Source organism: Deinococcus aetherius (assembly GCF_025997855.1).
Classification (GTDB): Bacteria; Deinococcota; Deinococci; order Deinococcales; family Deinococcaceae; genus Deinococcus; species Deinococcus aetherius.
This window is the reverse complement of record NZ_AP026560.1, coordinates 827,501-882,240: the sequence shown is the minus strand read 5'-3', so window position 1 is coordinate 882,240 and position 54,740 is coordinate 827,501. Positions and strand designations below refer to the sequence as shown.

Sequence of the window (54,740 nt, the reverse complement as noted above, 5' to 3'; positions counted from 1 at the left end):
GGGCGCGCAGGTCACGCCCACGCCCGGCCTGAGCACGGTTCGGACACCCCTGCGCGTCCCGCTGGCAGGCGCGAACTCGCTGAACGTCCGGCTGGAGGGGGACCGCACCACCCTCCTCGTCGGCGGGCTGGCGTGGCCCGAACGGGCGGCCCTCGTCGGCACGGCCACCCGCCGCGAGCGCAACCCGGTGGAACTGGCGACGATCCGGCAGGAGGGCACCCTCCACACCAACCTGCGCCTGAACGTCAGGCCGCTGAACGAGGGGGTGATCCGGGGAGGCACCACGCCCCTGCAACACAAGCTGGACGTGGGGCTGACCCGGGGCGTGCCCGTCACCCTTTCGACCGACTCCTACAGCGGCGACGCGCGGCTGGACCTCCACGCCCTGCGGCTACGGGCGCTCAGCGTGCGGTCGAGTTTCGGGGACGTGACGGCCACCCTGCCGGGGCGCCAGAGCGGGCCGCTGACCTTCGTGACGCTGGGGGGCGACGTGGACCTGCGCGCCCGGCCCGAGTGGCGCTCGCCCGCCCTGCGCGTGAATACCGAGAGCGGCGACGTGCGCCTCGCCCTGGGGAGCGCCCGCACCGAGGCGTTAAATCTCGGCACCCGCAGCGGCGACGTGACGGGCGAGTTGCCGCGCGTGGACCGCCTGAGCGTGACCACGGGCTCGGGCGACGTGGACCTGAACCTCCCCGACGGGGCGGCGGGCACCTTCGACTTTCGCTCGGAGGGGGGGCGGATGACGCTGGTGGTGCCGCGCGACCTCTCCACCCGGGTCCGCTTCACCGACCGCAATACGGTCGAGCTGCCGGAGGGGTGGCTCCGCCAGGGCAACACCGCCGCCAGCACCTCCCGCGCCCTCGACGCCCCCGACCTCGACCTCTTCATCGACGCACGGGTGAGCGACCTCGCGACTCGTGACCCGGGGACCAGTCCCGAAGGAGACCCGACGCCGTGACCGCCGAACCCCTCCCTGCCCCCACCGTGCGCGTGCTCCTCGTGGACGACCACGCCGTCGTCCGGCAGGGGCTGCGGCTCTTTCTGGGCCTCGACCCCTCCATCGAGGTCGTCGGCGAGGCCGCCAACGGCGAGGAGGCGCTCGCCCAGGCGGGCACCCTGCGCCCCCAGGTCGTCGTGATGGACCTGATGATGCCCGTGATGGACGGCATCCAGGCCACCCGGCTCCTACGCCGCCAGCACCCCGACACCGAGGTCATCGCGCTGACGAGCACCCTGGAGGAGCACAAGGTCAACGGCGCCATCGAGGCCGGGGCCATCGGCTACATGCTCAAGGACGCCTCCTCGGATACCCTCGCCGACGCCATCCACGCCGCCGCCCGGGGCGAGGTGCGGCTGCACCCCGAGGCCGCCCGCCGCCTGGTCCGCGACTTCCGCACCCCAGACATGCGCGAGACGCTGACTCCCAAGGAGACCATCGTGCTGCAACTTATCGCGCGGGGCCACTCCAACCGCGACATCGCCCAGGACCAGGGCGTGAGCGAGGCCACCGTCAAGACGCACGTGAGCCGACTCTTGAGCAAGCTGGGACTGGAGAGCCGGACGCAGGCGGCGCTCTACGCGCTGCGGCACGGGCTGGCGCGGCTGGAGGAGGGGTGAATGATTGGCGAGGCCCCACACCGGGCCTCAGCCTGCCCTAGCCGAGGACACCTTCAGGAAGAAAACAGCCCTTCCGCCTCACGGAAGCCGTAGAACGAGCGCTCAAGCGCGGTGTACGTTCCGCACTCCTTCAACTCGCGTGCGATCTCCGCCACCAAGCCCAGCGCCGCCAACATGGCCCCCTGCCCCAGGCTGATCCGCATGACGCCCAGACCGAGCAGTTCGGAAACACTCGGAGCGCCGGGTACGACCATCACGTTCAGAGGCCCGCCCAGGTCACGGACGAGCGCCCTCAACGTGGGCAGGTGAACCAGACCGGGCACGAACACCACGTCCGCTCCGGCCTCCAGATAGGCCCGCCCGCGCAGCACCGTCTCCTCGTAGCGCTGCGTCTCGTTCTCCCCGAAGCCGGTGAGGTACGTGTCGGTGCGGGCGTTGACGACGAAGGGCAGGCCCGCTTCCCTTGCCGCAGAACGGGCGGCAGCGAGGCGCCGTTGCTGATCCTCCAGGACGTACAGAGGCAGGTTTTCCCCCCCGGTGCCGTCCTCTAGATTGATGCCTACGGCTCCCATGCCCACGGCGAGGCGGACTGTTTGGGCCACATCCTCGGCTGCGTCACCATACCCGGCCTCCACATCCGCCGTCACGGGAACACCGACGGCACGGACGATAGCGGACAGCTCACGCAGCATCTCGTCCCGGGACAAGCGTTGCCCGTCACGACGCCCCCGGGCATATGCGATCCCCGCGCTGGTGGTCCCGATGGCCGGAAAACCCGCCGCCTCGAATAGACGGGCGCTGGCCGCGTCCCAGGCGTTGGGCAGCACAAAGCCGTGCCCAGTGTGGTGAAGGTTCGAGAAGACCTGGGCCTGTTCGTGCCGATTCATAGGTTCTCCTGGCTGCCCGCCGGAGAAGGCTGGGTCAGGTGGTGCCAGAGGCGGAGCGTGGCGAGACTACGGTACGGCGCGAAGCGTCGCATCAGGCGGGCCATTTCCGGGTGGGTGGGGCGAGTGCCCAGGGCAAAGAAGCGCTTCAGGCTCTCGCCCAGGCCGGAATCGCCCAGAGGCACGCAGTCGGGAAAGCCGTAGCCATGCATCAGGACGTAATGCGCCGTCCACGGCCCGATGCCGCGCACCGCCAGCAACAGGCGCTCAATGCGAGTGACAGACTGCGCCTCCAAAGCGGCCAGCGGGAGCCTGCCGTCTGCGACGGCCAGAGCCGCGCCGATCAGGGTCTCGGCCCTGGCCCGGGTCAATCCCAGGGGCAGGAGGTCAGCGGCCCCAAGGCGGGCGAGCGCCTCCGGGGACGGCAAGGCGTACAGTCCTCCCGCCACCGGTTGACCCCAGCGCTCCACCAGCCGAAACCGCAGGGTACAGGCGCGGGCAAAGGAGACCTGCTGCCCCAGGATGGCCCAGACCAGGGCATCGAAGGGGTCGGTCAGCAGAGGAAAGCGCAGGCCCCGCCGGTCTTCGATCAGGGGGCGCAGGTCCGCCTCACGCCCCACCTGGGCTTCAAACCGGAGGGGGTCCGCGTGCAGGCCCAGGAGGCCCAGCAGGCGCCCGTGCAATTCCAGCCGTTGGCCGACCTCCAGCCCGGCCCCCGCAGAGACAGCACACCGGGCGGTACGGCCATTCAAAGAGACTTGCACCACCACGCGGGCCTCGCCCAGACGCAGCGCGGTCGTGTAGACGTGGCCCTCGACTCGGGCAGTCGGGCCCGGCGGGTCACGGGCGAGCGCGCGCAGGATCACCTCTCGCGGATAGTCCCCGGGAAGCGCCAGTTCGAAGACGGGCCCAGTTCTCCAGCGGCGGAAGGCTTGTGGCGTCATCGCGCTGTACTTGCGGAAGTTGCTCCCAAAGGTCGAGAGACTTTCAAAGCCGACCTCGAAGGCGATCTCCGTGATGGGCCGCTCGGTGGTCAGCAAGGCACGTTTGGCCGCGCGGATTCGGCTGCGGGCCAGGAAGTCGGCGGGAGTGGTGTGGTAATGCTTGCGAAACAGGTCGTGGAGCTTGCTGAGACTCACCCCTGCCATTGCGGCCAACGCACCCAGGTCGCGGTAAGAACCCGGGTCGAGCGTCAGGGCCGAGGCGAGACCCTCCACCAGCACTTCATCGGCGTGATACCCGAGGTAGAAGTCGTCGGGACGACAACGCAAGCAGGGGCGAAGCCCGGCAGCCCTCGCCTCGTCCGGTGTCGCGTGGAACACCACGTTCTCGGGTCTGGGTTTTCTGGCCTTGCAGGACGGCAAGCAGTAGATGCCCGTGCTCACGACGCCCGTGATGAACCTGCCGTCATACGCAGGGTCGGAGGCCAGCATCCGGGCGAGCATCGTTTCGCGGGTGAGGGCCATGCCGAGCATTCTCCGCAGACTGGGCGGCGCACGCTACCGGAATCGTGGCTCGCAATTTCTTCCCAAAAAGAGGACGGAAGGCCAACGTGCGCCCCCCGCCCTTCCTTCTCCCCTCCAAATTTTCGAGTCCTACCCCAAATCCTCCATCACGTCCGCCAGCTCCTTTTTCACACACGTGAACATCGGCGTGTCCCGCAGCGTGTACATGCTCGCCTCGGTGTAGCGCAGGCGGTGAACGAGGTCCACGAACTCCTGCGGGTAGTCGGAGTCGAAGGACACCACGAACTCCTGATCGTCGATGCCGTAGGAGTACGAGGTGTTGATCCGCACGCCCTTGAAGGGCGCCGAGGCGTAGATGTGCTCGTCCATCATGCCCTGGCGCGAGTGCGGCGTCAGGTCGTACCACGGGCGGGTCTTGATGAAGGGGTAGATAAAGAGGTACTTGCCCTGCCCCGGCAGGACTTCGAGGCCGTGCCCGCTGCCCTCGACGCGGTTCACGTACTGGCTGCGCCGCTGCATCGAGACGTAGTTGTAGGGCTGGGTCAGGTAGCCCATCAATCGGGTGCGGTTGAGTCGCCCCTGCGCCTCCTGAAACTCGCGCACGTCGAAGGCGATCCGCCACAACATGAAGTCCACGTCCCCGCGCACGCCCACGAGGCTGTAGGTCCGCTGGATGATGCCCTTCTCTGCGGGCGCCTCGTCCACCCAGCCCTGGGCAGCGGCCAGGAATTCGGCCTTGATCTCCTCGCGCTCGAAGTGTGGCAGGCGGCGGAAGGCGGGGTCGAGCTTGAAAAAGGCGTAGTTCAGGAACTGGCGCTGGGCGCGGTCGGGGTCCCGCTGGGTGACCTGCCCGCTGGGGTCGAGGTCCACCATCATCTTCGGGCGGCCACCGGGGGCGCCGCCGGGTCTGCCTCCCGTGGGGGGCGGCGTGTTTTCCGTCTGCGTCGGCTTCGGCTCGTCGGTCACCTTGCCACCTCCTGCCCGCGCAGGTCGGTCGCCAGGCCGAAGTTGTCGCGGTAGAGGGCCTGAATGCCGTCGTACTCGGCGTCCGTCAGCGGCGCGGCCTCGAAGGTGGCGGCGTATTCCTCCAGCCCCTTCTCGTCGTAGATGTTGGGAAGGACGCTCGCCATCGCGGGGGAGCGCAGGGCGAACTGGATGGCGAGCTGGCCGATGGTGCGTCCGTCGAGGAAACGCTCGTTCAGCCCCTCGACCTTCTTGAGACCGTCCTCCATCCACGCCTTGCGGCGGGCGTTCGTCGTCAGGCGCCAGTTACGGTGGTCGCCGGGCTCGAACTCGGTGTCGAGGGTCATGTAGCCCTCCAGGAGCCCCGAGGCGTGCGGCACGCGGGCCATCACGCCCACGCCCTCCCCCTCGGCCACGGGCAGAATCTGCTCGCCGAGGACCTGTTCCAGCAGGTTGTAGATGATCTGGGTGGGCGCGCGGCGCTCCTTGATGGAGGCGATGCCCTCCTCGATCTGGCGCTCGTTCAGCGCGGGGCCGAGGGCGGTGCCGTAGGCGCGGATCAATCCCTCCGCCTTGAGCTTTTCCAACTCCGCCCACAGGTCGTCCTTCTGAATGGCGTCCACACGCGGGTTATGAAGCTGGTAATAGTCGATGTAGTCGGTGCCCAATCTCTTCAGCGAGCCTTCGAGTGCCTTACGGAGGTAGGCGGGCGTCCAGTCGTGCGGGCGCTCCTGCTGGCCGGGGCGCTCGGGGTGGGTGTAGATGTCGTAGCCGAACTTCGTGCCGATGACGATCTCACCCCGCACGTCACCGAGGGCGCGGCGCTGGATTTCCTCGGCGCGGCCCGAGGCGTAGGTGTCCGCGTTGTCGAAGAAGGTGACGCCAAGGTCGAAGGCGCGCCGGAGCAGACGCACGGCCATGTCCTCGTCCTTGACGCCCCACCACGTCGTGCCTACCGTCCACACGCCGAAGCCCACCGCACTCACGGTCAGGTCGGTGCCGAGTAGTTGTCGGTATTCCATGCCGGGAGTATTTCACCGCCCCCTGGGGACAATGCACCCCGAACGAGCGGTCAGGGGCGGGCCGCGATCATGAAGTCTTGAAATGACGAGTCCGCTTGCGGAACGGGAGAGCCCCTTCGTTCACCCTCCGCCTTGGAGGCCACCATGAACAAGAAACCCGAGGAGAAGTACACCGACCCCGAACTCCGCGAACGGCTCAAGGAAGAGATTATGCAATCCGACAAGGGCGGCGTTCCCGGGCAGTGGTCGGCGCGCAAGAGCCAGTTGCTCGTCCGCGAGTACGAGGCGCACGGCGGAGGGTACATCGGCGAGAAGGACGAGGCCGCCCGCTCGCTCGAACACTGGACCGAGCAGGACTGGCAGACCGTGGACGGCGACGAGCGCGCCCGGCACGGGGACAGCGTAAGCCGTTACCTGCCCAAGGCGGTCTGGGAGGCCCTGACCCCCGAGGAGCGCCGCGAGGCCGAGCAGAGCAAGGTGCACGGCTCGGAGGAGGGCGAGCAGCATGTGGACTGGCCCCCCGCCGTGCGCCACGCCATGGAGCGGTTCGAGAGGGAGCAGGGCGGCAAGTAGCCAGGGATAGCGGAAGGCAGGGGGATCGGGCTGCATACATTTGACACCCGCTGCATCCCGCGCTATCCTTTTTTTATCACCGCCCGAGAGGGCGGCTTTTTTGTGCCCTCTCAGGCTCAGGGAACACCAGCCGGAAGTCCGGCACCCCCAGCGTCAGACGCGGGCGGGCGGAGACGAGGGGCGGATGCAGGCCGTCAGCGTGCAAGACGGTGAGGCGGGCGGGGCTGACGTGCCCCGTCGCCCTCGGCGTGGTCAGAAGCCAGCCTTCGCCCCCATCCAGAGCAGGCTGAGCGAGGGTTCGCAACGGGGCGGGAAGGAGTGCGGTGGTCACCGGCAGACGTGGCCCGCTCCATTGACAGGCGAGGTGCGCGACGGCCCGCCCGTCCTCCCCGGTCACGCGCACCTGACCGCGCCCCGGCTCCCCTTCCCACTCGAACCCGGCGAGCCTCTTGGGGAGGCCCCAGTTGCGGCGGCCCCAGACCATACTCTCCCGCGTGCTGACGAAGATGGACCGGACCTGGAGGCGCGGCCCGGCGGGGCTGGGCGTAGGTGCCTCCACCCACAGCAACTCGTCGTAGGGACCGACCGGGGACGAGGCGTAGCGCAGCAGCATGAGCGCCCCGAGCAGGGAGCCCGGCGCGGGAGCGTAGAGCGCGACGAGGCCGTGCCCGCGCAGGGTCCAGGGGGGCGGCGTCATGGGGGCAGGGTACGCGCTAGGCTGCCCGCCATGCTCAAGCACGTCTCCTTCCTCGCCCGGGACCTCGCCGCCACCCTCGCCTTTTACGGGCGGCTGGGCGGCGTGGTCGAGAAGGACGTGACCACCCCCGAGGGCTTCCGGCGCGGGGTGGTGCGGCTGGGCGGGGGACGGCTCCAGTTCTTCCAGATGGGGGGAGAGACGCCCGCCCCGCACGAACACTGGGCCGAGCACGTCGCGCTGCATGTCCCCGGCCTGCGCGCCCTGCTCCCCGAGTTGCGCGCGGCGGGCGTGATCGTCACCCGTGACCTCCAGTCCAGCCCCAGCGGGCGAGACATGGCCTTCGTGCTCGACCCGGACGGGCGGCAGGTGGAGCTCTTGGAGGCGGAAGGTTGAAAGCAGACGGCAGATGGCGGGAGCGTTCCCAAGCCATCTGCCAAAGCCTTCATCTCAACAAGGGGCCAGTCGTTGCTTGACGCTGGGGGAGCGGCCGGGCTGGTCACACGCCCCCTTACCCGTTGCTTCGCAACTCCCTCCCTGCCTCGCAGCTTTGCAAGTCCCACGGGGGGAGAAGGTCAACAGCGCGAAAACGCCAGGTGACAGGCACATCTGCTCTGTTTCCTTCTGTCGTGGACATCCTGAACCCAGGTGGGAGAAAAGCCTGCCTTCTGTCTTTCGCCGCAGCCCGTCTACGGCCCTTCGGTGTAGACCCGGCTGGGATAGTAATACTTCTCCAGCAGCAGCTTCCCGAGGGCGACGGTGGGCACGGCGAGCAGCGCCCCCGCGAAGCCGAAGAGGGCCACGCCGACGAGGATGGCGACGAGCACGGTGATGGGGTGGAGGTCGGTGGTCCGGCTCAGGATGTAGGGGCTCAGGAAGTTGCCCTCGATCTGGTTGGCGGCCACGAAGATCACGACGACGAGCAGCATCTTGACCCAGCCCGACGGCAGGGCGAGGAGCAGGGCGGGCGTCGCGCCGATGATCGGCCCCAGGTACGGCACGATGTTGAAGGCTCCGGCGAGAAAGCCGATGGCGGCGGCGCTCGGAATGCCGATCAGGGTGAGCCCCAGCCACACGAACACGCCGATGAACAGGGCGATCAGGAGTTGCCCGCGCACGTACCCCCCGACCGCCGTGCCGACCAGCCCGGTGAATTCCAGCACCTTGGGCTGCCAGGGGCGCGGGAAGAAGCGCAGCAGGGCGGCGTTCACCCGGCTGTAGTCGAGCATCAGGTACACGCTCAGGAGCAGGATCAGCAGGACCTGCCCCAGGATGCCGCCGATGGACACCAGGCGGCTGAAGAGCGTGCCGGTGGAGTTGAGCACGTTTTGCAGGATCGGGATGAAGTTCTGGCCCAGGTTCTGCACGTAGGTCTGCACCGTCTCCGTCAGGCGCTCGCGCACCCCGTCGAGCCCGGTCACGCCCCGCTCGCCCAGCCAGGTGAAGGAGCGGTCGAGCAGCACGCTCAGGCGCTCGATCTGCGCGGGCAGGCTGCCCAGCAGCTCGATAAACTGGGCCGACACGGTGATGAGCAGTGCCCCTGCCAGCGCGAAGACGCCCGCGAAGATCAGCAGCACGAAAAAGACGCCCAGGCCCCGCTTGACCCGGCCCCGTTCCAGCCAGTTGAGCAGGGGATTGGCGAGGTAGGCGATCAAAAAGGCCACCGCGAAGTCCACGACGACCGAGCCGACCCGGCCCAGCAGACGGTAGGCGACGTAGAAGGCGATCAGGAACGCGGCCGCACGCACCCACGGGCTGCGCCACACGTATTGAAAGGCGTTGAGCGGTTTGGGGGGCGCGATCATGCCGCCCATCATATGAACTCCCCAGGTGGGGGCTCCTCCACGGGTTACACACGCTCGCCGACCCGGGCCCCGGCACCCTTGCCGCCGCCCCGCTCTGCTACAGTGACCCCATGACGTTCGCCTGTTGCCTCCCCTAGCGGTGAAGCAGCGATCCCTGCCGCCGCGCCTCTTCCCTGTGGCGCGGCGGCTTTTCCTTTGTCCCCCGGCCAGGAGTCCCCATGACCCAAGCACCCACCCGCACGCCCGATCCCGACATCCTCCTGTACGACACCATGCAGCGCCAGAAGGTCCGCTTCGTCCCGACCGCGCCCGGCCGCGTGGGCATGTACCTGTGCGGGCCGACCGTCTACTCCGACGCGCACCTGGGGCACGCGAAGAAGGAGGTCGCCTTCGACGTGATTCGCCGCGCCCTGATGCATTTCGGGTACGCGGTGCGCTACGTGACGAACGTGACCGACGTGGGCCACCTCCAGAACGACTCCGACGACGGCGAGGACAAGCTGCTCGCCCGCGCCCGGCTGGAGAGCCTCGAACCGATGGAGGTCGCCGACAAGTATTTCTGGTCCTTCGTGCGCGACATGGACGCCCTGAACGTCCTCAAGCCCTCCATCAACCCCCGCGCGACCGGCCACGTCCCCGAGCAGATCAAACTGATCGAGGAACTCATCGAGCGCGGCCACGCCTACGAGGCGAACGGGAGCGTGTACTTCGACGTGCGCTCGTGGCCCGAGTACGGCAAGCTCTCGGGGCGCAGGCTCGACGACCAGGAGGAGGGCACCCGCGAGGAGGTGCGCGAGGAGAAGCGTGATCCACGCGACTTCGCCCTCTGGAAGCGGGCCGAACCCGGCCACATCATGCGCTGGGAGTCGCCGTGGGGCCTTGGTTTTCCCGGCTGGCACATCGAGTGCAGCGCGATGAGCCTCAAGTACCTCGGGGAGGGCTTCGACATCCACGGGGGCGGCCTGGACCTCCAGTTCCCGCACCACGAGGCGGAGATCGCGCAGTCGGAAGCGGCGGGTCATCCTTTCGCCCGCTACTGGATGCACAACAACATGCTCACCATCGGCGGCGAGAAGATGAGCAAGAGCAAGGGCAACTTCACGACCGTACAGGACGTGCTGGCCCGGCACGACCCGATGGTGGTGCGCTTCCTGCTGGTGTCGAGCCACTACCGCTCGGTGACCGAGTTCAGTGACGCCGCCTTCGAGAGCGCCCGAAGTGGCTACCGCCGCCTCTCCGAGGCCCTGCACGAGGTCGAGCGCCGCCTGCCCTCCGCCCCCGAGCGGCCCGAACCGGCGTTGCTGGCGAAGATCGGGGGCCACGTCCGGGAGTTCGAGGACGCTATGCGCGACGACTTCAACACACCGCGCGCGGTCGCCGCCCTCTTCGGCCTGACGACCGACGTGAACGCGGCCCTGAACGCCGAGGAGGTCGGGCGGGAGGCGCTGGAGGCGGCGCGGGACGCCTACCGCACCCTCGGCGGGGACGTGCTGGGCCTCTTCGCGGAGGGCGGCGCAACTGCACGACAGGACGACACACAGGTTGTGGACGCCCTGATGGACCTCGTGCTCAAGGCGCGGCAGAACTACCGCCTGAACAAGCAGTACGCCCAGGCCGACGAGTTGCGGGGGACCCTGGCACGGGTCGGCGTGACGGTCGAGGACACCAAGGAGGGGCCCCGCTGGCGGCGCTGAGGCCCAGCGGGCTGTCAGAAAGTTGTCAGGGCTCGCCCCCTACCCTGATCCCGAGCGGTGAACAATTCACCCTCTTCCCTCCCCTCTGAAGGCGCGCCTCCCCTCCCCGGCGCGCCTTCTTCCTTTGAAGGCGGGGCAGGTAAACGCCGGGTCACCCCCGCCTCACCCACGCGCCCAGCGCAGCGTTACACTCCCCCTATGCTGCCCCTCGTCAAGCAGGTGCTCGACAACTTCAACCTCGACGTGGACCCGGCCCTCAGTCTCGACGAGAACGTCGAGGAGGTCATCAAGAGCGCGGCCCTGCTGTCGGGTGCCATCGCGGTCGAGCCCGTCCCCTTCGCGGACATCCTGCTCATCACGCCCGTGCAGGCCAAGATGGTGCTGCACATCGGCAAGATTTACGGCTTCGACATCAACCCCACCCGCGCCCGCGAGATCGCGCAGGAACTCGGCGCGACTGTCGCCTACGGCGTGATGGCCCGGCAGGTCATGCGCGGCCTCGCCAAGCTGGCCCTGCCCGTGATCGGCGGCCTGATCACCGCGCCCGCCGTGTACGGCTGGACCTTCGCCCTCGGGCGGGTCGCGCAGCGGTACTTCGAGCGCAAGCGTCAGGGCCTCCCCTTCGAGAAAAAGGAGCAGGTCCGCGTGGTGCAGGAGGCCAAGGAGCAGACCCGCCGCGTGCTGCCCAGCGCGCAGGATTTCAGCGACCTAGCCTCCGAACTCCGCCGCCGCGCCGAGGAGAAGCACAAAGGGCAGGGCACCGACCCCCGCAACCTGAACTGAGGGAAAGTCCGCGAGCGGCCCGGGCCATCACTCCCCGGGCCGCTCGATTTCGGTCGGCATGGGGAACCCCTGCCCTACCTTGAGCGTCTATGAACTGGTCACCCGAAAGCTGGGACGGCTCCTGGCTCGTCATTCCCGACCTGCACGGGCACGCGGCGCGGCTGCGGGCGGCCTTACAGGTGACGGACAGGGTTCACCCGGCGGCCCGGCTCGTCTTCCTCGGCGACCTGATCGACGACTCTCCCCGGAGGCGTGAAGCGAGGCGAGCGCGGGCCAACCCTGGAACACGGGACGACTCGCGCGAGGTGCTGGAGACGGTACGCCGCCTCACGGAGTCGGGCCGCGCCGACGTTCTTCTCGGCAATCACGAGGTCATGGCCGCTGCCGCCGTGTTGGACGACGACCGCCCGATGATGAACCTATGGTGGCGGGTTGGTGGGCGCGAGGCCGCCGCCTCCTACGGCTGGAGCGGCAAAGGGGAGGCGGGCGCCCTGGCCGAAGACCTGCGCTGGCTCCGGGAATATGGTCAGTTGTGGCTGGAGGTGGGGTCACCGAATGCCCGCATTCTGCTCGCGCACGCCACCCGCCCCACCCCGGTCCGTCTCGCGGGTGGCAGGAACCGGGCCGCCGACCTCTGGCCTTCCGACGCGGACGACGAGGTGGTGTGGTTTCCCCTTGGCCTGGAAGGCGACTCCTCCGCCCAGCACCTCCACCCCCTGCCCGCCAACTTCAGCCTCAGCGTCCACGGCCACATGGAGACGGACACGGTTCGCTCCCTTTCCGACGACGAGGGCAAGGAGGCCCTTCAAATCGACCTCCACCCCCGCTGGCGAAAGCTGTGCCTCCTGAGCATCGATGATGACGGCGAGATGGAGCCGCACATCACGACCATTCCGCGTCACTGATGACGCTGGTGGGACGACGCAAGCCGGGGCAAACTCAGCGGACCACAAACGGCCGGAGCCCCCACACCGGGCGGGCGTGAGGGCTCAGGGCTCCAGGCTTCAGTCCAGCAGCGGGTAGTCGGTGTAGCCCTTCGCCTCGCCCTGGTAGAAGGTGGCGCGGTCGGGAGCGTTCAGGGGTGCGCCCCGGCGGAAGCGCCCCGGCAGGTCGGGGTTGGCGATGGAGGCGGAGCCGAAGGACACGAGGTCGGCGTGGCCCCCCTCGATGATCCAGTTCGCTCCCCGGAGGTCGTGGAAGCCGCCGTTCGCCATCACCGCCCCGCCGAAGGTGCGGCGCACGAGCGGGAGCAGGGTACGTTCCGGCAACGCCTCGCCGCGCGTGGGCACGAACTCGGCGACGTGGACGTAACCGAGGCTCAGGGCGCTCAGCTCCTCCAGCAGCCGGGTGTACGTCGCCTCCAGGTTCTCGTCACCGATCCCGGCGGCGCTTCCCGTGGGCGAGATGCGGTAGCCGACCCGACCCGGCTCCCAGACCTCCAGCACGGCGCGGGTGACCTCCAGCGGAAGACGCAAGCGATTTTGGAGGGAGCCGCCGTACTCGTCGGTGCGGACGTTGCTCCCCGTCAGGAGGAACTGTTCGAGCAGGTAGCCGTTCGCCCCGTGAATCTCCACCCCGTCGAAGCCCGCGTCCCTCGCGTTCTGTGCGGCGCGGTGGTAGTCGGCAACGAGGCCGGGAATCTCGGAGGTCTCCAGGGCGCGCGGCGTCACGAAGGGGTGGAAGCCGCCGTCGTAGCTCCCCTCGGGCGGCCCGGCGGGAATGGCGCTGGGGGCCACGGGCGTCTCGCCGTTCAGGTAGTCGGGGTGCGAGAGCCGCCCGACGTGCCACAGTTGCAGATAGATGTACCCGCCCCGCGCGTGAACCTCCTCGGTGACGGCCCGCCAGCCCGCCACCTGCTCGGGGCTGTAGATGCCGCTCGTGCGCGGGTAGCCCTTGCCCTGCGGGCTGATCTGAGAGCCCTCGGTAATGATCAGACCGAAGCCCGCACGCTGCACGTAATACTCGCGCACCAGGGCGCCGGGCACGTCCGTTCCCTCTTCGGCCCGGCTGCGCGTCAGCGGCGCCACCACCATACGGTTCCGCAACTCGTTCGGCCCGAGGCGAAAGGGCGTCAGGACGGCGGGCGTGGCGGCAGGTGTGTCTGTTCGGGATTCGAGTGTGGTCATGAGTGTTGCTCCTCCCTTACGGCGGCGAGTATGCCTACTCCTCCCAGGCCGTAATGCAAATCACATCGCTTTATGAAACAAAGCGGCAGGTGCTTGGCCTCCGCTTGACCCTACCGCCGACCTGCGGCAGACTTCACGCAGGCGTAGATCCGCAGGAGTACCGCGCCACGCACCCATGAGCGAGCCCGAGACGGTGAGAGTCGGGCGGGGCCAGCAGCGCGGGAAGGGCGGCGGGGAGTCTGTTCAAATTCACAAAAGTGCCAGTCTTGCGGCAGAAAGCCGGGCTGGAACTGGGGTGGAACCGCGTAGAGCATCACATCTGCGTCCCCAGGCGAGCACTTCGCCGGGGCCGTTTTCTTTTTGCCCCCGGCGGGTGCGGAAAGGAGAGGTTATGCCCGCACAGTCGATGGAAGAACTCGTCAGCCTCTGCAAGCGCCGGGGATTCATTTTTCAGGGCTCCGAGATTTACGGCGGCCTGCAAGGTTTTTACGACTACGGCCCCCTGGGCGTGGAGCTGAAGAACAACATCAAGGCCGCGTGGTGGCGCACGAACGTCTACGAGCGCGACGACATGGAGGGCCTGGACGCCTCCATCATCATGCACCGCCTCGTCCTGCGTCACTCCGGCCACGAGGCCACCTTCAGCGACCCGATGGTGGACAACCGCAAGACGAAGAAGCGGTATCGGCTGGATCACCTCGTCAAAGATCAGAAACCGGACGTGGTTGCCAAGGTCGCGGAGGGCATCGGTGAGAATGCCGCCAACTTCCCGGCGGTGGTAGCGGCACTCGTGGCGCAGCCCACGCGGGCGTCCGAGGCCCTGATCGCGGCGGGCGTGCGCGACCCCTTCTCGGGGGAGGTGGGCGACTGGACCGCTCCGAAGCCCTTCAACATGATGTTCAAGACGACGATTGGCCCGGTCGCCGATGAGGACTCCTACGCCTACCTGCGGCCTGAGACGGCGCAGGGGATCTTCACCAACTTCAAGAACGTGGTGGACTCGACCAGCCGCCGCCTGCCCTTCGGCATCGCCCAGATCGGCAAGGCCTTCCGCAACGAGATCACGCCGCGCAACTTCATCTTCCGGGTGCGCGAGCTGGAGCAGATGGAGATCGAGTTCTTCTGCGTCCCCGGCACGGACGAGGAGTGGCACGAGAAGTGGCTCCAGGCCCGCCTCGCCTGGTGGGAGGCGCAGGGCGTGCCGCGCGAGAAGATTCAGATTCTCGACGTGCCCGAAGAAGACCTCGCCCACTACTCCAAGCGCACCTACGACCTGATGTACGACTACCCCACGCTGGGGTACGAGGAGATCGAGGGCATCGCCAACCGCACCGACTTCGACCTGGGCAGCCATACCAAGGCGCAGGGCGAACTCGGACTCGTCGCCAGGGTCGAGGAGAACCTCGATTCGGTCGCCAAGTTGACCATCCCCCACCCCGAGACGAACAAGCCCGTCGTGCCCTTCGTGATCGAGCCCTCTGCCGGGGTAGACCGCGCCATGCTCGCCGTGCTGTCCGAAGCATTCACGAAAGAGACGCTGGAGAACGGCTCAGAGCGAATCGTCCTCAAGCTCAGGCCGCATCTGGCGCCCATCAAGGTGGCCGTCATCCCCCTCGCCCGCAACAGGGAGGAGATCACGTCGGTCGCCAGGGCGATCAAGGCCGAGCTTCAGGGCCTGGGCCTGGGCCGCGTGCTGTACGAGGACAGCGGCAACATCGGCAAGTCCTACCGCCGCCACGACGAGGTGGGCACGCCGTACTGCGTGACGGTGGACTTCGACACCGTGGGCAAGGGGGAGGACCCCAATCTGACCGATACGGTGACGGTGCGCGACCGGGACACGTTGGGGCAGGAGCGGGTGAAGATCAGCGAGTTGAGCGGGTGGATTCAGGGGCGGCTGAGGTAAGTGAGTCAGCATTCAGCCGCCAGTAGTCAGCAGGAACAGTAAGCGGCAGCCCTCGCCTTGTGCGGGGGTTTTTGCTGTCGGGGTTGGGGTGAGTGGGGGTAAAGGGGCGTCAGCGTGTTCCCCCCTCCCAACCTCCCCCCCGTGGGGGAGGAGCCATAGGCGAGGGCAACTTCTTTGCGTTGGCACTTGCCCCGTGGCCCCCTCTCCCGCAAGCGGAGAGGGAGAACTGCGCCTTAGCTTTTGCTTTCCTAAAACCGTCACCCTGGACAACCAACAGGAGCGGGGCCAACTAATGCCCCAGGCCACGACCCCGCCTTGCTCGCGCAGCGAGACGGTGGGCTCGCAGATGGGACGCGCCAAGATCAGACCTTGCGCTAGGAAGAACCCGACCACCTGCGCCGCCCGTGTGTCCTTGCCGAGCGCAGCGACAAGCTCCCCCTACCCCCCCGGGGGTAGGGGGCTGGGGGGTGGGGGAAAACCGTGGCAAGACGCCCAGCCAACAACAGACCCATTTCTCCGCCACCCAGAAAGCTGACGAAGGTCCCCACAACACCTCTCCCCACTTTCCCCTACCCTGATCCCATGACCCCCCCCGACCTCGATGGCCTCCGCGCCCTGGACGCCCGCGACCCCCTGGCCTCCAAGCGCGCCGAGTTCCTGATCCCGGGCGGCGTGATCTACCTCGACGGCAACAGCCTCGGCGTGCTGCCCGCCCGCGTGCCGGAGCGGATGGAGAGGGTGGTGCGCGAGGAGTGGGGCCAGGACCTGATCCGCTCGTGGAACACGCACGGCTGGATCGACCTGCCCGCCCGGGTGGGCGCCCGCATCGCCCGCCTCATCGGGGCCGACGCCGATGAGGTGATCGCCGCCGACAGCACGAGCGTGAACCTCTTCAAGGTGCTGTCGGCGGCGCTCCATGTGGCGGCGAAGGGGGACCCCCGGCGGCGCGTGATCGTCGCCGAGGAGGACAACTTCCCCACCGACCTCTACATCGCGCAGGGACTGGCGGCGCTGCTGGGCGAGGCGCGGGCGGAACTGCGGCTGGTCGCTCCTCACCGGGTCGCGGACGCGGTGGGAGACGATACCGCCGTCCTGATGCTGACCCAGGTGGACTACCGCACGGGCGAGCGGCACGACCTCCCGGCGGTGACCCGGCGGGCACACGAACGGGGTGCCCTGGCCGTGTGGGACCTCGCCCACAGTGCGGGGGCCTTTCCGGTGGACCTGAACGGGGCGGGGGCGGACTTCGCGGTGGGGTGCGGGTACAAGTACCTCAACGGGGGACCGGGGGCGCCCGCCTTCCTGTACGTTGCCCGCCGTCACCATGCCGACGCGCCCAACGTGCTCAGCGGGTGGATGGGCCACGCCTCCCCCTTCGAGTTCACCTCGCGGTACACGGGCGCGTCGGGCATCGGCCAGTACGCCACGGGCACGCCGAGCATCCTGAGCCTGAGCGCCCTGGACGCCGCGCTGGAGGTCTTCGAGGACGTGGAGATGCGGCTGGTCCGCGAGAAGTCCCTGAGCCTCACCCGCACCTTCATCGAATTGACGCGGCCCCTCTGCGCCCGGCATGGCTTCCGCCTCGCCACCCCCGAGGACGACGCGCGGCGCGGCAGTCAGGTCAGCCTCGCCCACCCGCACGGCTACGAGATCATGCAGGCCCTCATCGCTGCAGGGGTGGTCGGCGACTTCCGCGCGCCCAACCTGCTGCGCTTCGGCTTCACGCCGCTCTACACCAGCCACGAGGACGTGTGGCACGCGGTCCAGACCCTCGACACCGTCATGCGGGAGGGCCGCTGGCAGGACGCCCGCTACGCCGAGAGAAACGCGGTGACCTGAGATGACCCACACGCCCGACCCCAACTCGCCCGGCCCTGACTCCCCCGAACGGGCCCAGGCCGACTTCACCCGCTCGCTCTCCTACGGCGACTACCTGCACCTCGACACGCTGCTGAGCGCCCACCAGCCGCTGACGGGTGCCCACGACGAACACCTCTTCATCGCCGTCCATCACGTCTCGGAGGTCTGGCTGCACCTCATCAACGTGGAGTTGCGGGCGGCGATGCGGGCCCTGGAGGCGGGCGTGGTAGATGCGCCGCTCAAGGGCCTGACCCGGGTGGTGCGGGCGCTGGAACAGCTTACCCAGGCGTGGGAAGTGCTGAAGACGATGACCCCCGCCGATTACCTCCAGTTCCGGGGAGCCTTCGGGGCCGCGTCGGGCTTCCAGTCGGCGAACTACCGGACGATGGAATTCCTGCTCGGGAACCGGCACGCGGCCCTGCTCCGCCCCCACGCGCACCGCCCGGACCTGCACGCCCCGCTCTCAGCCGACTTCCACGCGCCCAGCCTCTACGACCTCGCCCTGCGCCTCCTCGCCGAGCGCGGCCTGCCCATCCCCGACGAGGTGCTGCACCGCGACCGGACGCGGCCACCCACCCCGCACCCCGAGGTCCTGGCGGCGTGGCTGACCGTCTACCGCGACCCCGAGCGGTCCTGGGACCTGTACGAACTCGCCGAGAAGCTGCTTGACGTGGAGGACAACTTCCGCCGCTGGCGCTACAACCACCTCACGACGGTGGAGCGCACCATCGGCTTCAAGACGGGCAGCGGGGGCACGAGCGGCGCCGGGTATCTGCGCCGGGCGCTGGAGACGGTGCTCTTCCCCGAGCTGTGGCAGGTCCGCACCGAGTTGTAGGCCAGGAGGCACCCATGGACACTCGCCCCCCACTTCCACCCTTCACGTTCGAGACGGCCACGCAGAAGGTCCGGTCAGCCGAGAACGCCTGGAACACCCGCGAGCCGGCCCGGGTCGCGCTCGCCTACACGCAAGACAGCCGCTGGCGCAACCGCTCGGAGTTCTTCACCGGGCGGGAGGCCATCACCGCGTTCCTGACCCGCAAGTGGGAGCGCGAACTCGACTACCGGCTCATCAAGGAACTCTGGGCCTTCTCTGGGCACCGCATCGCCGTCCGCTTCTGCTACGAGTGGCACGACGGCGCGGGCCAGTGGTACCGTTCCCACGGCAACGAGCAGTGGGAATTCGACGAGCGCGGCCTGATGCGCCGCCGCGAGGCGAGCATCAACGACGTGCCCATCTCGCCGGAGGACCGCCTCTTCCTGTGGGCGGCGGGACCTCGCCCGGAGGATCACCCCAGGCTGACGGAACTGGGGCTGTAGATCGGCCCACAGGCAAAACGCCCTCCCAGTGTGAAGAGACGTTTTGCCTGTGGGCCAAGGCTCACGCCCGCTTAGCCCTCCTCCCTCCGCTCGCCGTACTTGCCCTCCAGGTAACGGCGGTGGGCGTCGAGGGTCCGGGCCTGCGCCTTCTGCCGTTCGCGGACGACCCCGCTCATGCGGCGCTCGATCAGGGCGAGCTGCCCGAGGAGCAGGTCGTCGGCCTGGGGCGTGCGGGGGGCGGCGTGGTAGGCGCGCAGGAGTTCCGGCAGGTCCTCGCGGGCGGCCTGCCGGGCGTCGAAGGCGTCGCGGCCCAGCGAGAGGTCGCCCGCCGTCACCCGCAGGGCGTCCCGGGTGGCGATCACGGTCGCGTGCAGGGCGGCGCGGGTGGAGGTCGGCAGGGCGCGCTCGCTTCCACGCAGCAGGGCGAGCAGGCCCGCCTCGTCGTCGGCACGGGCCGCACTTCCCGACCCGGTGGGCGCGTCCAGCGTCACGAGGTCGGCCTCACCCTCCTCGCGGGCCCGGATCAGCAGGGTCGCCCGCCGCGCCGTCCACACCGCCCCGAAGGTGGCGAGCAGGAGGGTGAAGGCGAGCAGCCACCCGGCCACGTCGCTCCCGAAGGCGGTGCCCACGCCGAGCAGCAGCAGCAGCGGCCCGAGCAGGAGAGCCCCCAGCACACACAGCGCGAGCAGCACGAGGAGGCCGACCGCCCGCCGCACCACACTGACCCCCCGCCTCAGGGGGTGCCCCGGTCCGCCGGGGGGCAACCAGGGATCACGCCCCCAGGAGTCGGGGCTCCGCGCGGGAAGACGCCGGGCGGGCCGAATCAGATACCGCACCACCCGCGAACCGGTGCGGGCGGCGGTGAAGAGGGTGGAGGGATTCACGGGCGCCATGATTCTTCAGGGTACGCGGCGGGGGCGGGGCCGGTTCCCGCGCCGCTCACGTTCCCGGCTCCCCGGCGGCACCGGGCTGCCCTTCCACCCGCAGCTCCCGCACCCTTCGGGCCAGCGCCTGCCACGGCCCGATCTGGAAGTGATTGTGCCCCAGCGGACTCGTCGAGGGCAGCACCCAGACCTCCGCCCCCTCCAGCGGCAGGAGTTGCGGGCCGTAGGGCAGCTTGCCGGTCGGCAGCCCCAGCGTCTCCGAGGCGCCGCGCTTGGAGGTGAAGGCGACGACGGCGGGGCGGTAGTGCCGAATCTTGACGCGCAGTTCGTCCGGGGCCCACGCCTCCCCGGGCAGGGCGGCGTCCACCCCGCTGTGCCGCTTCGCCACGTCGGTCAGGCCGATGCCGTACTCCGGCAGGGTCGGGTACTCGCGCGGGGCGAGTTGGCGCGGCGTCAGCCCGGTTTCAAACAGCACCCGCCAGAACTTGTTCTCGGGGTTGGCGTAGTACGCCCGCGCCCGCGCGCTGATACGGCTGGGGGCGGTGCCCACGAGCACGAGCGTCAGGCCGGACTGCAACACATCGGGAACGAGGTAGCCCTCCCCCGCCGTCGGCTGGCCGCCGGAAGCTGGCCGCCCGTCCTCAGTCGTCGTCGTAACGCTCCTCCTTGAAGGGGTCGCCGCGCATGTGGTAGCCGTTGCGTTCCCAGAACCCGGGCTTGTCGGCGGCCATGAACTCCAGGCCCGTCAACCACTTCGCGCTCTTCCAGAAGTACAGGTGAGGCACGACGAGCCGCAACGGCCCGCCGTGCTCGGCGTCGAGCGGTTCCCCACCGAAGGTGTGGGCAATCAGGTTTTCGGTCCGGGTGAAGTCTTCCAGGCTGAGGTTGGTCGTGTACCCCCCGACGCTGTGCTGCATGACGTGGGTGGCACCCGGCTTGAGCCCGATGTGCTCCATCAGGTCCACCACCCGCACACCCGTCCAGGTCGTGTCGAACTTGCTCCAGTGGGTGACGCAGTGGATGTCGTACGTCAGGGTGGTCTGCGGCAGGGCGAGGAGGTCCCCCCACGTGAAGGTCTGCTCCTCGGCCAGCCCGAAGACGCGCACGACCACGTCCCCCGGCGCGTAGTGCTGGGTGGGGCCGTAGGTCAGGACGGGGAAGCGGGTGGTGAGCGTCTGGCCGGGGGGCACCCGGCCGCCCATGTCGCCCTCCGGCTTCTTGAAGAACTTACCGAGCATGGGTGTATTTGACGGCCTGAGTGCGCGGGACGGTATGGGAACGCCCACCTTTTCAGGATGTGTGAAGGAAGCTGCTAGGTCTGCATGAGCGCGCCCCTAACCCACCCTCAAGACAGGCTGTCAGAAAGGAGAAAGGGGAATAGGTGTACACTGTACACCAAGACCGGGGCGACCTCTCTTTTCCCCGGTGTCCCATGCCCCGGTCGAGCGCCAACGCGGCGCGAGGAGACCCTGCATGAGAGCAACCGACCAGGCCCGGCACGAGGTGGAGCGCGCCCGATTTGTGAGCGACGTGCGCGACCTGCTGGCGATCCTGCGGCGCGAACCGAACGAGCTGCTGCCCTTCGACTGGGTGCGTCACCTCGGTCCGCAGGGCCAACACTCCCTCGGCCTCCAGACGATCCCCGTCGAGCAGATCATCGGCTCGGTGGACCGCTACCGCGAGTTCGACCGCCACTACCTGCCCAAGGAGCGGCACCTCGACGAGCGGTGGATCGGCGTCCGGTCGGCCCAGCTTCAGGGCAAGGAGCTGCCCCCCATCCAGGTGTACAAGGTGGGCGACCTGTACTTCGTCAAGGACGGCAACCACCGCGTCTCGGTGGCGCGCCGCCAGGGCCAGAAGTTCATCGACGCCCACGTCATCGAACTCGACGTGACGGTTCCGCCGGACGAGCACGACACCCTGCGCGACCTGATCATCAAGGGCGAGTACGCGCGCTTCCTCCACCAGACGAACCTCGACCGGGTGGTGCCCGGCCACCGCGAGATCCTCTTCACCACCCCGGGCCGCTACGACCGCCTGCTCGACCACATCCGCACCCGGCAGTACTTCCTTGACCGCAAGCCGGAGCGCGCGGGACTCCCGCCCGTCACCTGGGAAGAGGCGGTCGAGAGCTGGTACCGCCGCCTGTACCTGCGGGTGGTCGAGAATCTGGAAAAGCACGACGTGATGAGCCGCTTCCCCGGGCGCACCGAGGCCGACCTCTACCTCTGGATCATGGACCACCGCTACTTCCTGACCGAGAAGTACGGCCACGACGTCGGCAGCGAGGAGGCCACCCGCGACTTCCGCGCCCACTATGCCCCGCCCCTCTACAAGCGGGTCGGCCAGCGCATGAAGTTGTTGCTGCGCGGCCAGCTTGACCCGGCGACGTAGAACGGCCCCAAAGATCGGCGGCTGCGGGTGATCAGGGACCAGGGCCTCCCCACCTCCAGCCGTTCCTTTTCGCCACGAGGACCCGCGATTCTTTTTGTCACTCCCCGACACCAAAAGAAAAAACCCCGTCAACGACGGGGGTTCTGTGGTGCGGAAGGGCAGACTTGAACTGCCGACCTCACGCTTATCAGGCGTGCGCTCTAACCAGCTGAGCTACTCCCGCGCACCGCACTTGCGAGCAAGCGGGTGACACTGTAGCAGCGGGGGGCCAGGGTGTCAACGCCGGGAGTTAGCCGCCCACGACCTGCACGCCCCGCCAGAAGGCAACGCGACCCGTGATCTGCCGGGCGGCCTCCTTCGGCTCCGGGTAGAACCAGGCCGCGTCGGGGTTGGTCTTGCCCTCCACCTCCAGGGTGTAGTAGCTCGCCGTTCCCTTCCAAGGGCAGACGGTGTGGGTCGCGCTCGGCCGCAGGAGGGCGGGATCGACGCTCTCGCGGGGGAAGTAATGGTTGCCCTCCACGACCACGGTGTCGTCCGACTCGGCGATGACCCGTCCGTTCCAGATCGCTTTCATGTCCACAAGGTATGGGACGGGAGTGAGTGAACCGTTGCCCAATTGACAAGGGGAGCCTACGGGCGCTCAATAGAAGCCACATGAAACGCTTCCAACTGGTGGGGCGCGCGGGCGCCGTCACGGCCCTCACGCTGTCCCTCTCCGCCTGCGGCCTCTTCAACCCGCCGGGGAACGGGACCAAGGCGCGCGACTGGCGCGACGAGGTGATCTACTTCGCCATGACCGACCGCTTCGCCAATGGAAACACGGCGAACGATAACGGCCCGAACAGGAACGAGGGCGACCGCGCCGACCGCACCAATCCGCTCGGATGGCACGGCGGCGACTTCGCGGGGCTCAAGGCGAAAATCGAGGAGGGCTACTTCAAGCGAATGGGTTTCACGGCCCTCTGGGTGAGCCCGGTCGTCTTGCAGGTGCCCGCCATCCCGGTCAACGACGGGCCGAACAAGGGCAGGCCCTTCGCCGGATACCACGGGTACTGGGCCGAGGACTTCTTCACGGTCGATCCGCACTTCGGCACGCTCGCCGAGTACAAGTCGCTGATCGAGACGGCGCACAGGAACAACATCAAGATCATTCAGGACGTGGTGGTGAACCACGCGGGTTACGACGCGACCCTGACCAAGACCCACCCCGAGTGGTTCCACACCCAGGCCGAGTGCGACGCGAGCACGAACAAGGAGGTCGACTGCCCCCTGGCGGGCCTGCCCGACTTCAAGCAGGAGTTGCCCGAGGTCACGACCTACCTCAATCAATTCATCACGTACTGGCGGAACGAGACGGGCATCGACGGCCTGCGGATCGACACGATGAAGCACGTGCCGGACAGCTACTGGCGGCAGTTCTTCACGGCAGGCGGCGCGGGCGACCCCTCCAAGCTCTGGTCGGTCGGCGAGGTATTCGACGGCAACCCGGCGCGGCTGGCGCACTTCATGAACGACCTCGGTTCCCCCAGCGTGTTCGACTTCGCGCTGTACTACGGGATCAAAGACCAACTGAGCAGCGCGAACGGCGACCTGGGCCGTCTCGCGGACGTGTTCGCGCAGGACGGGGTGTACCAGGACCCCACCCGGCTGACGACCTTCGTGGACAACCACGACGTGCGGCGCTTCGTGAGTGAGGTGACCGAGCGCGGCGGCACCCCGGCGCAGGCGGCGGAGCGGCTGGACCTCGCGCTGAGCCTGATCTTCACCTCGCGCGGCACCCCCAGCCTGTACCAGGGCACCGAGATCGCGCAGGCCGGGCTGGGCGACCCGTACAACTACGTCCTCGGGCAGGGCAACCGCGAGGACATGAACTTCGCGGCCCTCGCGGGGAGCAGCCTCGACGAGCGGATCGCGGCGCTGGCGGTGGCCCGGTCCAAGTTCCGGGTGCTCACGCGCGGCGCCCAGCAGGAGTTGTGGCGGCCGAACGGGGGGGCGCCCATCTTCGCCTACCGCCGGGTGGCGCAAGGCGGCAAGGGCGGCCAGCCGGTCGTCGTCGTGATGAACAACGGGGACGCGCCAGTGGACCTCGCCACGCTGAGCGGGGGCGGAATTCCCCTGCTGGGCACCTTCGGGGCCGGGGCGCTCACCGAGATCACCGGGCGGGCCAGCGGCCTGTCGGTCAGCGGCGGCAAGCTCGTCGGCACGGTTCCGGCCCGCAGCGCCCTGGCGGTGACGGCCCCGGCGGGGAACGGGGCCACGGGGACGGTCAACCCGGGTCTGCCCGAGGTCACGGACCTGAGCGCGCGGGCCGGGGACAACGCCGTGCAACTGATGTGGACGGCGAGCACGGACGCCAATGTGACCGGGTACCGAGTGTATGCGCGAACGGGAAGCGGGCAGGAGCGGCTGCTGAACTTCGCGCCGCTGCCGAAGACCCAGACGACCTACCTCGCCTCGGGCCTCCCGAACGACGTGGAGGCGACCCTTCGCGTGGTGACGGTGGACGCCCAGGGCGCCGAGAGCAAGGGCGTCACCGTCCGCGCCACCCCGAGCAGCAAGAACACGGTCAAGGTCACCTTCACCGTGGACGCGCGCAGCCAGGGGAACGGGCCGATTGAAATCCGCCGCTTCGACACCGGCTCGCAGGTCGAGTACCCGATGACCCAGGTCAGCCGGGGGGTCTGGAAGACGGACATCGACCTCCCCCTCTTCCGCGAAGTGAAGTTCAAGTTCGGCAACGACGGCGCGGGGGCGAAGAACAGCGGCTACGAGGGCCCCGGCAAGGGTGACCGCTCGTATGTGGTGGGCACGAACGACAACGCTTACGGCGGCACCTACGACTTGATCGGCGAGCCCGTGCCGCCGACGGTCGAGGGCCGGGTGACGGGTGCAGGAGCGGCGCTGGCGGCCGCGCTCGTCACGGCGACGACCGCCGATCCCAACAAGAATTACGCGATCACCTTCCCGGACGGCTCCTACACCCTCTTCGCCCCGGCGGGGACGCAGACGCTCAAGGCGACGGCGGAGGGCTACGCGGAGGCGACCCGGCAGGCCACCTCGCCGGGCACGGGGGCGGACTTCAACCTCACACGCGTCGCTCAGGGCGGGCAGGTCGTCGGCAAGTACACCCTCGACGGCGACCTGAGCGACTGGACCGCCCCCAAGGTGAGCGCGCAGAGCCCGAATGCGGGGGTTTTCGGCCCGGACAACAACTGGCTGAGCCTGCTCGCCGACAGCGACGGCCAGTACCTCTACCTCGCGTACACCTACCGGGTGACGGGCAACAGCGCCGTCCTGTACCTCGACACCGGGGCGGGCGGCGCGGCGCAGGCCGACAACTTCGAGGCGTGGAAGCAGGCGGCCACCTTCGGCGGGGGCATGGCGGGCGCGGACGCCTTCGTCGCGCGGTACGAGAACCAGCCCGCCCAACTGCGCCTCGTGCAGGGCGACACTGCCACGCCCGAGGTGGCCGCAAGCAACTACTTCATCGCCACGCGTGGCACGCTGCCCGCGCAGACGGTCGAGCTGGCGATCCCCTGGTCGGCCTTGGGGCTGAGTGGGGCCCCTGCAAACGGAGTCAACGTGGTGGGCGGCATCTTCGGCGGCGCGGGGTACGGCGCGGGCGACATCATCCCCGACGCGGGCAGCACGCCCCCCGGCGCGAACACCATCGGGACGGAGGCGGAAAACCGCCGCGCGACCTTCACGGCGCCCCTGAACGTCAGGTAACCCCTTACACTGAGCGCGACGCGGGAGGCTTCCACGCCGGGGCCTCCCGCCGCCTCTTGACCCATCGCCTGACCGTGGGCTGACAAAGAGGTGGAGAATCGGAGGGAATTGTCATGGTGCTGTCAAGATTCATGCCGAAAAACCCGCAGTTCAGCGCGAAGTTCGCCGAGGCGGCCCGCAACGCGCACGCCACCGCCCAAGCCCTCGTGGAGCTGCTGGAGAACTACACCGACGTGGAGGCCAAGGTGCGCCGGGTGCGCGACCTCGAACACGAGGGCGACCGCATCACGGGCGAGATCACGAACATGCTCGCCTCGTCCTTCATCGTGCCCTTCGACCGCGAGGACATCATCGCCCTGAACGCGGAACTCGACGACCTCGTGGACGACATGGAGGACGCCGCGCGCAAGCTCAGCCTCTACGGGGTCGAGCGCCCCCTGCCCGAGATGGCGCGGCTCGCGCGGGTGGTCGAGCGGCAGTGCGCCCTGCTGGCCCAGGGGATGCCCCTGATCGAGGACACCGGCCGCATCCAGGAACTCGCCGGGCTCGCGCGGCAGATTCGCACCCTGGAGGACGAGGGCGACACCATCAGCGACGAGGTGCAGCGCACCCTCTACCAGGGGGTGACGGACGTGCCGGGGATGATCCGGGCGATGCGCGGCGGCGAGATCGTGAACCTGATCGAGGACGCCTCCGACCAGGCGCAGCGGGTGGCGAAGACCGTCGAGAGCATCCTGCTCAAGAACGCGTGACGCGGGGCGACCGAACAGCATGACTGCCGCCCTCATCGCCCTGCTCGTCATCCTCGCGCTCGCGCTGGCCTTCGACTTCATCAACGGCTTCCACGACACGGCGAACGCCATCGCCACCTCGGTCGCCACCAGGGTGCTGAGCCCGGCGCAGGCCATCGCCATGGCCGCCGTGATGAACGTGGTGGGCGCCCTGACCGGCACCGCCGTCGCCAAGACGGTCGCCACCGACATCGTGCCGCAGCAGTTCGCCACGCTGGAACTCACGGGCGCGGCGCTGCTGAGCGCCATCATCTGGAATCTCTATACGTGGTGGCGCGGCCTGCCCAGCTCCTCCAGCCACGCCCTGATCTTCAGCCTCGTCGGGGCGGGGGTTGCGGTGGGCGGCTGGGACATCATCATCCCCAGGGGCGTCACCAAGACACTGATAGGTCTGGTGACCAGCCCGGCCCTCGGCTTCCTCGTGCCCATCGTGCTGATGTTCCTGCTCTCGTGGCTGCTCCTGCGGCGGATGCGGCCCCGCATGGTCACACGCAACTTCCGCTGGGCGCAGATTTTCAGCGCCGCCTTCATGGCCTTCTCGCACGGCGGCAACGACGCGCAGAAGACGATGGGGATCATGACCTTTGCCCTGAGCGCCTACTTCGGCGCCGCGCTCGACCACGTGCCCCTGTGGGTGATCCTCTCCGCCGCCACCGCGATGGGCCTGGGCACCGCCATCGGCGGCTGGCGCATCATCCGCACGATGGGCTTCAAGGTCGTAGACCTGAGGCCCGTGGACGGCTTCGTCGCCGAGACGAGCGCCGCCCTGATCATCGAGACGGCGAGCCGCCTGGGCATCCCCGTCAGCACCACCCACACCATCAGCACCGCCATCATGGGCGTGGGCACCACCAAGGGTTTTCGCAAGGTGAAGTGGCAGGTCGCGGGGCGCATCGTCCAGGCGTGGGTGTTCACCATCCCGGTGTGCATCGCGCTGGGGTGGGCGATTCACAAGCTAATCCTGATGACGGGGGTTTGAGGGGGAAGTGGTCAGCTTTCAGCCGTCAGCGGTCAGCAAGAGAAGGGGGCGTTCCTGGGGAGGGGCGCCCTCTTGTTTTGGTCATGGCGGTTGCCGCAGGCCGTTCCGAGTCATCTCCCCAAGGAAGTAGAGTTCGGTCGATATGCCCGCACCGTACGTTGAACTTCCTTCCGAGGCCCTCAAAGGCTTCAAACCTACATGGACATACTCTTCCACGCTGATCTGGTGGCAGTTCGACGACATCTCGTTTCCTGAGAAGGGATGGGCTGACAATCCCGGGGTTGTCCTTCCTTGGTGGGCCCATCAGCTCATACTCCTGATTCAGGGGGCCAGAACAGTGGAACTCCGCTTTATGGAAGGCCCCTACGCGCTCACCCTCAGCCCAACAACTGGCGACGACGTTGAGGTGAGCGCATTGGAATGGGAAGCGCCCCTATCCGTGGCCCTACCTGATCTCGTACATGCTGTCCAGGACGCCATGCGCCGGGTCACTCCGGCTTTTGAAGCGGTGCCGGAGTTCCGCGCTCATGCCCGCAGTCTCCGAGATCTGGCTGAACAGCTTGACCGACAACTGCGCTACCGCGAACAAGGCAGCCGCTGAACACGTACAGCGTGGGAAGGCTCAGCGTGCCGCTCCACTTGCCCGGTCAACTCCCATCCCTTCCCGGCTCGCCCACAACTCCACCAGCCCGCGCAGGGTCAGCGTCTCGTCGTAATGGTCGATCTCGCGGCAGATGCCCTCGACGGTGCGGGAAAAGCCCCCGGTGGCAACGGCGACGGCGGGACCCGGCAGTTCGGCGCGGATGCGGCGCAGCAGACCGTCCACCATCTCGGCGTACCCGTAGACGAGGCCCGATTGCAGGGCGTGAACCGTGTTCTTGCCGATGGCGGTCCTGGGCGCCTCCAGCGCGATGCGGGGCAGCTTGGCGGCGCGGGCGAACAGAGCGTCGGCGCTGACCTGGGCGCCCGTGGCGAGGATGCCTCCGACGAAGCGCCGCCCCCGCCCGATCACGTCGAAATTCGTACTCGTGCCGAAGTCCACGACGACGGCGTACTCGTGCGTGTCGAGATAACGCTCGGCCCCGAAGAGGTTGCACAACCGGTCGGCCCCGATGGCGTCGGGCTGGTCGAGTTCGACCCGCACGTCGGGCAGGCTGGCCGCGCTGACCTCGAAGGGCTCGACCCCGAAGTGCCGCCGCAGGGCGAGGGCGTAGTTCTGCCCGACCGGGGGCGCCACGCTGCTCAGGACGGCGGCGTGGGGAGCCTGGGCCCCGGCCAGGGTGAACAGGCCGTGGAGTTGCAGCGCGAGGTCGTCCGGGAGCACGTCGCGGTTCGTCCGCACGCGCCAGGTGTGGGTGAGGTTCAGGCCCTCGTCGGCGAGGCCCAGGACGGTGCTCGTGTTGCCGATGTCCACGACGAGCAGGGGGAAGGAGGCGGGCACGGGGGCATTGTACGGGAGGGGTGGCCCCGGCTCCCGCGCCGGGCCTATCCTGACGTGACGCACAATTTCTCCCCAGAACCGACGACCCCGAAGGAGGCCCACCCGTGGACAAGACGCTGCTGGAGCACCCGCTCGTGCCCCCCACCGACCCCCTCAGGGCGACCGCGCCCGTCAGCGAGGCCGAGGCCGCCCGGCTGCTCGCCCTCGACCCGCCCGCCTACTGGCTGGAGATCGCCCGCGAGCTGGCCTGGGATACGCCGCCGACCGTGGCGCTGGAGGGCGAACTGGGCAGCTTCCGCTATTACCCGGGCGCGACCGGGAACGTCAGCGTGAACTGCCTGGACCGTCACCCGCCGGAGCGCACCGCCCTGCTGTACGAGCGGGAGGACGGCCTGCGCGAGGAGTGGACCTACGGCGAGTTGATGGACGGGGCCGCCCGCTTCGCCGCCGCCTTGCAGGACCTGGGGGTGGAGCGGGGCGACCGGGTGGCGATCTGCCTGGGAAACGTGCCCGAGGCCTTCGTCGCCATCCACGCCTGCTACCGCATCGGGGCGATCTACTCGGTGATCTTCGCGGGCTTCAGCGCCTCGGCGGTGCGGGACCGGCTGGAGGACGCGCGCCCGAAGGTCGTCGTCTGCACCGACGCGACCCTGCGCCGGGGAAAGGTGGTGCCCCTCAAGGCGACGCTGGACGAGGCGATGGCGGGGCTGGACATCCAGAACGTCATCGTCGCCCGGCGGGTGGACCGGGAGTTCGCGCTGCGGGAAGGCGAGCACGACTTCCACACGCTGCTTGAGCGGACCACCCGCCGCGCCGCCCCCGTGTCGCTGGAGGCCAACGAGCCCAGCTTCATCATCTACACCTCGGGAACGACCTCGAAGCCCAAGGGGCTGGTCCACGCGGGGCTCGGCTTCCTGGCGGGGGCCTACGCGAACGTGAAGTGGGCGCTGAACCTGCGCCCGGACGACGTGTACTGGTGCACGGCGGACGTGGGGTGGCTGGCCTTCCCGATCTTCGCGCTCGTCGGCGGGCTGGCGCACGGGGCGACGCACGTCATTTACGAGGGCAGCATCGACACCCCCACTCCGGCGCGGCCCTACGAGATCATCGAGCGGTACGGGGTGACGAAGGTCTTCACCGCACCGACCGCCCTGCGGATGCTGCGCCGGGCGGGAGACGCCGCGCTGGGCGGGCACGACCTGGGCACCCTGGGGCTCGTCTCGCTGGTGGGCGAGCCCCTCGACCCCGAGACGTGGCACTGGACGCGCGACTCGCTCGGGGCGGGGCGGGTCTTCGTGAACAACACCTACGGGCAGACCGAGACGGGCACCGCCTGGTCGAGCAGCATGGTGGGCCTCACGCCGACCCGCCCGGGCAGTTGCGGGCATCCCCTGCCCGGCTACCGTGCCTGGGTGGTGCGGGAGGACGGGACGGGGGCCGCACCCGGCGAACTCGGGGCGCTGACCCTCACTGCGCCCTTCCCCTGCCTGGCGCGGACAGTGTGGGGCGACCACGACCGTTACGTGCGGACGTACCTGGCGGACTTCCCCGGCAGCTACGCCGCCTCCGACGCCGCCCTCCTCGATGCGGACGGGCAACTATGGGTCACGGGCCGCCTCGACGACGTGATGAACGTGGCCGGGCACCGCCTCGGCACGATGGAGCTGGAGGCCGCCCTCCTCACCCACCCCGCCGTCAGCGAGGCCGCCGTCGTGGCCCGCCCGGACGACGTGCGGGGCGCGGTGCCGGTCGCCTTCGTCGTGCCGCGCGCGGGGGTCCAGCCGGGCGCCGACCTGGAGGAGGAACTTGCCGACGCCATCGTGCGCGGCGTCGGGCCCTTCGCCCGCCCCGCCCGCGTGATCGTCGTGCCCACCGTGCCCCGCACCCGCAGCGGCAAGATCATGCGCCGGTTGCTGCGCGACCTCCTGGTGACCGGCGAGGCGGGAGGCGACCTCACCAGCCTGGAGAACCCCGACGCGCTGGAGGTCGTGCGGGCGAGGCTGGCCGGGAGCTGAGGCAACCGGGGCAACCGGGAACGAGGGCAGAGTGCCAATCGGGCCTCTGCCCTCGTTCCCTGGTCCCTTGCCTTACTGAAAGCTGCCCAGGTCCAGCCCGACGCTGTACGCGCAGTTCGTGTCCGCCTCGGTGCGCAGCAGGAGTTCGATCTTGTCGCTCGCGCCGATGCCGACCTTGAGGGGCTCGAAGTAGTAGACGAGGGTGCCCGTCCAGGTGCCCGCGTCCTGCTTGAAGTCGTTGACGTAACTCGTCCGCACGGGGGCGACGAGTTTGCCGTCCGGAGCGCGCAGGCGCACGAGGTAGGCGCTTCGGGCCTTCTCGCTGGGAAGGCCGCGCACCTGCACGTCCACGCGCAGCTGGCCCTCGGGCATCCGCTTCCCGGCCAGCTCGGCCCCCAAGGCGCCCTCGGCGCTCAGGTTGCGGAAGTTGTCGCGCGCCTCGACCGCCTGGAAGTAGAGCTGGTCGGCCTGCCCGCTCACCGTGACGGAGGCGGGATGGCTCCCCCCCCTGTAGTCGGTGGGCGCGGCGAGCCAGCTCGTCAGGCACGCGTCGCCACCGTCGAAGACCTTGACGGCCCCCTCCCCGGCGGCGAACTTGCCGTCCTTGACGGTCAGGTCGAGGGTCTGGTAGGTGGGGACGGGGTCGCGGCGGCCGTACGCGCCGTCGATGACGTTCTTGGCTGTGTTTTCCTCCAGCTTCGGCACCCAGGCGAGGGCCGGGGCGGAGAGCAGCACGGTGAGGGCGAGGAGAGTGGGTTTGCGCATAGGTACCTCTTAACGGTTGGGGGTGACGGGAGGCTGACTAGTCCTTGAAGTACACCACCCGGCAGGCGGCCCCCGCCGAGCGGAACTGGGCGGCGGCGGCGCTGCCGAGCACGGCGTCGGTGTAGACCTTGGAGTTGGGCGCGATGCGGGGGGCCTGCACCCGGGCGGCTTTCACGCGGGTGACGTTCTTGAAACCGGCGATCTCACCCTCGGACGTGATGTAGGTCTGGAGGCTGCCCTCCTGCACGAGCTGGGAACTCACACCCTTCACGAGCGCCGCGTCGGGCCAGAGCTGGGTGCCCGCCTCGTCGTACACGAAGCTCGTCATATCGCGCTGGAAGGAGCCCAGGCCACGCACATCGACCACGACCGTGCAGTTCAGGGGCCGGTTCTCGTTCCCCGCCGCTGCACCGCCCCCGCCGCCACCCGCGCGGGCGACCTCGCCGCCGCCCGTTCCGCCACCGCCGGGCGCGCCGGAACCCTGGCCGGTTCCGCCGGGGCGGCCGGTGGCAGGGGCGCCGCCGTCCGAAGGAGCGGTCCCGGCACCCGCCCCGCCGCCGTCGCCCCCGCGCCCGGAGCTTTCCCCCGGCTCGGGGGAGGTGCCCGCCCCGCTCCCCGCCCCGCCCGAGGACTCGCGGGGGGCTGCCGGGGCCCCCGGCGTCGCGCCCCCGCTTCCGGCCGTGCCGCGCGAGGGGGCGTCGGGCTGGGCCCCGGGGCGGTCCTCACCGGGGGTCGTGCCCGGGCGGGCGGCGGGACTCGCCGTGCCCTCCCCCGTTCCGGCGGGCGTGCCGGGGGTGGGGGCGGGGCGGGCGACCTCCGCCTCGGGGGCCGTGGCTCCACCTGTGCCCAGGGCGCCGCGTGTCGGCTCGGGGGAGGGAGTGGGGTCGGCGGGGGCAGGCGGGGCCGCGCGAACCGGGGCCGCCGCCTCGGCGGGGGGGGCGGAGGCCGCCGCACCTCCGCGCGAGGTTTCGGGCGCGTCGGGAGCAGTTGGGGTGGGTGCGCTTGCGGGAGTCCCGGCCCGGCCCTCCACGGCCTCGGCGGTACCGGGGGGGAGCGTGCCGCGTGGGGCGGGCGCCGTGTCCGGCACATTCCCCTGGGGGGCGCTCTCCGGCCGGGCAGGAAGGCGGGCGACGGCCTCGCCGGTGTCGGCCACCGTGCCCCTCGACACGCTGGGCGCCTCGACGCTGCTTTCAGGAACCGGGGTCGGCGGACGGGGAGTGGGGCGGGCCGTGGCTGTCTCCCCCGCCCCATCCACGGCGGCGCTTGCCGCACCCCGGGCCGGGGCGGGCGCCTCCTCGGCGGTCGCGCTCCCACGGGCCGGGGCCGCCGTCTCCTCGGTGCTCGCGGGCGCGGCGTCCTCGCGGCGGGGCAGGGAGGTCACGGGCTCGGGGTCAGGTGCGGGGGCAGCGGGAGCGGCGGCCACGGGTTCGGCGGGCGTGTCATTCGCCGTCGCCTCCAGTTCCGGGTCGAGGCTCCCCTCCCCGGCCGAGGTCGTGGTTTCGGGCGCGAGTTCCTCGGGGGCCGGGGTGGGCGCGGGCTCGGACACGGGGGCAGGTGACGCCTCGCTCGGGGTGGGCGCGGTGTCCGGCGTCGGCGCGGCGGGCGCACTCTCGGGCCGGGTCGGCTCGGGGGTGCTGGCCGGGGTGGGCGCCTGCGCCTGCGCGCTGGACGGGGCGGGCTGCGCGGCAGGTTGGGGCGCGGCCCGGGCCGCCGGGCGAGCGGGGGCCTGCGGGGTCGGCTGCGCCGCAGGCTGGACCGGGCGGATGGGCGGGGTGGGGGTCGGCGGCGTCCGGGGTTGCGGCGTCTGCGGCCGAGTCTGGGGCGTCGGCGGGCGCGGCGGTTGGGTGCGCGGTTGCGGCGTGTTCTGCTCGCGCCTCGGCGGCGTGATGGGCGAGGAGGCAACGGCGGTCGGGGTCGGTTTGGCCTCGGGCGGCGGAGCCAGGGTCACGACCTCCAGCGGCGTCCGGCTCGGGTCGGGAGCGCGAGTGGGAGTCCGCAGGTCGGGCCGGGCGGCGATCAACCCGAGGAGCAGCGCCGCGTGCAGGGCGACCGTGACCCCCACGGCGCGCACACGGTCCCCGCGCTCGGGGTTGCGGGGAAGGCTGGGCAGCGTCGTCACGCCCGGCTCACCGTCCGCCCCCGGTGGGCGCGCGGGTTCCCAGGGCCAACCGCTCGCCGCCCGCCCGCTTCACCACGTCCATCACCTGCACGACGGTCCCGTAGTTGCCCCGCTCGTCGCCGCGCAGGCCCACCACGCCTCCCGACGCGGCGAGCAGGGGCCTCAGTTGCCCGCCGAGCTTCGTCAGCGTCGTCTCCCTGCCGTTCAGGTAGACCTTCCCGGCCCGGTCCACACTCACGATGGGCAGGGCGGGCGTCTCCTGCACGGTGGTGCTCGCCCGGGGCAGGTCGAGCGGCAGGGCGTTTTGCCGGGCTCCCAGGCTGCTCGTCAGGAAGAAGAAGATCAGCAGCAGCAACACGATGTCCACCATCGGGGCGAAGTCGAAGGTGACGCCCTCCCCGCTCTCGCGCAGCCGCCGCCTCACCGCGTCACCGGGGGCGGGGTCGCGCCGTCGAAGCTCAGGGCCACCTCGGGCACCGGGCGGGCAATGACGGTGGCGGGCGCCATGCGCGGGGCCAGCCAGGAGGGCAGTTCCTCCCGCACCCGCTCGGCCTGCACGGCCACCCGGTCGGCGCGGGCGCGCAGGGCGTTGCGGGCCACGTACGCGATGATCGCCACGATCAGCCCCGCCGCCGTGTTCACCAGCGCCTCGCTGATGCCGGTGGCGAGTTGCGTCGGCGTGGGCGAACTCGTCGAGCTGAACACCAGGAACGAGCGCACCATGCCGATCACCGTGCCCAGCAGCCCGAGCAGCGGGGCAATCTGGGCGGCGGTCCCCAGCGCGCTCAGCCCCGCGTACAGCCGCGCGTCCTCGGCGAGGAGGGCGGCGTTCATGGCAGCCTGGGGAGCCCCCGCGCCCCGGTCGGCCCGGCTCAGCCCGGCGCGCAGCACGTTCGCGGCGGGACTGGGATCGGCGGCGCGGTCCACCTCGGCCAGGGCGGCGGCAGGCCCACTCTCGGCGGTCACCGCCCGCGCCCGCTCGATCAGGGCGGAGGGGTCGCGCCCCAGCCGGCTCAACACCTGCGCCCGCACGGCGGCGGTGTAAACGACGTACACGGACAGGGCGAGGATCACCCACAGGATCGGCCCGGCGGCGCGAATCAGGTCAAGGACATTCATGCTCCTCACCGTTAGCACGCGGCACGGTGGCAAGCGTGAAAGAAGCTGACGCGCGCCTCATCGGAAGCCGTCCGGGTTGGGGAGACCCTCCTTCGACCCCGGAAGGCGGAGCCAATTTTCTCCGTCCTGCACACGGCCGGGAGACGCTCCAGCCCCTGTTAATCCTCACCAAACCACTCGACTTTAGACCTCCTCCCGAGTACAATGGCCGGGTAAGTAGGAATCATTCTCAAGAAGCAGCGAGCCAAGGAGTTCCCATGACCGACCAGCCCCACCAGATTGAGATCCGCAACCTGCACGCCTCCGTGGGCGACCAGCCCATCCTCAAGGGGATCAACCTCGTGGTCCCGCGCGGCGAGCTGCACGCCATCATGGGGCCGAACGGCAACGGCAAGAGCACCCTCGCCAAGGTGATCGTCGGCGACCCCGAGTACACCGTGACCGGGGGTGAGGTGCTGGTGGACGGCCAGAACATCCTGGAGATGGAGCCCGACGAGCGCGCCCGCCTCGGCGTCTTCCTGGCCTTCCAGTACCCGGTCGAGATTCCCGGCGTCACCATCGCTAACTTCCTGCGCCTCGCCATGCAGGCCCGCAAGGCGGAAGGTGAAGAGGTGTCGTTTACCGAGTTCTACGGCAAGCTCCAGAACGCCTTGAAGGTGCTGGAGTGGGACGAGAGCATCGTCGAGCGGTATCTGAACGAGGGCTTTTCCGGCGGCGAGAAGAAGCGCAACGAGATTCTCCAGATGCTGATGCTGGAGCCGAGCTACATCATCATGGACGAGACCGACTCCGGCCTCGACGTGGACGCCCTGCGGATCGTGGCGCGCGGCGTGAACTCCCTGCGCGGCCCGAATCTCGGCGGCCTGATCATCACGCACTACCAGCGCCTGCTGAACTACATCGTGCCCGACAAGGTTCACATCATCGTGGACGGGCGCGTGGTGCAGACAGGCGGCCCTGAACTCGCCCAGAAACTCGACTCCGAGGGCTATGACTGGGTGAAGGGGCTGGCGGTCGCGGGGGCATGAGGCGGATGCGGCGTCTTTCGCTTTTGGGCGTGGCTGTTGCAGGAGCACTTTCTGCCTGTGACTTCAACCTTGTTCCTTACCCCAAAGTGGACGTGCCCTACACTGTCGCTCCCAACCGCATAACGTGCACCGCCTCCACCTTCCAGGGCCAAAGCTGTCTCCTGATCAAACGCGGCGAAGAGACCCTGTGGAGAGAATTAGAGCCTCCTTTCATTGGGGGCTTTACCCACGAGATTGGGTTTCGCTACCGCCTGCTGGTCTCTGAGCAGTTCGTCCCACCCGTGACGACGTACACGCTCAAGCAGGTTCTCGAAAAGACGCCCGACGCCACCACCGCCCTCCCCGGTCAGCCCTGAAGAAGTCAGTACGGCCCGAGTGTGATGCTTGACGAGCGAGGATGTTATGGACACGACGGAATACCTACTGTCCAACCCAAATAACCGTGAACACCTTCTGGCCTCCATTGCCCAGACTCGGGAAGGGAAGAACCTTATCCACAAGACGGTGGCTGAGCTGGAGGCAATGAGTAGCCAAGTCCCCCCATCATCCTCGCCTACAGGCAGCACGAGCAAGGAGCAACCCGAATGACCATCAACCCCGAAGTAGGCAACATCAACAACGGCTACGAGTACGGCTGGAGCAACCCCGAGCGGTACGCTATCAAGGCGCCCAAGGGCCTGAGCCGCGAGGTCGTCGAGATGATCTCGAAGGCCAAGGAAGAGCCCCAGTGGATGCTCGACTTCCGCCTCAAGGCGCTCGACATCTTCCTGAGCAAGCCCATGCCCCAGTGGGGCGCGGACCTCTCGGGCCTCGACCTCGACGAGATCTACTACTACATCAAGCCCGAAGGCTTCAACGCCCGCTCGTGGGACGACGTGCCCGACGACGTGAAGAAGACCTTTGAGCGCCTGGGCATCCCCGAGGCCGAGCGCGCGGCGCTGGCGGGCGTCGGCGCCCAGTACGAGAGCGAGATGGTGTACCACAACCTCAAGGAGGAGTGGGAGAAGCTCGGCGTCGTCTTCCTGAGCATCGAGGACGGCCTGAAGCAGTACCCCGACCTCTTCCGCGAGCACTTCGCCACCATCGTGCCGCCCGAGGACAACAAGTTCGCGGCGATCAACTCCGCCGTGTGGTCGGGCGGGTCCTTCGTGTACATCCCGAAGGGCGTCAAGGTGGACATTCCCCTCCAGACGTACTTCCGCATCAACGCGGAGAGCAGCGGCCAGTTCGAGCGCACCCTGATCATCGTGGACGAGGGCGCGCAGGCCCACTACATCGAGGGCTGCACCGCCCCCGCCTACAACTCCGACTCCTTCCACTCGGGCGTCATCGAGATCGTGGTGAAGGAGGGCGCGCGCTTCCGCTACTCCACCATCCAGAACTGGAGCCACAACGTCTACAACCTCGTGACTCAGCGCGCCGCCGTGTACGGCAACGGCGTGATGGAGTGGGTGGACGGCAACCTGGGCTCCAAGGTCACGATGAAGTACCCCGCCTGCTACCTCCTTGAAGAGGGCGCACGCGGCGAGGTCCTGAGCATCGCCATGGCCGGGCGCGGCCAGCACCAGGACGCCGGGGCGAAGATCGTCCACTTCGCGCCGCACACCAGCGGCTCCATCGTCTCCAAGTCAATCTCCAAGGACTCGGGCCGCAGCAGCTACCGTGGCCTCGTCAAGATTTACGAGGGCGCGCGCGGTGCCAAGACGAACGTCGAGTGCGACGCCCTGCTGCTGGACGAGGAGGCCCGCACCGACACCTACCCCTACATCGAGATCGAGGAGAAGACCGCCTCCGTGGGCCACGAGGCGACCGTCTCCAAGATCAATGACGAACAGATTCTGTACCTCCAGTCGCGTGGCCTGAGCGAGGACGAGGCGGCGGGATTGATCGTGCGCGGCTTTATCGAGCCCATCGCCAAGGAACTCCCGCTGGAGTACGCGGTGGAACTCAACCGCCTGATCGAGCTGGAGATGGAAGGCTCGGTCGGGTAAGCGGTTGAAAGTGCCCTCCGACTGTTCAAGTGTGCAAGGTGGAGCAACCATAGGTAAGGTCGGCTCCTCGGGAATCATCATCCGCGACGAGCAATCGGGCGAGGATATGAAACTGACACTTGAGCTGAAGGATGGGCACTTTTATTTGGTAACAGGTGGTTTCTACGCTCCAGTAACACACGCGCTGCCAGAAACACATCTGCCAGAAGTGAACGCACGCTTTGAGGCTATGAAGGCACAGCTTACGGAGTGGTTCTCAGACACTCCAGCAATTACCTCCTTGCCTGAGAGACCAATCGTCTCCACCGCCAACGCCCCCCACTACACCTGGGCCTCCATCTGCGACGGCTGGCGCTTGGCGTCCGCTCCCACCCTCAGCGTCATTCAGGAGCGGATGCCGCCCGGCACGGCGGAGGAGCGGCACCGGCACTCACGGGTGCGGCAGTTCTTCTTCGTGCTCGGCGGCGTCCTGACGCTGGAAGTGGAGGGCACGGCGCACCGGCTCGGGCCGCGGCAGGGGCTGGAAGTCGCGCCGGGGCAGGTGCATCAGGCCCGCAACGAGGGCGAGGGCGACGCCGAGTTTCTGGTGATCTCGGACGGCGTTTCAAGGGAAGACCGGCAGGAGACCACGTGAAACTCAACCACATCAATCTCGGCGTGACCGACGTGCCGCAAGCGGTGGACCTCTTCCAACGCTATTTCGGGCTGGTGCCTGCGGGGGGCGGCATGCCCATCAACGAACAGATGGCCTTTCTGCGCGACGACGTGGGGGCGCTGCTCTCGATGTTCCGGGTGAAAGACCCACAGTATCCCAAGGTCTTTCACATCGGGTTCTTGCAGGACACGCCCGAGCAGGTGCGCGCCATCCACCGGCAGCTCACCGAGGGCGGCTTCGAGATTCCTGCACCCAGCGAAAACCACGGGCGGCTGACCTTTTACTTCAACGCACCTATCGGTGTCGTCATCGAGGTCGAGTCCTTTTTAGGCTGACCCTCTTTCCTTTTCGGAGGCCCCATGACCCAACCCTTCACCCAAGACCTCATCACCCAGGTGGGCGGCCCCGAGTGGTTGCGCAACAAGCGGCGTGAATCACTCGACCTCTTCAACGCGCTCGACGTTCCCACCGAGGGGGTCGAGGCGTGGAAGTACACCCGCGTGGAGGTGGACTTCGGCGAGTTGCGCCCCCACCCCAAGCGCGAGCGCGCGACCGACACGGCGCAGCTTCCGGCGAGCGTGCGCCAGCGCCTGAGCCGCACCGACGTGGGCGCCTTCCTCGTGCTCGACGGTCCAGACGTGGTGTACGCGACCGAGCTGCCCGCCGAGCTGACCCAGAAGGGCGTGATCTTCACCGACCTGAAGACGGCGGTGGAGCAGCACGCGGACAAGGTGCAGCAGTACCTTTACTCGGTGGTTCCGGCGGAGGTGCCCGACGACACCACCATCGCCGCACCCGGCACCACGCCGAGCAAGTCGCCCGACCCCTCGGAGGGCAAGTTCTCCGCGCTGGCGGCGGCCCTGTGGACGAACGGCGCCTTCGTGTACGTGCCGCGCGGGGTGGAGGTCGAGTTGCCCCTGGGTTCCTTCCGCGTGATGAGCGAGGCGGGCACCTACACGGCCACCCGCACCCTCGTCGTCGCCGAGGAGAACGCGCAGGTCACCTTCATCGACGAGCAGGACTCCGAGGAACTGCCCGGCACCTACGCCATCGGCGCGGTCGAGCTGGTCGTGAAGGACGGCGCCCGCGTCCGCTACGTCTCCATCCAGAACTGGGGCAAGGGTGTGACGCACATCCAGCGCCAGCGCGGCGACGTTCACCGGGACGCGACCCTGAACAGCCTCGTCGTCACGATGGGGGGCACCCTCAGCCGGACCGAGATGCAGTCCTACCTGCGCGGGCAGGGCTCGGACTCGGAGATGCTGGCCCTGTACTTCGCGAACGAGGACCAGCACTTCGACCACTACACGCTCCAGCACCACGCCGCGCCGCACGCGCACAGCGACCTGCTGTACAAGGGCGTGGGCGACGACCGGAGCGTGGGCGTGTTCAGCGGCATGATCAAGGTGGACCTGGGGGCGCAGAAGACGGACGCCTACCAGAAGCACCGCACGCTGATGCTGAGCAGCGAGGCGCGCAACTACTCGGTGCCGCAGCTTGAGATCAACGCCAACGACGTGCGCTGCTCGCACGGCTCGACCACCGGCCCCGTCGATCAGGAGCAGCTCTTCTACCTTCGCTCACGCGGCATCCGTCAGGAACTCGCCGAGAAGATGCTCGTCACCGCCTTCCTGGAGGACGTGCTGACGCGCGTGCCGCTGAAGAGCGTGGTGGAGTACATCGAGGGGATTATTGCGGAGAAGGTGGGGGCGGCGTAAGAGAAGGGGCAGCTTTTAGCCGTCAGCGGTCAGTCCTGGGGAGGGGCTGGCCGCTGCTCTTTGAATAGCTCCGGCCAGGTCCTCGAAGCTAACGCGTCTGAGCCCCAGCGCCTCAAGAGTGACAAGAGAAATGGACTTTTGAGTGGGAAAGCGTGCATTGAGCAAAGACGTTGGACAGACCAGAAAGAACCACTGATCCAAACGCAAAGGGTTAACCGCGAATAGGGGTTGACAGGGTGGGGGGAGAAATGGCAAAGGGACGGTGCTCATGTGCCGTCCCGACCTCAGTCTACTCCCCATTCCCGACGCCCTGCGACGCCTGACGGTCTGGCTGACCCCCCAGATGCCATCCAAGCTGGTCCACCCCCACGAGAAGATCAGTGACGCCGAATTGGTGGCGGTGGCCCTATTGCAGCGGATTCACAAAGCACCCTACTTCAGGGGCTGGTGGAGGATGCTCAAACTCAACCACTGTCCCCATTACCCTTCGGAGGTCCAGGCCCGTACCCGGCTGGAACGCTTGACCCCTGTGATCGAGGGCGCGAGTGTCGAAGTCCAGGCACTGGACTTCGTGGCCGTGGACTCCGAACCCCTCCCAGTCTGCACCTTCAAGCGCGCTCCCCGTTGCAAGTTCAAGGGGGCACGACACGGCTTCAGTACCTCCGGCCCGGTGTATGGGTTCAAGCTGCATGCCTGGACGACCCTGAATGGCAAAATCGCCCAGTACGTGCTCCGGCCCGCCAACGAGCATGACTTCACCGTCGGGTGCGTGATGAACCGCGACTGGCCCACCTTCGGTGGGCCGAAGCAGATTGGGGACAAAGGCTATCAGTCCGGCACGTACCTGACGCCACCCAAAAGCAATGCCAAGCGTCCTGACCCTCGTTGGAAAGACGAATATGCGGCTGCCCGCAAGATCATCGAGTCGGCGTTCTCGGTGCTGGTGGGTTCCGGCTTGCGGTGGGGGCAGGTCAAGACGATGGCGAGCTTGCGGCTCAAGGTCGCCCTCCTCGTCCTCGCCCACAACCTCAAGTTCTTTGACCTCCCCGCCTAATCACACTTGGCGCTCCGAGTCAATCCCTATTCGCGGTGGTTAGTACCTGCCCTTTCCTGTGTCTTGAACACGCAGAAAACGTATACATCGGCTGACCGTGACGCTTGCAATGCATTGACATTCGTCTCGGCGTCCCAGCCCCTTTTCAGGCCAATGTCAAAGCGGATGGGGCTCAGGCGTTTCTGCTGCCAGGATTGCAAGTAGGCGGCGGACTTGACTTCTATCTTCAATCCGGCGTCGGTTCTCAGGTCGTAGGCATCCCACTCGACGCGCGGCCTCTGGGTGCAGCCTAGGGCTCGGGCCACGATATACTCCGCGAGCACACCACGCAGGGCATTGGACAGAAAATCAGAATAGGCCCACTGCCAGAATTCGTTCGCGTTGATCTCTTCCACAGAAGTTTAACCCGCTGCGTTGTCCATCCTGAGCCACTTCCACCACGTCAGGTGGTACTCCCCCTGTTCGACCTCGTACTCGGCGCCGCAGTGGTTACAACGGCAGCGATAAGTCATGTTCCAGTCGGGCGGGCTGTTGGACAGTACGGTTACGTCGCCCGCTTCTTGCTCCTCGACGGGGTCGTAGGTGAGGAACTGGGGGTAGAGCCAGCAGCGGCAGAGACTGTCGCGCTGGGCCCGCAGGGTGGAGATCGCCTGACGTAGGCGCTCGTTGTTGGAAAAGAGGGCACCCCCCAGGTCCAGGTCCGCCGTCGCCCGCTCGATCTCGGGCAGGTGCTCGGCGAGTCTCGCCAGGGTTGGCTGGTCCCGAAGGACATTGATCGCGCAGGCCCCCGACCAGACGCAGTGTGTGTCACGGGAGAGCAGATCCGCAAGTAAGCCATTCACGGTCTCAGACATAACGCTTCACTCCACCGGCTCCCCCTCCCACCCCGGCACCAGCCCAATCCTCTCCCGCGCCTCCTCCACGTCCGTCTCCTCCGGGCGGCACAGGTCCGGCTCGCGGCCCCCGGCATAGGCGCCAATCACCAGCAGGTCGGCGCTGCTGCCGTCGTTCCTGTGCCCGGTCCCGGCGGGCAGCACCAGCACGTCCCCCTCCTCCACCTGAACCTGCGGGCCGCCCTCGCCGCCGAGGGTGACGCGGGCCTGACCCCGCACGATCACCAGCACCTCATGGGCGGTGGAGTGGTAGTGGTGGAACCCGTAGATGCCATTTCGCCAGGCGTTCGTCCAGCCGCGTTCGGAGAGATGCTGTTCGATCTGCGCGGGCGTGTGGCCTTTCAGGGCGGCGCGGTAGAGCCGGGCGGGCAGGGCGTTATTGGGCACGGGGCCGCCGAGGGGGAGGGTGAGCAGTTCGGGTTCCATGCCCCAGGGTAAAGCTGCCCGTTCGACTCCCCGTCCCCGCGCACGTCTGCCCGGTCTCACATGATTTTCGTGGCCCCTCCCGCCTCCCAGGCCGTGATCGTCAGATCGTTCACTCCCATCTTCTGCACCGCCTGCACCGCTTCCCCCACTCCGGGGAGGGCCAGGTGCGCCTGCATCGCGTCCATGCTCTCCCACTGCTCGGTGATCAGGAACTGTCCGGGCGTGTCGAGGTTCTCGGAGACGAGGTAGAGCAGGCAACCCTCCTCGGTGCGGGTCTGCGCGGCGAGGTCACGCAGCATCTGCCGGGCGGTGTCGAGGTGCTGGGCGGGAAAGGTGAGCGTGCCGTGGGACAGGATCATGGGAAAACCTCCGGCGGGGTGTGGTCTGCCCCCACAGTAGCCCGGCGCGGATGTCTGTACCCGGGCGTGCCGCCCTCTCAAGGCCCGTCCGAGCCCGGCTCCTGTGAAAAAGGCTCCCAGCCCACCACACACGGTAGTCACGGCCACCAAGGATCGTGACGCCTCTTCGATGTTCCTTCGTCAAAAGGTGGTTCCATACCCTCCATGGATCAGGCATCGAGGCCAGTGAAAGACGGAGAGAGCCTGCCTGCCCCCTCGCCGGGCCAATCACCCACTCCCGCCGACCAGAAACGCCGCTCCTTCCCCTGGGGGTGGCTGCTCGTGCCGCTCCTGCTGGGCGGGGTCGGGTACGTCGGCTACCGGCTGGGGCAGGACGACGCGGGGGGCGCGGCGAGTGCGGGTGGGGGCTTTGGCGGCGCGGGCGGCGGAAGTTCCCGGCAGGGACAGGGAGTCTCGGGTCAGGGTTCAGGAACCCAGGGCAGCCGTCAGGGCGCCGGGGCGAATGGGCAGGCAGGCGCCGGGCAAGCGGCCGGAGCCCCAGGGAGCGCGGCCGCTGGAGCCTCCGGCGCGGCCTCGGGCACCGGGAGCAGGCGGGGGACGGGGCAGGGACAGGCGGCGGGCGGCACGCGTGGCGGAACCGGCGTCGTCACCCCCGTCCAGGCCGCAGCGGTCAAGGAGGGCACCCTCCGCACCGAGCGGCGGCTGACGGGCACGGTCGCCTCTTCGCAGGAGGTCACAGTGTCCGCGCGCACGTCGGGCACGGTGACGAACATCGCCGTGGACGTGGGCGGGCAGGTGAACGCCGGGCAGACGGTCATCTCCTTGAACAACAGTGACCTCAATACCAGCGTCGACAGCGCCCGCAACGCGCTGGAGACGGCCCAGGTCCAGCTCCGCACCCAGACGAACAGCGTGCAGAGCGGGCGGGCGCAGCTTCAGCAGCAGGTGAACGCCGCACAAACGGCCCTGAACAACGCGCAGCAGAACCTTGCCGCCCTCCAACGGCTCGCGGCCATCGGGGCGGCGTCGCGGGTCGAGGTGAGCAACCAGCTCGCGCAGGTGGAGGCCGCCCGCACCACCCTCACGACCGCGCAGGCCAACCTCGCCGAGAACACCCGCGCCCAGACGGAGGGGCTGGCGGAGGCCCGCCTCGCCGTGCAGCGGGCGCAGATTACGCTCAACCAGGCGCAGCAGGCGGCGGCCGCCGTGCACGTCACCGCCCCCTTCGCGGGGCAGGTCACCGCCCTGAACGTCAGCGAGGGGCAGTACCTCCCGGCGAACAGCGAGGCGTTTACGCTCGTGAGCGGCCAGCGGCAGGTGGCGGTGAACGTGCCCGCCACCGAGGCCTCGTCGCTGCCCGTCGGCGCGGCGCTGACCTTCGTGGTGGGACAGCAGAAATACCCGCTCAAGGTGTCGCAGAACGCGGGCGCCCCCGTGGGCGGCAGCGTGCCGCTCGTCGCGCGCTTCGTGGGGACGACCCTGCCCGCCCTGGGCACGGTCGGCTCGGTGGTCTACAACGCGAAGGTGGCGACGGGCGTCCTCGTGCCCAGCACCGCGCTTCAGGTGGACGGGGACCAGACCTACGTCTTCACGGTCGAGAACGGCAAGGCGCAGCAGCAGGAGGTCACGGTGCTCGGGCAGGCGGGCACCCAGTCCGCCGTGGGCGGGATCGAGGCGGGGGCCCAGGTCATCAGCCAGCCACCGACCGGCCTGCTCGACGGCGCGAGCGTGACGACCGCGAGCGCGGGCACGTGGCAGCAGGGCGCGAGCGGCCCCGGCGCGGGCGGCCCGCCCCCCGGAGGTGCGCCGTGATACGCAACGTGGGCCGGAAGGTGTTCGACCGCGTGAACCCCGTCGTGGGCTTCTCGGTCGCGCGGTACGTCTTCGCCATCGGCATCTTCGTCGGGATCGTGGTGTTCGGCTTCGTGGCGATGCGCTCGCTGGGCGTGGACCTGCTGCCGAGCGTGAACATCCCGGTCGTCAACGTCAGCACCTCCTACCCCGGCGCGAGCCCGACCTCGGTGGACGAGGAGGTCACGCAGGTGATCGAGAGCGCGGTCGCGCAGGTGCCGGGCGTCACCTCGATCAGCTCGACCAGCAGCACGGGCAGCAGCCGCGTCACCCTCCAGCTTGAGGACGGCACCGACCAGAACGCCACCGCCAATCAGGTCGCCTCGCTGGTCTCGGGCGCGACCCGCCAGCTTCCCGACGACGCGGGAAGCCCCAGCGTCCGCACCTTCAACCCGAACGCGCAGGCCATCCTGGAGTTCGGCGTGTCGGGCGGCACCGCAAGTCAGGCCGACGTGTACGACTACGTGGAGGACCAGCTCGTCCCCAGCCTCCAGCGGGTCGAGGGCGTGGCGGACGTGGAACTCAGCGGCGGGTCGCAGCGCAACATCGAGGTGCTGCTCGACCCCAACAAGCTCGCTGCCTACGGCCTGAACCCACAGAGCGTGTCCTCGGCGATCAGCGGCAGCAACGTCCGCTCGTCCATCGGCACGGTGACGCGCGAGGGCAACAGCCTCAACTACACGACAAACGCGCGGCTGACCAGCCTGGAGGACATCTCCAACGTGATTCTCGACGCCGAGAGGGGCGTGCGCGTCGGGGACGTGGCGAGCGTGCGGGACGCCACCACCACCACCGGGGTCACGCGCGTGAACGGGTTGCCCGTCGTCCTCGTCAGCATCCAGCAGACCTCCGGCAGCAACGCCGTCGCCGTCGTGGACGGGGTGCGGGCGCTCATCGCGCAGACCCGGTTGCCGACCGGGTACACGGTCACCTTCAGCAACGACACGACCGGCCCGATCCGTTCGAGCATCGAGTCCACCACTCACGAGTTGTGGGTGACGGGGCTCGTCGTCGCGGTCGTCGCCCTGCTGTTCCTGGGGCGGCTGAACACCGCCTTCACGGTCATCGCGGCCATCCCGATCTCGCTCGCCGCCGCGCCCATCCTCTACAAGCTGATGGGCTTCACCTTCAACCAAGTCTCGCTCCTCGCCCTGATCGTCGCCATCGGCATCGTGGTCGACGACTCCATCGTGGTCGCGGAGAACGTCGAGCGTTACCGGGCGATGGGCTTCGACCGCTTCCAGTCGGTGCTGCGCGGGGCGTCGGAGGTCTTCAGCGCGGTCGCCGCCGCCTCGCTGTCGCTGCTCGCCGTCCTGATCCCGGTGAGCTTCATGGGAGGCATCATCGGCGAGTACGTCAGGCAGTTCGCGCTCGGGCTCGCGGCGGCGGTGCTCCTCTCGTGGCTGGAGGCGCTGCTCTTCCTCACCGTCCGCATGGCGTACACGCCGGACGCCGAGCCGCTGGGTTGGCGGGACGTGCCGAGCGCCTTTACCCGGCTGCCCCAGGCCGTGCGCTGGGGCCTCGCCTCGGTGCGGGCGTGGTGGTTCTGGGTGCTCCCGGCTGGCCTCGCCTTCCTGATCTGGACGCGGGCGGAAAGCAGGCTGCTCCTGCTGGGCCTGCTGCTCCTGCCCGTGGCGCTGATCGCCGTCCGCTACCTCTGGGGCATTCTCCTCGCCGTGCTGGAGGCGCTGACGACCACCCTGCACGGGATCACCGACCGGGGGCTCTCGGTCGTGCGCGAGGCGTACGCGCGCAGTCTGGACGGCGCCCTGAGAAACAGCGTGGGCGTGCTCCTGATCGCCGCCGCCTTCCTCGTCGCCACCGTGCTCCTCGTCGTGCCGCGCATGAATTTCACGTTCACGCCGTCCACCGACTCGGGCACCCTGCGCGCCGGGCTGCGGCTGCCCAGCGGCCTCTCGCTGAACACCCGCAACGAACTCGTGAGCCGCCTGGAAGGCTACTTCCTCTCCAGGCCCGAGGTGCAGACCGTGCAGGCGTCGGTAACCCAGGGCGGCACCAACCTCAACATCACCCTCAAGCCGAAAGAGGAGCGCGAGGACAGCGCGGCGCTGACCTCCACCTACCAGCAGGCGCTGCGGGGTATGTTCAGCGACTACCCCGACGTGCGGGCGAACATCTTCAGCGGGGGCGGCTTCCGGGGACAGGGCAACAGCCAGAGCCTGACCCTGGTGGCGAGCAACTACGACCTGCTCAAACGCCGGGCGGCGACCGCCGTGAACGTCCTGGAGCAGAACGGGGGCGTGCTGAGTGCGAGCAGCAGCCTCGACAACACGACGCTGGAAAACCAGTTCGTGCCCAACCCCAGCCTCCTCGCGGGCACGGGCCTGACGGCCAGCACAGTCGCCCAGGCACTCGGCACCTATGGGAACGGGAGCAGCGGCGGCAACGTCGAGATCGGAGGGGTGACGTACCCGGTCACCGTGGGGCTCGATCCCACCTACCTCCAGGACGACCAGTCGCTGCTCTCCCTGCCGATCTACAGCTCTTCATTACAGAGCACCGTCACCGTCGGCCAGCTCGGCGGGATCGTGCAGGCGAGTGCGCCGACGAGCGTGCAGCGGACGAACCGCCTCTACAGCCTCGACCTCTCGGTCGAACCCAACCCGGAGAGCGGGCTGACGGCCACGCAGCTTGAGGACCAGCTCACGTCGGCGCTGACCCAGGCGGGCGTGATCGACAACCTCGTGTCGGTGGGGACGGCGGACCGTAACAGCGCCTTCGCGCTTGGGAACCGGATCGGCGCTCTCGGCCTCCAGGCTTTCGCCATCTCGATGCTGCTGGTGTACCTCGTGATGGGGGCGCAGTTCAACTCGTTCCGCTATCCGCTGTACCTGCTGCTGCCGGTGCCCTTCGCGGTCGCGGGGGCGTACTGGATGATCTTCCTCGTCGGGGGCACGCTCGACATCTTCGGGGTGCTGGGCTTCCTGCTATTGATCGGCCTGTCCGCCAAGAACGCGATCATCTACCTGGAGTTCGTGGTCGAGCAGATGCAGGAGCGGCCCCTGCGCGAGGCCCTGATCGAGGCGAGCCGACTGCGCTTCCGCCCGATCATCATGACCACGCTGACGATCCTCGTGATCAGCATTCCCCTCCTGCTGAACTCGGGCGGCGCCAGCGAGTTCGGCAAGAGCTTATCTATCGTCATCGTCGGCGGCATCACCGTCTCCGCCCTGATGACCTTCTACGTCGTGCCCGCCGCCTTCTCCCTCTTCGAGCGGGGCCGCGCGGCGAAGGCTCGACCCGCCCCGCGTGAGGCCGAGGCAGACGTTCCGGCCCCCCGACCCACCCTGCCCCAGGGAGCCAACCCCGCCCCCGGCACGTAGGGGATCAAAGGCAGAGGCGTTCACCCCATACCGAGGTGAACGCCTCCTTCGCTTGCCACGAGGAAGGCCGGGGCACCCAGACGGGGCCCCGGCCTGCGACTCCTGCTCTTACTGCTCCTGAATGGTCTGGTCGGGCCCGGAAACGTCGTCGGTGGCAGGCTCGCCCGTGGTCTCGGCCTTCGCCTCCTCGATGGTGGCGTCGCCCTCTAGGACGGCCGCAGCCGCTTCCTCGGAGAGTTCGCCGGCGGCAACCAGGCCCGCGACCTGGGCGGCCTGCTGCTCGGCGGCCAGCTCCTCCTCGCTCAGGCGGGGCGGCAGCACGCTGATCACCACAACGTCCTCGGCGGCGGCGAGCTTGACGCCCTGCGGGAGCCGAATCTGGCCGGCGGTCATGTGGTCACCGATGTTCAGGCGAGTCACGTCCACCGTGATCTCCTGCGGGATGCGCCGGGGACCGGGCGCGATCACCGCGAGGTTGTGGACCACGACATCCACCAGACCGCCCATCGTCTCGCCCCGGCTCTTGCCGGTGGTGTGAACGGGCACGCTGACCTCGATGGGCTCACCGTAGGTCACCATGAAGAAGTCGGCGTGCATGGCCTGGCGGCGCCGCTTGTCCATCTGCACGGTCTTCACGAGCGCGGGGAAGGTCTCGCCGCCCTCGATGGCGATGTCGAAGAGACCCGTGGTGCCCTGCTGACGGAAGGCGCGGTCGAAGGCCTTGCGGTCGATGGCGAAGGAGACGTTGTGGTCCTTGTTGTAGGCGACGGCGGGGATCAGGCCTTCGGCCAGCTTCTCCTGGCTCTTGCGGGGGACGGCTCTCAGTTCCATGTGGGTTTCCTCCGAATGTCTGTGGCCGCCTCTGTCTCGCCGCAGTCCTGGCAGGCGCAGGACACGGGGCGGGGGCCAAGCAACCCTGGGAGTGTAGCAAATCCCGGTCAGGGCGGGAAAGGGCCACGGGCGCACCGGCTCCTGCCGCCTCCGGGCTCATCTGCTAGAATCCTGCCTGTTGCCGACGCGGCGCGGCCTATCGAGGACGGACACGCGCCCCGGCCTAACCAAGGAGAAGGAAACGACATGATCAGCGTGACTGAACTGCGCAACGGCACGAAGGTGGAGATGGACGGCGGCCTGTGGGAGTGCCTGGAGTACTCCCACCTCAAGATGGGGCGCGGCGGCGCCAAGGTGGTCACCAAGTTCCGCAACATGGAGAGCGGCTCCATCGTGGACCGGACCTTCAACTCCGGCGAGAAGTTGCAGGACATCTACGTCGAGGGCAAGACGATGCAGTACCTCTACAAGGACGGCCAGGACTTCGTCTTCATGGACCTGGAGACGTACGACCAGGTGCATCTGCCCGGCCGCCTGGTGGGCGACGCCGCCAAGTTCATGAAGGAGAACACCGAGGTCGAGGTGCAGATGTACGGCGACAAGCCCCTCAAGATCACCCTGCCCAACCAGGTGATCCTGAAGATCGTGCAGACCGACCCCGGCGTGCGCGGCGACACCGTCTCGGGCGGCACCAAACCCGCCACGCTGGAGACGGGCGCCGTCGTGCAGGTGCCCCTCTTCGTCGAGCAGGAGACGAACGTGAAGGTCGACACCCGCACGGGCGAGTACCTCAGCCGCGCGTAAGAGAAGGAAGTTGCCGAAGTGCCGCCCGCCGGGTCAGGAGGGGCGGCACTCTCCTTTGTCTGCGAGGCGCGGGCCCTTAGACTCAGTGCATCTATCACGAGCGTTCGGGGACGGGTAACAGCCAAATGTCGGTGACGCGCGGCATGATAGGCAGCGAGTTTCCGCAAGTTCACCACCAGGAGGGGCCATGAATCCAGACGACCTCAAGAAAATCCTCGACGCCCTCAGCGCCGCCGACGTGCGCGAGTTCAGCCTCCAGACCGGCAGCTACACGCTTGACCTCAAGCGCGGCCCGGTGACGACGGGGGGCAGCGTGGGCGCCTCCGCGCCGAGTAGCCACACGACCCCCGCACCGGCGCCTGCCTTCCAGCCAGCCCCGGCGGCTCCGAGCATGCCCACCACCGCATCGGCCCCAGCGGACACCCCCGTCCCGGCCGCCCCACCTGTCCCCACGCCCGAGCCCGCCACCCCGGCGGCGACCCCGCCCGCCCGCTCCACGGGAACGCCCGTCAAGGCCCCCATCGTGGGCACCTTCTACTCGGCGAGCAGCCCGGACGCGCCCGCCTTCGTAAAGGTCGGTGACACGGTGCAGGCCGGGCAGGTGCTGTGCATCATCGAGGCGATGAAGCTGATGAACGAGATCGAGGCCGAGATCGGCGGCACCGTGCGCGAGATTCTGGTGAAAAACGCCGAGCCGGTGGAGTACGGGCAGACGCTGTTCATCATCGAGTGAGCCGCCAGCTATCAGCGGTCAGCGGTCAGCAGCAAAAGCTGAAGCGTCCGCGACAGGCTGTTAGCTGAAGGCTGAAAGCTGAGGGCTGAAAGCTGTGTTCAAGAAAATCCTGATCGCCAATCGCGGTGAGATCGCCCTGCGCGTCATCCGCACCGCGCGTGAGATGGGCGTGAAGACGGTCGTTGTCCACTCCACCGCCGACGAGAAGAGCCTGCCGGTATTGATCGCCGACGAGGCGGTGTGCGTGGGGCCGCCCGCCTCGAACGCCTCGTACCTCAACATTCCCAACATCCTCTCGGCGGCGATGATGACGGGCGCCGAGGCGATCCACCCCGGCTACGGCTTCATGGCCGAGAACCCCGACTTCGCCGAGATGTGCCGCGAGCACGGCATCGTCTTTATCGGGCCGACGCCGGAGTCGATGCGGGCCCTGGGTTCCAAGGCGGGCGGGCGCGAGATCGCGGCGCAGTCGAACGTGCCCGTCGTGCCCGGCACCGGCGTGCTGGAGGACGTGGACGCGGCGCTGCTGGCCGCCAAGCAGATCGGCTACCCGGTGCTGCTCAAGGCGTCGGCGGGGGGCGGCGGGCGCGGGCAGAAGGTTGTGCGGACCCAGGAGGAACTCCGGTCGGCCTTCGGGCAGGCGCAGGAGGAGGCGCGGCTGTACTTCGGGGACCCCGCGATTATCATGGAGAAGTTTCTGGAGGAGTTCCGCCACGTCGAGGTGCAGGTCATGGGCGACGGGCAGGGCCACATCATCCACATCGGCGAGCGCGACTGCTCGATCCAGCGCCGCAACCAGAAGCTGATCGAGGAGGCACCCTCGACGCTGCCGGAGTCGCTGCGGCAGGAGATTCTGGACGCGGGCGTGCGGCTGGCGCGACACGTCAACTACGCCGGGGCGGGCACCCTCGAATTCATCGTGGACCGCGACGGCAACTACTACTTCATGGAGATGAACACCCGCATCCAGGTCGAGCACTGCGTTTCCGAGATGATCTCGGGGCTCGACTTCGTGCGGTTGCAACTCCAGGTCGCGGCGGGCGAGGGGCTGGGGCTGCGTCAGGAGGACGTGCAACTGCGCGGCCACTCCATCGAGTGCCGCATCAACGCGGAGGACCCCGACAAGGACTTCCGCCCGGCGGCGGGCCGCGTAGAGGACATCCACTTCGCGGGCGGCCCCGGCGTGCGGGTGGATTCCCACGCCTACAGCGGCTACGTGATCCCCCCGCACTACGACTCCTTGATCGGCAAGCTGATCGTGTGGCACGAGACCCGCGAGCAGGCGATCCTCCGCATGAAGCGGGCGCTCGAAGAGACGGTCATCCAGGGGCCGAAGACCACCGTGCCGCTCTACATCAGGATCATGGACAACCCCTTTTACAAGCGGGGTGCGGTGATGACGAACTTCCTGAGGACGCGCCTGGAAGTGTAGAAAGACGCGGACAGCCAAAGGAAAGGGACGCGGCACCCACGCCACGTCCCTTTCTTTGATGAACTGGGTTCAGCCCGTGATGATGTTCTTGCCCGCGTTCTCGCGGTCCTCGATGATCTTGCCCAGGATGAAGAACGTGGGCGGCCAGAAGCCGACGAAGAGGGCGTCGCGCTCCTTCTCGCTCTCCTCCTTGGAGGTGTTCTTGGTATTGCCCGAGACGAAGTTCGCCGCCGAGGCGAGGATCGAGGCGAAGCCGAGGATGTAGAAGACGTTGGAGAGTTTCATGCGAGACCTCTTTCTACAAGAATGGGACAGATGGGGAAACCGACGAGGCCGGGCCGAGCGGTGAGGCCGGGGATGCTCTGCCCGAACTAGCCCTGACTCTGATGCGCTCCCCTCGCCCGGAAAGTAACTCCTGCCGCCTTCTGAAGGCCGTTTAAATTGGCGGTATGACGAACATGGAGGGAAGGTACAGCCTCGGTGAAAAGGTGTCCCTTGCGGCGCGTGACGCCCTGCTCTCGCGCCTTGGCGGGGAAGAGTGGCCTTTCGATCCGCTGCTCGACCTCGTGGAAGTTCCTCCGACCGCCGACCTTCTGGATGTGGGGGCAGGAGACGGGCGGTTCCTCCAGACCTTGCGGACGAGGGGACACGTCGCCCGGCTGGTGGGCCTGGACCCGCTGCCCGGCAGCCCGGAGGTCGCGCGGGGAGAGGCGAGCGACCTCCCCTTCGCGGACGGCTCCTTCGACCTCGTGACCCTGGTGCGGGTGCTGGGTCACCTCCCGGACCCCCTGACCGCGCTCGCTGAGGCCCGCCGGGTAGTCCGGCTGGGTGGGCGGGTGGTGCTGGCGGCCCACGGCGGGGATCACCTGCGGGAGACCTGGCGGCGGGTCCTGGGACGGACCCCCGGTGTGCCGGGGCCGGAGGCGGTACTCCGGGAGGCCATTACCCAGGCCGGGTGGGTGGCGTCGCGGCCCGACGCGCGGCTGCCCGTCACGCTGACGGCGGGGGACGTGGAAGTGTTGGTGACCGCTTCCGGCGCTCACGACGATGTGCCGCAGACGGCTTTTCCCGTCCGTGACACGCTCCATCTCGCGCTCTACGTGGCGCGCTTCTAGCAGGGCCCTCGGCGGGAACGGGTCTACCGGTCGAACTTCTCGTACCCGGCGGCGCTACGGCGCTGGGCGCCCCGGGCGTAATCGAGCTGCATCTCGACGGTCTCGTGCTTGCCCTCGGTGAAGGTGCTGTCGTGAATCCAGTAGTTCAGGCGGTGTTCACCGAGCTGCACCCAGAACTTGTGGGCGTCCTCGGCGTCACGCCAGAAGACGACGTGTTCGTACTCGTTGCGCTGGGCCCAGGTCTGCACGTCCGCGAGCACGCGGGCGGCCTTCGGGTGGGTCATCTCGAATTCGCTGCCGTCCTGCTCGTTGCGGAATTTGATCTGGGGCATCACACCCCCAGCGTACCCGATGCCCGCTGGACCAGGGACACGAATTCCTGAGAGGACGTCTTCTCCAGGCTCCGCGCCCGCTTGTTCGTCTCCGTCCGGGCCGTTATCCTCCCGCCGATGTCCTCTTCCCCGCCCGCCGTGAAGATCACCACCATGAACGTGAACGGGCTGCGTAGCGCCCTGCGCAAGGGCCTGAGAGACTGGCTGGCGCGCGAGCGGCCCGACGTGCTCCTCCTTCAGGAGGTGCGCGCCGACCCGATGCCGGAGGCGCTGGCCGACCTGGGCTACGCGGGCGCGTGGTTCCCCGCACGCCGCGCCGGGTACAGCGGCGTGGCCCTCCTGAGCCTCCATCCCCTTGCGGACGTGCGGGTCGGCATGAGTCACCCCGAGATGGACGACGAGGGCCGGGTGCTCAGCGCCGTCGTGGCGGGCGTGCGCTTCGCCAGCGTGTACCTGCCGAGTGGGAGCAGCGGCCCGGAGCGTCAGGGCTTCAAGGACCGGGTGCTCGCCGACTACCACGCCTGGACGGCGGCGACCCTGGCGGGAGGCCTGCCCCTCGTCATCGGCGGCGACTACAACGTCGCGCACCGCGAGATCGACCTCAGGAACTGGCGGTCGAACGTGGGAAACAGCGGCTTCCTGCCCCACGAGCGCGCGTGGATGACGGCCCACCTCGCCTCCGGCCTGACCGACACCCACCGCCTGCACCTCGGGGAGCGGGCGGAGTACACGTGGTGGAGCAACCGCGCGAACGCCTTCAACAACGATGTGGGCTGGCGCATCGACTACCTCCTCGCGGCGGGGGTGACGGTACGGGACCTGCGGGTGGACCGCTCCGTGAGGCTCAGCGACCACGCGCCGCTCACGGGCACGGTCGAGCTGCCCTGGCCGAGTTGACCGTCCCTGTCCGACCGTTCGGGAACTTTGCGGCAGGGAGCGCGGCGAGTACACTGAAGGTCTTCCGTTCCCGGCTGGGGAATGCGCGGGAGGGGGGTGAGGGGCGACTTGGGAACCAAGGAGGATGTTCGGTCACGGCTGAACATCGCGGAGGTGGTGGGCGAGTACGTGCGCCTCTCCCCCGCCGGGAAGGGCCGCCTCAAGGGCCTGTGCCCCTTCCACAAGGAAAAGAGCCCCTCCTTCCAGGTCGATACCGAGCAGGGGTACTTCTACTGCTTCGGCTGCAAGGCGGGAGGCGACGTGTTCAGCTTCGTGCAGCGCGCCGAGAACC

Annotated in this window: 55 protein-coding genes and 1 tRNA gene (2 of these 56 running past the window's edge); 32 read left to right on the top strand and 24 right to left on the bottom strand. The window is 68.5% G+C overall.

What is annotated here, in order from left to right:
• Nucleotides 1–958, top strand: the 3' portion of a protein-coding gene (locus DAETH_RS04580; RefSeq protein WP_264776741.1) for a DUF4097 domain-containing protein. 104 nt of this gene lie to the left of the window's left edge; only the last 958 of its 1,062 coding nucleotides appear in the window; its start codon lies off the left edge, out of view; the stop codon is at nt 956–958.
• Complete coding sequence (locus tag DAETH_RS04575; protein WP_264776740.1) at nt 955–1,617, top strand: response regulator; 663 nt, start codon at nt 955–957, stop codon at nt 1,615–1,617. The genes DAETH_RS04580 and DAETH_RS04575 overlap by 4 nt, the downstream gene beginning before the upstream one ends.
• A 53-nt stretch (nt 1,618–1,670) precedes the next feature.
• Here the strand turns inward: DAETH_RS04575 and DAETH_RS04570 are convergent, their stop codons facing one another.
• The 4 genes from DAETH_RS04570 to DAETH_RS04555 all read right to left on the bottom strand — a co-directional run bounded on the left by DAETH_RS04570 (nt 1,671) and on the right by DAETH_RS04555 (nt 5,952).
• The gene (locus DAETH_RS04570) at nt 1,671–2,504 is read right to left on the bottom strand and encodes an isocitrate lyase/PEP mutase family protein (RefSeq protein WP_264776739.1); all 834 of its coding nucleotides are present in this window, start codon (nt 2,502–2,504) and stop codon (nt 1,671–1,673) included.
• Complete coding sequence (locus DAETH_RS04565) at nt 2,501–3,967, bottom strand: DNA-3-methyladenine glycosylase 2 family protein (protein ID WP_264776738.1); 1,467 nt, start codon at nt 3,965–3,967, stop codon at nt 2,501–2,503. The genes DAETH_RS04570 and DAETH_RS04565 overlap by 4 nt, the downstream gene beginning before the upstream one ends.
• 129 nt (nt 3,968–4,096) lie before the next feature.
• Nucleotides 4,097–4,843 (bottom strand): chlorite dismutase family protein, encoded by a 747-nt coding sequence (locus DAETH_RS04560; RefSeq protein WP_264777391.1) that lies wholly within the window; start codon nt 4,841–4,843, stop codon nt 4,097–4,099.
• 86 nt (nt 4,844–4,929) lie between these two features.
• Entirely contained in the window at nt 4,930–5,952 is a 1,023-nt protein-coding gene (locus DAETH_RS04555) for an aldo/keto reductase (protein WP_264776737.1), read from the bottom strand.
• Between the two features lie 144 nt (nt 5,953–6,096).
• Between DAETH_RS04555 and DAETH_RS04550 the strand changes: the two genes are divergently transcribed.
• Nucleotides 6,097–6,525: a DUF5872 domain-containing protein gene (locus tag DAETH_RS04550; protein WP_264776736.1), complete on the top strand. Its 429-nt coding sequence runs from the start codon at nt 6,097–6,099 to the stop codon at nt 6,523–6,525.
• Between the two features lie 76 nt (nt 6,526–6,601).
• On the opposite strand, the gene DAETH_RS04545 is transcribed toward DAETH_RS04550, so the two are convergent.
• On the bottom strand, nt 6,602–7,222 hold the full coding sequence (locus DAETH_RS04545; RefSeq protein ID WP_264776735.1) for a hypothetical protein: 621 nt from the start codon (nt 7,220–7,222) through the stop codon (nt 6,602–6,604).
• Nucleotides 7,223–7,252: 30 nt separating this feature from the next.
• Here DAETH_RS04545 and DAETH_RS04540 point away from each other — a divergent pair, with 30 nt between their 5' ends.
• Nucleotides 7,253–7,615, top strand: coding sequence for a VOC family protein (locus DAETH_RS04540; protein ID WP_264776734.1), 363 nt, complete (start codon nt 7,253–7,255; stop codon nt 7,613–7,615).
• 293 nt (nt 7,616–7,908) lie between these two features.
• On the opposite strand, the gene DAETH_RS04535 is transcribed toward DAETH_RS04540, so the two are convergent.
• Nucleotides 7,909–9,024, bottom strand: a complete 1,116-nt coding sequence (locus DAETH_RS04535; RefSeq protein WP_264776733.1) for an AI-2E family transporter — start codon at nt 9,022–9,024, stop codon at nt 7,909–7,911.
• A gap of 218 nt (nt 9,025–9,242) precedes the next feature.
• Here DAETH_RS04535 and cysS point away from each other — a divergent pair, with 218 nt between their 5' ends.
• The 3 genes from cysS to DAETH_RS04520 all read left to right on the top strand — a co-directional run bounded on the left by cysS (nt 9,243) and on the right by DAETH_RS04520 (nt 12,406).
• The gene (gene cysS / locus DAETH_RS04530; protein ID WP_264776732.1) at nt 9,243–10,718 is read left to right on the top strand and encodes a cysteine--tRNA ligase; all 1,476 of its coding nucleotides are present in this window, start codon (nt 9,243–9,245) and stop codon (nt 10,716–10,718) included.
• Nucleotides 10,719–10,916: 198 nt separating this feature from the next.
• A complete protein-coding gene (locus tag DAETH_RS04525) occupies nt 10,917–11,501 on the top strand; it encodes a YcjF family protein (RefSeq protein WP_264776731.1) in 585 nt (194 codons plus the stop codon).
• Between the two features lie 89 nt (nt 11,502–11,590).
• Nucleotides 11,591–12,406 carry a metallophosphoesterase gene (locus DAETH_RS04520; RefSeq protein ID WP_264776730.1) on the top strand — a complete coding sequence of 272 codons (816 nt, stop codon included), beginning with the start codon at nt 11,591–11,593 and terminating at the stop codon, nt 12,404–12,406.
• Nucleotides 12,407–12,505: 99 nt separating this feature from the next.
• On the opposite strand, the gene DAETH_RS04515 is transcribed toward DAETH_RS04520, so the two are convergent.
• Nucleotides 12,506–13,627, bottom strand: a complete 1,122-nt coding sequence (locus DAETH_RS04515; protein WP_264776729.1) for an alkene reductase — start codon at nt 13,625–13,627, stop codon at nt 12,506–12,508.
• A 391-nt stretch (nt 13,628–14,018) separates the two neighbouring features.
• On the opposite strand from DAETH_RS04515, the gene DAETH_RS04510 reads away from it, so the two are divergent.
• The 4 genes from DAETH_RS04510 to DAETH_RS04495 all read left to right on the top strand — a co-directional run bounded on the left by DAETH_RS04510 (nt 14,019) and on the right by DAETH_RS04495 (nt 18,710).
• Nucleotides 14,019–15,533 (top strand): glycine--tRNA ligase, encoded by a 1,515-nt coding sequence (locus tag DAETH_RS04510; RefSeq protein WP_264776728.1) that lies wholly within the window; start codon nt 14,019–14,021, stop codon nt 15,531–15,533.
• Nucleotides 15,534–16,115: 582 nt separating this feature from the next.
• Nucleotides 16,116–17,372, top strand: a complete 1,257-nt coding sequence (kynU, locus tag DAETH_RS04505; protein WP_264776727.1) for a kynureninase — start codon at nt 16,116–16,118, stop codon at nt 17,370–17,372.
• A 1-nt stretch (nt 17,373) separates the two neighbouring features.
• On the top strand, nt 17,374–18,228 hold the full coding sequence (gene kynA / locus DAETH_RS04500; RefSeq protein WP_264776726.1) for a tryptophan 2,3-dioxygenase: 855 nt from the start codon (nt 17,374–17,376) through the stop codon (nt 18,226–18,228).
• Between the two features lie 14 nt (nt 18,229–18,242).
• A complete protein-coding gene (locus DAETH_RS04495; protein WP_264776725.1) occupies nt 18,243–18,710 on the top strand; it encodes a nuclear transport factor 2 family protein in 468 nt (155 codons plus the stop codon).
• Between the two features lie 71 nt (nt 18,711–18,781).
• On the opposite strand, the gene DAETH_RS04490 is transcribed toward DAETH_RS04495, so the two are convergent.
• The 3 genes from DAETH_RS04490 to DAETH_RS04480 form a co-directional block, all read right to left on the bottom strand.
• On the bottom strand, nt 18,782–19,603 hold the full coding sequence (locus tag DAETH_RS04490) for a hypothetical protein (RefSeq protein WP_264776724.1): 822 nt from the start codon (nt 19,601–19,603) through the stop codon (nt 18,782–18,784).
• Between the two features lie 46 nt (nt 19,604–19,649).
• Nucleotides 19,650–20,174, bottom strand: a complete 525-nt coding sequence (locus DAETH_RS04485) for a mismatch-specific DNA-glycosylase (protein WP_264776723.1) — start codon at nt 20,172–20,174, stop codon at nt 19,650–19,652.
• A gap of 61 nt (nt 20,175–20,235) precedes the next feature.
• Entirely contained in the window at nt 20,236–20,832 is a 597-nt protein-coding gene (locus tag DAETH_RS04480) for a sulfite oxidase-like oxidoreductase (protein ID WP_264776722.1), read from the bottom strand.
• Between the two features lie 235 nt (nt 20,833–21,067).
• Between DAETH_RS04480 and DAETH_RS04475 the strand changes: the two genes are divergently transcribed.
• Nucleotides 21,068–21,988, top strand: coding sequence for a DUF4032 domain-containing protein (locus DAETH_RS04475; RefSeq protein ID WP_264776721.1), 921 nt, complete (start codon nt 21,068–21,070; stop codon nt 21,986–21,988).
• 146 nt (nt 21,989–22,134) lie between these two features.
• Here DAETH_RS04475 and DAETH_RS04470 read toward each other — a convergent pair.
• Together DAETH_RS04470 and DAETH_RS04465 are read right to left on the bottom strand one after the other, a co-directional pair.
• Nucleotides 22,135–22,211: transfer RNA gene (locus tag DAETH_RS04470), tRNA-Ile, on the bottom strand.
• A gap of 66 nt (nt 22,212–22,277) precedes the next feature.
• Nucleotides 22,278–22,562, bottom strand: a complete 285-nt coding sequence (locus DAETH_RS04465; protein WP_264776720.1) for a DUF427 domain-containing protein — start codon at nt 22,560–22,562, stop codon at nt 22,278–22,280.
• A gap of 80 nt (nt 22,563–22,642) precedes the next feature.
• On the opposite strand from DAETH_RS04465, the gene DAETH_RS04460 reads away from it, so the two are divergent.
• The 4 genes from DAETH_RS04460 (at nt 22,643) to DAETH_RS04445 (ending at nt 28,088) form a co-directional block, all read left to right on the top strand.
• Complete coding sequence (locus tag DAETH_RS04460) at nt 22,643–25,717, top strand: alpha-amylase family glycosyl hydrolase (protein WP_264776719.1); 3,075 nt, start codon at nt 22,643–22,645, stop codon at nt 25,715–25,717.
• Nucleotides 25,718–25,830: 113 nt separating this feature from the next.
• On the top strand, nt 25,831–26,469 hold the full coding sequence (locus DAETH_RS04455; protein ID WP_264776718.1) for a DUF47 domain-containing protein: 639 nt from the start codon (nt 25,831–25,833) through the stop codon (nt 26,467–26,469).
• A 19-nt stretch (nt 26,470–26,488) separates the two neighbouring features.
• Nucleotides 26,489–27,487, top strand: coding sequence for an inorganic phosphate transporter (locus DAETH_RS04450; RefSeq protein WP_264776717.1), 999 nt, complete (start codon nt 26,489–26,491; stop codon nt 27,485–27,487).
• 142 nt (nt 27,488–27,629) lie between these two features.
• Nucleotides 27,630–28,088, top strand: a complete 459-nt coding sequence (locus DAETH_RS04445; RefSeq protein ID WP_264776716.1) for a hypothetical protein — start codon at nt 27,630–27,632, stop codon at nt 28,086–28,088.
• Between the two features lie 21 nt (nt 28,089–28,109).
• Here DAETH_RS04445 and DAETH_RS04440 read toward each other — a convergent pair whose 3' ends face one another.
• Nucleotides 28,110–28,928 (bottom strand): type III pantothenate kinase, encoded by an 819-nt coding sequence (locus tag DAETH_RS04440; RefSeq protein ID WP_264776715.1) that lies wholly within the window; start codon nt 28,926–28,928, stop codon nt 28,110–28,112.
• 104 nt (nt 28,929–29,032) lie between these two features.
• Here DAETH_RS04440 and DAETH_RS04435 point away from each other — a divergent pair, with 104 nt between their 5' ends.
• On the top strand, nt 29,033–30,943 hold the full coding sequence (locus DAETH_RS04435; RefSeq protein WP_264776714.1) for an acetate--CoA ligase: 1,911 nt from the start codon (nt 29,033–29,035) through the stop codon (nt 30,941–30,943).
• 72 nt (nt 30,944–31,015) lie between these two features.
• Here DAETH_RS04435 and DAETH_RS04430 read toward each other — a convergent pair whose 3' ends face one another.
• Genes DAETH_RS04430 through DAETH_RS04415 form a run of 4 tightly spaced genes read right to left on the bottom strand, consistent with a single transcriptional unit; the run spans nt 31,016 to nt 34,946 of the window.
• Nucleotides 31,016–31,708, bottom strand: a complete 693-nt coding sequence (locus DAETH_RS04430) for a hypothetical protein (protein WP_264776713.1) — start codon at nt 31,706–31,708, stop codon at nt 31,016–31,018.
• 37 nt (nt 31,709–31,745) lie between these two features.
• Nucleotides 31,746–33,827: a hypothetical protein gene (locus tag DAETH_RS04425; protein WP_264776712.1), complete on the bottom strand. Its 2,082-nt coding sequence runs from the start codon at nt 33,825–33,827 to the stop codon at nt 31,746–31,748.
• A 7-nt stretch (nt 33,828–33,834) separates the two neighbouring features.
• Complete coding sequence (locus DAETH_RS04420; RefSeq protein ID WP_264776711.1) at nt 33,835–34,251, bottom strand: ExbD/TolR family protein; 417 nt, start codon at nt 34,249–34,251, stop codon at nt 33,835–33,837.
• Complete coding sequence (locus DAETH_RS04415) at nt 34,248–34,946, bottom strand: MotA/TolQ/ExbB proton channel family protein (protein ID WP_264776710.1); 699 nt, start codon at nt 34,944–34,946, stop codon at nt 34,248–34,250. Before DAETH_RS04415 ends, DAETH_RS04420 begins: the two co-directional genes overlap by 4 nt.
• Nucleotides 34,947–35,203: 257 nt before the next feature.
• Here DAETH_RS04415 and sufC point away from each other — a divergent pair, with 257 nt between their 5' ends.
• The 7 genes from sufC to DAETH_RS04380 all read left to right on the top strand — a co-directional run bounded on the left by sufC (nt 35,204) and on the right by DAETH_RS04380 (nt 41,392).
• Nucleotides 35,204–35,974, top strand: a complete 771-nt coding sequence (sufC, locus tag DAETH_RS04410) for a Fe-S cluster assembly ATPase SufC (protein WP_264776709.1) — start codon at nt 35,204–35,206, stop codon at nt 35,972–35,974.
• Nucleotides 35,975–35,979: 5 nt separating this feature from the next.
• Nucleotides 35,980–36,330 carry a DUF4377 domain-containing protein gene (locus DAETH_RS04405; protein ID WP_264776708.1) on the top strand — a complete coding sequence of 117 codons (351 nt, stop codon included), beginning with the start codon at nt 35,980–35,982 and terminating at the stop codon, nt 36,328–36,330.
• Nucleotides 36,331–36,558: 228 nt separating this feature from the next.
• Nucleotides 36,559–37,965, top strand: coding sequence for a Fe-S cluster assembly protein SufB (gene sufB / locus DAETH_RS04400; RefSeq protein ID WP_264776707.1), 1,407 nt, complete (start codon nt 36,559–36,561; stop codon nt 37,963–37,965).
• Nucleotides 37,966–38,245: 280 nt separating this feature from the next.
• Nucleotides 38,246–38,599, top strand: coding sequence for a cupin domain-containing protein (locus DAETH_RS04395; protein ID WP_264776706.1), 354 nt, complete (start codon nt 38,246–38,248; stop codon nt 38,597–38,599).
• A complete protein-coding gene (locus tag DAETH_RS04390) occupies nt 38,596–38,955 on the top strand; it encodes a VOC family protein (protein WP_264776705.1) in 360 nt (119 codons plus the stop codon). The genes DAETH_RS04395 and DAETH_RS04390 overlap by 4 nt, the downstream gene beginning before the upstream one ends.
• 24 nt (nt 38,956–38,979) lie before the next feature.
• Nucleotides 38,980–40,338 (top strand): Fe-S cluster assembly protein SufD, encoded by a 1,359-nt coding sequence (gene sufD / locus DAETH_RS04385; protein WP_264776704.1) that lies wholly within the window; start codon nt 38,980–38,982, stop codon nt 40,336–40,338.
• Between the two features lie 268 nt (nt 40,339–40,606).
• Nucleotides 40,607–41,392, top strand: coding sequence for an IS982 family transposase (locus DAETH_RS04380; protein WP_264774389.1), 786 nt, complete (start codon nt 40,607–40,609; stop codon nt 41,390–41,392).
• Nucleotides 41,393–41,418: 26 nt separating this feature from the next.
• On the opposite strand, the gene DAETH_RS04375 is transcribed toward DAETH_RS04380, so the two are convergent.
• Genes DAETH_RS04375 through DAETH_RS04360 form a run of 4 tightly spaced genes read right to left on the bottom strand, consistent with a single transcriptional unit; the run spans nt 41,419 to nt 43,070 of the window.
• Entirely contained in the window at nt 41,419–41,787 is a 369-nt protein-coding gene (locus tag DAETH_RS04375; protein WP_264776703.1) for a hypothetical protein, read from the bottom strand.
• 6 nt (nt 41,788–41,793) lie between these two features.
• On the bottom strand, nt 41,794–42,246 hold the full coding sequence (locus DAETH_RS04370) for a hypothetical protein (protein WP_264776702.1): 453 nt from the start codon (nt 42,244–42,246) through the stop codon (nt 41,794–41,796).
• 6 nt (nt 42,247–42,252) lie between these two features.
• Entirely contained in the window at nt 42,253–42,711 is a 459-nt protein-coding gene (locus DAETH_RS04365; protein ID WP_264776701.1) for a cupin domain-containing protein, read from the bottom strand.
• A gap of 56 nt (nt 42,712–42,767) precedes the next feature.
• Complete coding sequence (locus tag DAETH_RS04360; RefSeq protein ID WP_264776700.1) at nt 42,768–43,070, bottom strand: putative quinol monooxygenase; 303 nt, start codon at nt 43,068–43,070, stop codon at nt 42,768–42,770.
• A 225-nt stretch (nt 43,071–43,295) separates the two neighbouring features.
• On the opposite strand from DAETH_RS04360, the gene DAETH_RS04355 reads away from it, so the two are divergent.
• Nucleotides 43,296–44,882, top strand: a complete 1,587-nt coding sequence (locus DAETH_RS04355) for an efflux RND transporter periplasmic adaptor subunit (protein ID WP_264776699.1) — start codon at nt 43,296–43,298, stop codon at nt 44,880–44,882.
• Nucleotides 44,879–48,265: an efflux RND transporter permease subunit gene (locus DAETH_RS04350; protein ID WP_264776698.1), complete on the top strand. Its 3,387-nt coding sequence runs from the start codon at nt 44,879–44,881 to the stop codon at nt 48,263–48,265. The genes DAETH_RS04355 and DAETH_RS04350 overlap by 4 nt, the downstream gene beginning before the upstream one ends.
• Before the next feature lie 108 nt (nt 48,266–48,373).
• Here DAETH_RS04350 and DAETH_RS04345 read toward each other — a convergent pair whose 3' ends face one another.
• Complete coding sequence (locus tag DAETH_RS04345) at nt 48,374–49,096, bottom strand: 50S ribosomal protein L25/general stress protein Ctc (RefSeq protein ID WP_264776697.1); 723 nt, start codon at nt 49,094–49,096, stop codon at nt 48,374–48,376.
• Between the two features lie 246 nt (nt 49,097–49,342).
• Between DAETH_RS04345 and efp the strand changes: the two genes are divergently transcribed.
• From efp to accC, 3 genes are all read left to right on the top strand, one after another.
• Nucleotides 49,343–49,900 (top strand): elongation factor P, encoded by a 558-nt coding sequence (efp, locus tag DAETH_RS04340; RefSeq protein ID WP_264776696.1) that lies wholly within the window; start codon nt 49,343–49,345, stop codon nt 49,898–49,900.
• Nucleotides 49,901–50,087: 187 nt separating this feature from the next.
• On the top strand, nt 50,088–50,633 hold the full coding sequence (gene accB / locus DAETH_RS04335; protein ID WP_264776695.1) for an acetyl-CoA carboxylase biotin carboxyl carrier protein: 546 nt from the start codon (nt 50,088–50,090) through the stop codon (nt 50,631–50,633).
• A 94-nt stretch (nt 50,634–50,727) separates the two neighbouring features.
• On the top strand, nt 50,728–52,065 hold the full coding sequence (gene accC / locus DAETH_RS04330; RefSeq protein ID WP_264776694.1) for an acetyl-CoA carboxylase biotin carboxylase subunit: 1,338 nt from the start codon (nt 50,728–50,730) through the stop codon (nt 52,063–52,065).
• Between the two features lie 69 nt (nt 52,066–52,134).
• Here the strand turns inward: accC and DAETH_RS04325 are convergent, their stop codons facing one another.
• Nucleotides 52,135–52,350 carry a hypothetical protein gene (locus DAETH_RS04325; RefSeq protein WP_264776693.1) on the bottom strand — a complete coding sequence of 72 codons (216 nt, stop codon included), beginning with the start codon at nt 52,348–52,350 and terminating at the stop codon, nt 52,135–52,137.
• Nucleotides 52,351–52,514: 164 nt separating this feature from the next.
• Between DAETH_RS04325 and DAETH_RS04320 the strand changes: the two genes are divergently transcribed.
• Nucleotides 52,515–53,180 carry a class I SAM-dependent methyltransferase gene (locus DAETH_RS04320; RefSeq protein WP_264776692.1) on the top strand — a complete coding sequence of 222 codons (666 nt, stop codon included), beginning with the start codon at nt 52,515–52,517 and terminating at the stop codon, nt 53,178–53,180.
• 23 nt (nt 53,181–53,203) lie between these two features.
• Here the strand turns inward: DAETH_RS04320 and DAETH_RS04315 are convergent, their stop codons facing one another.
• Nucleotides 53,204–53,512 (bottom strand): hypothetical protein, encoded by a 309-nt coding sequence (locus DAETH_RS04315; protein WP_264776691.1) that lies wholly within the window; start codon nt 53,510–53,512, stop codon nt 53,204–53,206.
• 117 nt (nt 53,513–53,629) lie between these two features.
• On the opposite strand from DAETH_RS04315, the gene DAETH_RS04310 reads away from it, so the two are divergent.
• Together DAETH_RS04310 and dnaG are read left to right on the top strand one after the other, a co-directional pair.
• Nucleotides 53,630–54,409 carry an exodeoxyribonuclease III gene (locus DAETH_RS04310; protein WP_264776690.1) on the top strand — a complete coding sequence of 260 codons (780 nt, stop codon included), beginning with the start codon at nt 53,630–53,632 and terminating at the stop codon, nt 54,407–54,409.
• Between the two features lie 108 nt (nt 54,410–54,517).
• Nucleotides 54,518–54,740: the 5' portion of a DNA primase gene (dnaG, locus tag DAETH_RS04305; RefSeq protein WP_264776689.1), read on the top strand. 1,541 nt of this gene lie beyond the right edge of the window; only the first 223 of its 1,764 coding nucleotides appear in the window; it begins with the start codon at nt 54,518–54,520; its stop codon lies off the right edge, out of view.

What these genes read in the sequence shown, in the direction of transcription:
- DAETH_RS04570 (WP_264776739.1), bottom strand. Translation starts at nt 2,504, where the DNA reads ATGAATCGGCACGAACAGGCCCAGGTCTTCTCGAACCTTCACCACACT.
- DAETH_RS04565 (WP_264776738.1), bottom strand. Translation starts at nt 3,967, where the DNA reads ATGGCCCTCACCCGCGAAACGATGCTCGCCCGGATGCTGGCCTCCGAC.
- DAETH_RS04560 (WP_264777391.1), bottom strand. Translation starts at nt 4,843, where the DNA reads ATGATGGTGGACCTCGACCCCAGCGGGCAGGTCACCCAGCGGGACCCC.
- DAETH_RS04555 (WP_264776737.1), bottom strand. Translation starts at nt 5,952, where the DNA reads ATGGAATACCGACAACTACTCGGCACCGACCTGACCGTGAGTGCGGTG.
- DAETH_RS04550 (WP_264776736.1), top strand. Translation starts at nt 6,097, where the DNA reads ATGAACAAGAAACCCGAGGAGAAGTACACCGACCCCGAACTCCGCGAA.
- DAETH_RS04545 (WP_264776735.1), bottom strand. Translation starts at nt 7,222, where the DNA reads ATGACGCCGCCCCCCTGGACCCTGCGCGGGCACGGCCTCGTCGCGCTC.
- DAETH_RS04540 (WP_264776734.1), top strand. Translation starts at nt 7,253, where the DNA reads ATGCTCAAGCACGTCTCCTTCCTCGCCCGGGACCTCGCCGCCACCCTC.
- DAETH_RS04535 (WP_264776733.1), bottom strand. Translation starts at nt 9,024, where the DNA reads ATGATCGCGCCCCCCAAACCGCTCAACGCCTTTCAATACGTGTGGCGC.
- cysS (WP_264776732.1), top strand. Translation starts at nt 9,243, where the DNA reads ATGACCCAAGCACCCACCCGCACGCCCGATCCCGACATCCTCCTGTAC.
- DAETH_RS04525 (WP_264776731.1), top strand. Translation starts at nt 10,917, where the DNA reads ATGCTGCCCCTCGTCAAGCAGGTGCTCGACAACTTCAACCTCGACGTG.
- DAETH_RS04520 (WP_264776730.1), top strand. Translation starts at nt 11,591, where the DNA reads ATGAACTGGTCACCCGAAAGCTGGGACGGCTCCTGGCTCGTCATTCCC.
- DAETH_RS04515 (WP_264776729.1), bottom strand. Translation starts at nt 13,627, where the DNA reads ATGACCACACTCGAATCCCGAACAGACACACCTGCCGCCACGCCCGCC.
- DAETH_RS04510 (WP_264776728.1), top strand. Translation starts at nt 14,019, where the DNA reads ATGCCCGCACAGTCGATGGAAGAACTCGTCAGCCTCTGCAAGCGCCGG.
- kynU (WP_264776727.1), top strand. Translation starts at nt 16,116, where the DNA reads ATGACCCCCCCCGACCTCGATGGCCTCCGCGCCCTGGACGCCCGCGAC.
- kynA (WP_264776726.1), top strand. Translation starts at nt 17,374, where the DNA reads ATGACCCACACGCCCGACCCCAACTCGCCCGGCCCTGACTCCCCCGAA.
- DAETH_RS04495 (WP_264776725.1), top strand. Translation starts at nt 18,243, where the DNA reads ATGGACACTCGCCCCCCACTTCCACCCTTCACGTTCGAGACGGCCACG.
- DAETH_RS04490 (WP_264776724.1), bottom strand. Translation starts at nt 19,603, where the DNA reads ATGGCGCCCGTGAATCCCTCCACCCTCTTCACCGCCGCCCGCACCGGT.
- DAETH_RS04480 (WP_264776722.1), bottom strand. Translation starts at nt 20,832, where the DNA reads ATGCTCGGTAAGTTCTTCAAGAAGCCGGAGGGCGACATGGGCGGCCGG.
- DAETH_RS04475 (WP_264776721.1), top strand. Translation starts at nt 21,068, where the DNA reads ATGAGAGCAACCGACCAGGCCCGGCACGAGGTGGAGCGCGCCCGATTT.
- DAETH_RS04465 (WP_264776720.1), bottom strand. Translation starts at nt 22,562, where the DNA reads ATGAAAGCGATCTGGAACGGACGGGTCATCGCCGAGTCGGACGACACC.
- DAETH_RS04460 (WP_264776719.1), top strand. Translation starts at nt 22,643, where the DNA reads ATGAAACGCTTCCAACTGGTGGGGCGCGCGGGCGCCGTCACGGCCCTC.
- DAETH_RS04455 (WP_264776718.1), top strand. Translation starts at nt 25,831, where the DNA reads ATGGTGCTGTCAAGATTCATGCCGAAAAACCCGCAGTTCAGCGCGAAG.
- DAETH_RS04450 (WP_264776717.1), top strand. Translation starts at nt 26,489, where the DNA reads ATGACTGCCGCCCTCATCGCCCTGCTCGTCATCCTCGCGCTCGCGCTG.
- DAETH_RS04445 (WP_264776716.1), top strand. Translation starts at nt 27,630, where the DNA reads ATGCCCGCACCGTACGTTGAACTTCCTTCCGAGGCCCTCAAAGGCTTC.
- DAETH_RS04430 (WP_264776713.1), bottom strand. Translation starts at nt 31,708, where the DNA reads ATGCGCAAACCCACTCTCCTCGCCCTCACCGTGCTGCTCTCCGCCCCG.
- DAETH_RS04415 (WP_264776710.1), bottom strand. Translation starts at nt 34,946, where the DNA reads ATGAATGTCCTTGACCTGATTCGCGCCGCCGGGCCGATCCTGTGGGTG.
- sufC (WP_264776709.1), top strand. Translation starts at nt 35,204, where the DNA reads ATGACCGACCAGCCCCACCAGATTGAGATCCGCAACCTGCACGCCTCC.
- DAETH_RS04405 (WP_264776708.1), top strand. Translation starts at nt 35,980, where the DNA reads ATGCGGCGTCTTTCGCTTTTGGGCGTGGCTGTTGCAGGAGCACTTTCT.
- sufB (WP_264776707.1), top strand. Translation starts at nt 36,559, where the DNA reads ATGACCATCAACCCCGAAGTAGGCAACATCAACAACGGCTACGAGTAC.
- sufD (WP_264776704.1), top strand. Translation starts at nt 38,980, where the DNA reads ATGACCCAACCCTTCACCCAAGACCTCATCACCCAGGTGGGCGGCCCC.
- DAETH_RS04380 (WP_264774389.1), top strand. Translation starts at nt 40,607, where the DNA reads ATGTGCCGTCCCGACCTCAGTCTACTCCCCATTCCCGACGCCCTGCGA.
- DAETH_RS04370 (WP_264776702.1), bottom strand. Translation starts at nt 42,246, where the DNA reads ATGTCTGAGACCGTGAATGGCTTACTTGCGGATCTGCTCTCCCGTGAC.
- DAETH_RS04365 (WP_264776701.1), bottom strand. Translation starts at nt 42,711, where the DNA reads ATGGAACCCGAACTGCTCACCCTCCCCCTCGGCGGCCCCGTGCCCAAT.
- DAETH_RS04360 (WP_264776700.1), bottom strand. Translation starts at nt 43,070, where the DNA reads ATGATCCTGTCCCACGGCACGCTCACCTTTCCCGCCCAGCACCTCGAC.
- DAETH_RS04345 (WP_264776697.1), bottom strand. Translation starts at nt 49,096, where the DNA reads ATGGAACTGAGAGCCGTCCCCCGCAAGAGCCAGGAGAAGCTGGCCGAA.
- efp (WP_264776696.1), top strand. Translation starts at nt 49,343, where the DNA reads ATGATCAGCGTGACTGAACTGCGCAACGGCACGAAGGTGGAGATGGAC.
- accB (WP_264776695.1), top strand. Translation starts at nt 50,088, where the DNA reads ATGAATCCAGACGACCTCAAGAAAATCCTCGACGCCCTCAGCGCCGCC.
- DAETH_RS04325 (WP_264776693.1), bottom strand. Translation starts at nt 52,350, where the DNA reads ATGAAACTCTCCAACGTCTTCTACATCCTCGGCTTCGCCTCGATCCTC.
- DAETH_RS04320 (WP_264776692.1), top strand. Translation starts at nt 52,515, where the DNA reads ATGACGAACATGGAGGGAAGGTACAGCCTCGGTGAAAAGGTGTCCCTT.
- DAETH_RS04315 (WP_264776691.1), bottom strand. Translation starts at nt 53,512, where the DNA reads ATGCCCCAGATCAAATTCCGCAACGAGCAGGACGGCAGCGAATTCGAG.
- DAETH_RS04310 (WP_264776690.1), top strand. Translation starts at nt 53,630, where the DNA reads ATGTCCTCTTCCCCGCCCGCCGTGAAGATCACCACCATGAACGTGAAC.